Annotated in this window: 53 protein-coding genes (2 of these 53 only partly in view); 18 read left to right on the top strand and 35 right to left on the bottom strand. The window is 68.5% G+C overall.

The window, feature by feature from the left end:
- The 3 genes from H536_RS0107840 to H536_RS0107830 all read right to left on the bottom strand — a co-directional run.
- Window positions 1–390, bottom strand: partial view of a F0F1 ATP synthase subunit A gene (locus H536_RS0107840; protein WP_024349940.1) — the 5' portion only. The gene continues 369 nt to the left of window position 1, outside the view; 390 of the gene's 759 nt are visible here — the first part of the coding sequence; its start codon is at window positions 388–390; its stop codon lies off the left edge, out of view.
- Between the two features lie 139 nt (window positions 391–529).
- Window positions 530–922, bottom strand: coding sequence for an AtpZ/AtpI family protein (locus H536_RS0107835; RefSeq protein ID WP_024349939.1), 393 nt, complete (start codon window positions 920–922; stop codon window positions 530–532).
- Between the two features lie 42 nt (window positions 923–964).
- On the bottom strand, window positions 965–2,014 hold the full coding sequence (locus H536_RS0107830; protein WP_228240104.1) for a TerC/Alx family metal homeostasis membrane protein: 1,050 nt from the start codon (window positions 2,012–2,014) through the stop codon (window positions 965–967).
- A gap of 367 nt (window positions 2,015–2,381) precedes the next feature.
- Here H536_RS0107830 and H536_RS0107825 point away from each other — a divergent pair, with 367 nt between their 5' ends.
- A complete protein-coding gene (locus H536_RS0107825; protein WP_024349937.1) occupies window positions 2,382–4,877 on the top strand; it encodes a heavy metal translocating P-type ATPase in 2,496 nt (831 codons plus the stop codon).
- Window positions 4,878–4,937: 60 nt separating this feature from the next.
- Here the strand turns inward: H536_RS0107825 and mmsB are convergent, their stop codons facing one another.
- From mmsB to H536_RS0107810, 3 genes are read right to left on the bottom strand one after another with little or no spacing between them, the layout of a single operon-like run.
- A complete protein-coding gene (gene mmsB / locus H536_RS0107820) occupies window positions 4,938–5,798 on the bottom strand; it encodes a 3-hydroxyisobutyrate dehydrogenase (RefSeq protein WP_024349936.1) in 861 nt (286 codons plus the stop codon).
- The gene (locus H536_RS0107815) at window positions 5,795–6,877 is read right to left on the bottom strand and encodes an enoyl-CoA hydratase/isomerase family protein (RefSeq protein WP_024349935.1); all 1,083 of its coding nucleotides are present in this window, start codon (window positions 6,875–6,877) and stop codon (window positions 5,795–5,797) included. The genes mmsB and H536_RS0107815 overlap by 4 nt, the downstream gene beginning before the upstream one ends.
- A complete protein-coding gene (locus H536_RS0107810) occupies window positions 6,874–8,016 on the bottom strand; it encodes an acyl-CoA dehydrogenase family protein (RefSeq protein WP_024349934.1) in 1,143 nt (380 codons plus the stop codon). The genes H536_RS0107815 and H536_RS0107810 overlap by 4 nt, the downstream gene beginning before the upstream one ends.
- Before the next feature lie 301 nt (window positions 8,017–8,317).
- Here H536_RS0107810 and H536_RS0107805 point away from each other — a divergent pair, with 301 nt between their 5' ends.
- On the top strand, window positions 8,318–8,533 hold the full coding sequence (locus H536_RS0107805; protein WP_024349933.1) for a hypothetical protein: 216 nt from the start codon (window positions 8,318–8,320) through the stop codon (window positions 8,531–8,533).
- Between the two features lie 151 nt (window positions 8,534–8,684).
- Here H536_RS0107805 and H536_RS0107800 read toward each other — a convergent pair whose 3' ends face one another.
- Complete coding sequence (locus tag H536_RS0107800; RefSeq protein WP_024349932.1) at window positions 8,685–9,695, bottom strand: aldo/keto reductase; 1,011 nt, start codon at window positions 9,693–9,695, stop codon at window positions 8,685–8,687.
- 77 nt (window positions 9,696–9,772) lie between these two features.
- Window positions 9,773–11,029 carry a CaiB/BaiF CoA transferase family protein gene (locus tag H536_RS0107795; RefSeq protein ID WP_244495382.1) on the bottom strand — a complete coding sequence of 419 codons (1,257 nt, stop codon included), beginning with the start codon at window positions 11,027–11,029 and terminating at the stop codon, window positions 9,773–9,775.
- Between the two features lie 276 nt (window positions 11,030–11,305).
- On the opposite strand from H536_RS0107795, the gene H536_RS0107790 reads away from it, so the two are divergent.
- The 3 genes from H536_RS0107790 to H536_RS0107780 are packed head-to-tail and all read left to right on the top strand — an operon-like array spanning window position 11,306 to window position 14,291.
- Window positions 11,306–12,280: a Bug family tripartite tricarboxylate transporter substrate binding protein gene (locus H536_RS0107790; protein ID WP_024349930.1), complete on the top strand. Its 975-nt coding sequence runs from the start codon at window positions 11,306–11,308 to the stop codon at window positions 12,278–12,280.
- Window positions 12,267–12,728 (top strand): tripartite tricarboxylate transporter TctB family protein, encoded by a 462-nt coding sequence (locus H536_RS0107785; protein ID WP_024349929.1) that lies wholly within the window; start codon window positions 12,267–12,269, stop codon window positions 12,726–12,728. Before H536_RS0107790 ends, H536_RS0107785 begins: the two co-directional genes overlap by 14 nt.
- Before the next feature lie 30 nt (window positions 12,729–12,758).
- Window positions 12,759–14,291 carry a tripartite tricarboxylate transporter permease gene (locus tag H536_RS0107780; RefSeq protein WP_024349928.1) on the top strand — a complete coding sequence of 511 codons (1,533 nt, stop codon included), beginning with the start codon at window positions 12,759–12,761 and terminating at the stop codon, window positions 14,289–14,291.
- A 33-nt stretch (window positions 14,292–14,324) separates the two neighbouring features.
- Here H536_RS0107780 and H536_RS0107775 read toward each other — a convergent pair whose 3' ends face one another.
- Both H536_RS0107775 and H536_RS0107770 read right to left on the bottom strand, forming a co-directional pair.
- Window positions 14,325–15,014 carry a GntR family transcriptional regulator gene (locus H536_RS0107775; protein WP_024349927.1) on the bottom strand — a complete coding sequence of 230 codons (690 nt, stop codon included), beginning with the start codon at window positions 15,012–15,014 and terminating at the stop codon, window positions 14,325–14,327.
- Between the two features lie 88 nt (window positions 15,015–15,102).
- Window positions 15,103–18,207, bottom strand: coding sequence for an FAD-binding and (Fe-S)-binding domain-containing protein (locus H536_RS0107770; protein ID WP_024349926.1), 3,105 nt, complete (start codon window positions 18,205–18,207; stop codon window positions 15,103–15,105).
- 158 nt (window positions 18,208–18,365) lie between these two features.
- Here H536_RS0107770 and H536_RS0107765 point away from each other — a divergent pair, with 158 nt between their 5' ends.
- The 7 genes from H536_RS0107765 (at window position 18,366) to H536_RS0107735 (ending at window position 25,058) form a co-directional block, all read left to right on the top strand.
- Complete coding sequence (locus H536_RS0107765; protein WP_024349925.1) at window positions 18,366–19,562, top strand: pyridoxal-phosphate-dependent aminotransferase family protein; 1,197 nt, start codon at window positions 18,366–18,368, stop codon at window positions 19,560–19,562.
- A gap of 65 nt (window positions 19,563–19,627) precedes the next feature.
- Window positions 19,628–20,599 carry a TRAP transporter substrate-binding protein gene (locus H536_RS0107760; RefSeq protein WP_024349924.1) on the top strand — a complete coding sequence of 324 codons (972 nt, stop codon included), beginning with the start codon at window positions 19,628–19,630 and terminating at the stop codon, window positions 20,597–20,599.
- A 110-nt stretch (window positions 20,600–20,709) separates the two neighbouring features.
- Window positions 20,710–21,243 (top strand): TRAP transporter small permease, encoded by a 534-nt coding sequence (locus H536_RS0107755; RefSeq protein ID WP_024349923.1) that lies wholly within the window; start codon window positions 20,710–20,712, stop codon window positions 21,241–21,243.
- Window positions 21,240–22,520, top strand: coding sequence for a TRAP transporter large permease (locus tag H536_RS0107750; RefSeq protein WP_024349922.1), 1,281 nt, complete (start codon window positions 21,240–21,242; stop codon window positions 22,518–22,520). The genes H536_RS0107755 and H536_RS0107750 overlap by 4 nt, the downstream gene beginning before the upstream one ends.
- Window positions 22,521–22,524: 4 nt before the next feature.
- Window positions 22,525–23,307, top strand: a complete 783-nt coding sequence (locus H536_RS0107745; protein WP_024349921.1) for an enoyl-CoA hydratase/isomerase family protein — start codon at window positions 22,525–22,527, stop codon at window positions 23,305–23,307.
- On the top strand, window positions 23,307–24,521 hold the full coding sequence (locus H536_RS0107740) for a CaiB/BaiF CoA transferase family protein (RefSeq protein ID WP_024349920.1): 1,215 nt from the start codon (window positions 23,307–23,309) through the stop codon (window positions 24,519–24,521). Before H536_RS0107745 ends, H536_RS0107740 begins: the two co-directional genes overlap by 1 nt.
- A gap of 168 nt (window positions 24,522–24,689) precedes the next feature.
- Complete coding sequence (locus tag H536_RS0107735) at window positions 24,690–25,058, top strand: YbaN family protein (protein ID WP_024349919.1); 369 nt, start codon at window positions 24,690–24,692, stop codon at window positions 25,056–25,058.
- Window positions 25,059–25,083: 25 nt separating this feature from the next.
- On the opposite strand, the gene H536_RS0107730 is transcribed toward H536_RS0107735, so the two are convergent.
- The 5 genes from H536_RS0107730 to H536_RS0107710 form a co-directional block, all read right to left on the bottom strand.
- A complete protein-coding gene (locus H536_RS0107730) occupies window positions 25,084–26,343 on the bottom strand; it encodes an NAD(P)/FAD-dependent oxidoreductase (protein ID WP_024349918.1) in 1,260 nt (419 codons plus the stop codon).
- A 167-nt stretch (window positions 26,344–26,510) separates the two neighbouring features.
- On the bottom strand, window positions 26,511–27,467 hold the full coding sequence (gene egtD / locus H536_RS0107725) for an L-histidine N(alpha)-methyltransferase (RefSeq protein WP_024349917.1): 957 nt from the start codon (window positions 27,465–27,467) through the stop codon (window positions 26,511–26,513).
- A 2-nt stretch (window positions 27,468–27,469) separates the two neighbouring features.
- Complete coding sequence (gene egtB, locus H536_RS0107720; RefSeq protein ID WP_024349916.1) at window positions 27,470–28,738, bottom strand: ergothioneine biosynthesis protein EgtB; 1,269 nt, start codon at window positions 28,736–28,738, stop codon at window positions 27,470–27,472.
- Between the two features lie 207 nt (window positions 28,739–28,945).
- Window positions 28,946–29,848 carry an alpha/beta fold hydrolase gene (locus H536_RS0107715; RefSeq protein ID WP_024349915.1) on the bottom strand — a complete coding sequence of 301 codons (903 nt, stop codon included), beginning with the start codon at window positions 29,846–29,848 and terminating at the stop codon, window positions 28,946–28,948.
- 73 nt (window positions 29,849–29,921) lie between these two features.
- Window positions 29,922–31,385, bottom strand: a complete 1,464-nt coding sequence (locus tag H536_RS0107710) for a L,D-transpeptidase family protein (RefSeq protein ID WP_244877506.1) — start codon at window positions 31,383–31,385, stop codon at window positions 29,922–29,924.
- A 334-nt stretch (window positions 31,386–31,719) separates the two neighbouring features.
- Between H536_RS0107710 and H536_RS0107705 the strand changes: the two genes are divergently transcribed.
- Complete coding sequence (locus H536_RS0107705; protein WP_024349913.1) at window positions 31,720–31,959, top strand: DUF3297 family protein; 240 nt, start codon at window positions 31,720–31,722, stop codon at window positions 31,957–31,959.
- Between the two features lie 55 nt (window positions 31,960–32,014).
- Here H536_RS0107705 and H536_RS0107700 read toward each other — a convergent pair whose 3' ends face one another.
- The 3 genes from H536_RS0107700 to H536_RS0107690 all read right to left on the bottom strand — a co-directional run bounded on the left by H536_RS0107700 (window position 32,015) and on the right by H536_RS0107690 (window position 33,256).
- Window positions 32,015–32,455 (bottom strand): hypothetical protein, encoded by a 441-nt coding sequence (locus H536_RS0107700; RefSeq protein ID WP_024349912.1) that lies wholly within the window; start codon window positions 32,453–32,455, stop codon window positions 32,015–32,017.
- Window positions 32,456–32,534: 79 nt separating this feature from the next.
- On the bottom strand, window positions 32,535–32,894 hold the full coding sequence (locus H536_RS0107695) for a hypothetical protein (RefSeq protein ID WP_024349911.1): 360 nt from the start codon (window positions 32,892–32,894) through the stop codon (window positions 32,535–32,537).
- Between the two features lie 26 nt (window positions 32,895–32,920).
- Window positions 32,921–33,256, bottom strand: coding sequence for a hypothetical protein (locus tag H536_RS0107690; protein WP_024349910.1), 336 nt, complete (start codon window positions 33,254–33,256; stop codon window positions 32,921–32,923).
- A gap of 278 nt (window positions 33,257–33,534) precedes the next feature.
- On the opposite strand from H536_RS0107690, the gene H536_RS0107685 reads away from it, so the two are divergent.
- Complete coding sequence (locus tag H536_RS0107685) at window positions 33,535–33,906, top strand: PRC-barrel domain-containing protein (RefSeq protein ID WP_024349909.1); 372 nt, start codon at window positions 33,535–33,537, stop codon at window positions 33,904–33,906.
- A gap of 73 nt (window positions 33,907–33,979) precedes the next feature.
- On the opposite strand, the gene clpB is transcribed toward H536_RS0107685, so the two are convergent.
- The 6 genes from clpB to H536_RS0107655 form a co-directional block, all read right to left on the bottom strand.
- A complete protein-coding gene (clpB, locus tag H536_RS0107680) occupies window positions 33,980–36,604 on the bottom strand; it encodes an ATP-dependent chaperone ClpB (protein WP_024349908.1) in 2,625 nt (874 codons plus the stop codon).
- A 273-nt stretch (window positions 36,605–36,877) separates the two neighbouring features.
- Entirely contained in the window at window positions 36,878–37,876 is a 999-nt protein-coding gene (locus H536_RS23160) for a DUF4167 domain-containing protein (RefSeq protein WP_024349907.1), read from the bottom strand.
- A gap of 326 nt (window positions 37,877–38,202) precedes the next feature.
- Window positions 38,203–39,099 (bottom strand): peptide chain release factor N(5)-glutamine methyltransferase, encoded by an 897-nt coding sequence (gene prmC, locus H536_RS0107670; RefSeq protein ID WP_024349906.1) that lies wholly within the window; start codon window positions 39,097–39,099, stop codon window positions 38,203–38,205.
- The gene (gene prfA, locus H536_RS0107665; protein ID WP_024349905.1) at window positions 39,092–40,171 is read right to left on the bottom strand and encodes a peptide chain release factor 1; all 1,080 of its coding nucleotides are present in this window, start codon (window positions 40,169–40,171) and stop codon (window positions 39,092–39,094) included. Before prfA ends, prmC begins: the two co-directional genes overlap by 8 nt.
- An 83-nt stretch (window positions 40,172–40,254) precedes the next feature.
- On the bottom strand, window positions 40,255–42,456 hold the full coding sequence (ptsP, locus tag H536_RS0107660) for a phosphoenolpyruvate--protein phosphotransferase (protein WP_373279273.1): 2,202 nt from the start codon (window positions 42,454–42,456) through the stop codon (window positions 40,255–40,257).
- A gap of 256 nt (window positions 42,457–42,712) precedes the next feature.
- Window positions 42,713–43,966 (bottom strand): aspartate kinase, encoded by a 1,254-nt coding sequence (locus tag H536_RS0107655; protein WP_024349903.1) that lies wholly within the window; start codon window positions 43,964–43,966, stop codon window positions 42,713–42,715.
- Window positions 43,967–44,220: 254 nt separating this feature from the next.
- Between H536_RS0107655 and ubiG the strand changes: the two genes are divergently transcribed.
- Both ubiG and H536_RS23155 read left to right on the top strand, forming a co-directional pair.
- The gene (gene ubiG, locus H536_RS0107650; protein ID WP_024349902.1) at window positions 44,221–44,970 is read left to right on the top strand and encodes a bifunctional 2-polyprenyl-6-hydroxyphenol methylase/3-demethylubiquinol 3-O-methyltransferase UbiG; all 750 of its coding nucleotides are present in this window, start codon (window positions 44,221–44,223) and stop codon (window positions 44,968–44,970) included.
- A 144-nt stretch (window positions 44,971–45,114) separates the two neighbouring features.
- On the top strand, window positions 45,115–45,465 hold the full coding sequence (locus H536_RS23155) for a hypothetical protein (RefSeq protein ID WP_009210701.1): 351 nt from the start codon (window positions 45,115–45,117) through the stop codon (window positions 45,463–45,465).
- A gap of 33 nt (window positions 45,466–45,498) precedes the next feature.
- Here the strand turns inward: H536_RS23155 and H536_RS0107640 are convergent, their stop codons facing one another.
- The 4 genes from H536_RS0107640 to H536_RS0107625 are packed head-to-tail and all read right to left on the bottom strand — an operon-like array spanning window position 45,499 to window position 47,957.
- On the bottom strand, window positions 45,499–45,975 hold the full coding sequence (locus tag H536_RS0107640; RefSeq protein ID WP_024349901.1) for a DUF1178 family protein: 477 nt from the start codon (window positions 45,973–45,975) through the stop codon (window positions 45,499–45,501).
- Complete coding sequence (locus tag H536_RS0107635) at window positions 45,972–46,850, bottom strand: carbon-nitrogen hydrolase family protein (RefSeq protein WP_024349900.1); 879 nt, start codon at window positions 46,848–46,850, stop codon at window positions 45,972–45,974. Before H536_RS0107635 ends, H536_RS0107640 begins: the two co-directional genes overlap by 4 nt.
- A gap of 59 nt (window positions 46,851–46,909) precedes the next feature.
- The gene (gene grxC / locus H536_RS0107630) at window positions 46,910–47,167 is read right to left on the bottom strand and encodes a glutaredoxin 3 (protein ID WP_024349899.1); all 258 of its coding nucleotides are present in this window, start codon (window positions 47,165–47,167) and stop codon (window positions 46,910–46,912) included.
- A 40-nt stretch (window positions 47,168–47,207) separates the two neighbouring features.
- Window positions 47,208–47,957, bottom strand: a complete 750-nt coding sequence (locus tag H536_RS0107625; protein WP_024349898.1) for a ComF family protein — start codon at window positions 47,955–47,957, stop codon at window positions 47,208–47,210.
- Window positions 47,958–48,119: 162 nt separating this feature from the next.
- Between H536_RS0107625 and H536_RS0107620 the strand changes: the two genes are divergently transcribed.
- Entirely contained in the window at window positions 48,120–49,016 is an 897-nt protein-coding gene (locus H536_RS0107620) for a methyltransferase domain-containing protein (protein WP_024349897.1), read from the top strand.
- Between the two features lie 48 nt (window positions 49,017–49,064).
- Here H536_RS0107620 and H536_RS0107615 read toward each other — a convergent pair whose 3' ends face one another.
- A complete protein-coding gene (locus H536_RS0107615) occupies window positions 49,065–50,612 on the bottom strand; it encodes a winged helix-turn-helix domain-containing protein (RefSeq protein WP_024349896.1) in 1,548 nt (515 codons plus the stop codon).
- Between the two features lie 164 nt (window positions 50,613–50,776).
- On the opposite strand from H536_RS0107615, the gene H536_RS0107610 reads away from it, so the two are divergent.
- Window positions 50,777–51,010, top strand: a complete 234-nt coding sequence (locus tag H536_RS0107610) for a tautomerase family protein (RefSeq protein ID WP_024349895.1) — start codon at window positions 50,777–50,779, stop codon at window positions 51,008–51,010.
- 157 nt (window positions 51,011–51,167) lie between these two features.
- Here H536_RS0107610 and H536_RS0107605 read toward each other — a convergent pair whose 3' ends face one another.
- The 6 genes from H536_RS0107605 to argJ all read right to left on the bottom strand — a co-directional run.
- Window positions 51,168–51,923, bottom strand: coding sequence for a pseudouridine synthase (locus tag H536_RS0107605; RefSeq protein WP_024349894.1), 756 nt, complete (start codon window positions 51,921–51,923; stop codon window positions 51,168–51,170).
- Window positions 51,920–52,846 carry a class I SAM-dependent methyltransferase gene (locus tag H536_RS0107600; RefSeq protein ID WP_024349893.1) on the bottom strand — a complete coding sequence of 309 codons (927 nt, stop codon included), beginning with the start codon at window positions 52,844–52,846 and terminating at the stop codon, window positions 51,920–51,922. The genes H536_RS0107605 and H536_RS0107600 overlap by 4 nt, the downstream gene beginning before the upstream one ends.
- A 157-nt stretch (window positions 52,847–53,003) precedes the next feature.
- A complete protein-coding gene (locus H536_RS0107595) occupies window positions 53,004–53,315 on the bottom strand; it encodes a hypothetical protein (RefSeq protein ID WP_024349892.1) in 312 nt (103 codons plus the stop codon).
- Between the two features lie 136 nt (window positions 53,316–53,451).
- Window positions 53,452–53,865, bottom strand: a complete 414-nt coding sequence (locus H536_RS0107590; RefSeq protein ID WP_009210710.1) for a (deoxy)nucleoside triphosphate pyrophosphohydrolase — start codon at window positions 53,863–53,865, stop codon at window positions 53,452–53,454.
- Window positions 53,862–54,650, bottom strand: a complete 789-nt coding sequence (locus H536_RS0107585) for a GNAT family N-acetyltransferase (protein ID WP_024349891.1) — start codon at window positions 54,648–54,650, stop codon at window positions 53,862–53,864. The genes H536_RS0107590 and H536_RS0107585 overlap by 4 nt, the downstream gene beginning before the upstream one ends.
- A protein-coding gene (argJ, locus tag H536_RS0107580; RefSeq protein ID WP_024349890.1) for a bifunctional glutamate N-acetyltransferase/amino-acid acetyltransferase ArgJ crosses the window boundary here: on the bottom strand, window positions 54,631–55,804 show its 3' portion. It continues 74 nt past the right edge of the window; the window shows 1,174 of its 1,248 coding nt (coding positions 75–1,248); its start codon lies off the right edge, out of view; it ends in the stop codon at window positions 54,631–54,633. Before argJ ends, H536_RS0107585 begins: the two co-directional genes overlap by 20 nt.

Genomic DNA, 55,804 nt, shown 5'->3' with positions numbered 1-55,804 from the left:
GACGCCCATCACCAGGAGGGCCAGCGCGAAGGTCACGATCAGGTGGCTGGTCACCGTGAAGAAATACGGGACCATGCCAAGAAGGTTGGCGACCAGGATGAACATGAACAGCGAGAAGACGAACGGGAAGAACCGCATGCCGCCGGAGCCTGCCGCGTCGCGCAGCATGTTGGCGACGAACTCGTAGGAGAGCTCGCTCACCGACTGCATGCGGCTCGGCACGAGGCCGCGCCCGCGGGTCGAATAGTACAGGAAGGCGGTCGCCACAGCGACCGTCACCACCATGAACAGGGCGGAGTTCGTGAACGAGAAGTCCAACCCGCCGATCTCGATCGGAACGATGTTGGAAATCTGGAACTGGTGGATTGGATCTGTCGGGTTCGTCGCCAAACTCACTGGTCCTTCGTCATCTCGTGGCAGGCCCTGGCGCGGGCCGTCCTGCCCATAGCGTCCCGGACTGCGCTTCGCAACACCCCGTTGTCAGATTGACCACTGCAAACGCACGCGGAACGAGCGCGAAGGGGCCGGTTCAGGCCGGGCCGCGGCCATGGGGCGGGGTTGTGCCCGAAACGCCACGGATCACATTGAGCACGCCGGCGGCGAATCCGATCATCAGGAAGACGATCAGGCCGAAGGGCGTCGTGCCGGCCAGCTGGTCGATCAGATAGCCGATGCCGACGCCCACGAGGATGCCGGCGACGAACTCGCTGGCGATCTTGAGCCCCTGGGCGACGCCCTGCATGCCGCTGGTGCGGTCGGCAGGCTCGTCGCGCAGCTGCGGCATGCGCTGGCGCTGCTCGGCAAGACGCCGGGCCAGCGCCGCGCTGCGGGCGTCGAGATCGGCCGCGCCGGGACCGGCTGCGACCGCAGGCCGCGCCGCGTCGGCCGGCTCGGTGGCCTCGCCGTGTTTCGGATCATCCATCGGACGCCGTTCCCCTGTTCGAGCCGCGGCGGACGGGCAAGCTCAATGCTCCTCGCCCGGCCGGTCGGCCGCCCGGTTGGCGACCATGCCCGAGCGTATCAGGCTGGCCACGGTCGTGACCACGAGAATCCCGACGATGACCGCCAGCGAGAAGCTGGTCGAGATATGCGGCAGGCCCTCGATGGGCTGGCCGTCATTGATGAAGCCCAGCGTATTGGCCTCCATCGCATGGACGATGAGCTTGGCGCCGATGAAACCGAGGACGAGCGCCAGGCCGAAGCCGAGATAGACGAGCCGGTCCAGCAGTCCGCCCAGCAGGAAATAGAGTTGCAGCAGCCCCAGCAGCGCGAAGGCATTGGCCGTGAAGACGATGTAGGGCGCGTCGGTCAGGCCGTAGATCGCCGGGATCGAATCGAGGGCGAAGAGCAGGTCGGTCATGCCGAGGGCGACGATGACGACGAACATCGGGGTGAAATAGCGCAGGCCGTCGCGGCGAATCGTCAGCGCGCCGCCGGCGAACTCCGTGGTCGTGCGCACATTACGCTGGAACCACTTCACCACCGCGTTGGGCTCGTATTCCTCGTCGGTGCTGTGGCTGTGGGAGAAGCTCTCCACCGCCAGCTTGTACGCCGTCCACAGGAGGAAGGCGCCGAACAGGTAGAACACCCAGGAGAAGCGCTCGATCGCGGCCGCGCCGACGGCGATGAAGATGCCGCGCATGATCAGCGCCAGCACGATGCCGATCAGCAGCGCCTTCTGCTGGTGCACCCGCGGCACCGCAAAGCTCTTCATGATGATGACGAAGACGAAGAGATTGTCGACCGACAGGCTCTTCTCGGTGATGAAGCCGGCGAAGAACTCGACCCCGTGGGTCTTGTCCCAGAAATACCAGACGCCGAAGCCGAAGAGGATCGCCAGCACGATGTAGAAGACCGACCAGGCCGCCGCTTCCTTGAAGCTCGGCTCGTGCGCCTTGCGGACGTGGGAGAGGAAATCGAAGATGAACAGGCCGGCGATGCCGCCGATCGTCGCCGCCCAGATCCAGAACGGTATTTCCTCGGCCACCATGCCGCCAATCGCAGTCGAATCCACCAGAATGTTCCTATCCGGGCGTCGGGTGTCCCGGTCTCGAATTGTCTTTCGCCAACGTCGTCCGCCGGCGTGGGCAAGCTGCCGGTGGCGTTGCGGCGGGCGGCAGACATGCGTCACCGCTCGCGCGGCGAGCACCGTGCGTCGCCGCTAGGTGGGTAAGCCGCCGCGCCGTTCAAAGACCGTCGCGCAGAAATATCGCGTGCAGGAACAGGCGGCCCCGCACCCATGGGGGTCGGGAGGCGCCGACGCTGGCGACGGAACGCGGCTTCGATCGGTCGCCCGCCGCCCTTGACCTTCCAGTGGCTGGAATCTCCATCTTGCGACCAATCCGCCTGCGGGCGGTCATCCTTTCGCAGCGAGCGCTCCCATGTCCGAGACAAGCACCGCCTGTCATCACCCGCACCACGATCACGGTCACAGCCATCACGACGACGGCGGGGCCGTCACCCGCGATCCGGTCTGCGGCATGCTGGTCGATCCCGAGGCCGGCAAGCCGAAGGCAGAGCATGACGGCCGCACGGTGCATTTCTGCTCGCAGGGGTGCCACGACCGATTCGTCGCCGCGCCGCAGGACTACCTGACGGCGACGGACCCGGTCTGCGGCATGAGCATCGAACGCATCAATGCCCGCTACATGGCCAAGCATGGCGGCGAGCGGTTCTATTTCTGCTCGGCCGGCTGCAAGACGCGTTTCGAGGCCGATCCCGACGCCTTTCTCGGCGACCGCCCGGCCCCCGAACCTATGCCGGAAGGCACGCAGTACACCTGCCCCATGCATCCGGAGATCGTCCAGGACCATCCCGGCGACTGCCCGAAATGCGGCATGGCGCTGGAGCCGATGGGCGTGCCGACCGGCGAGGAAGGCCCCAATCCGGAACTGATCGACTTCACCCGCCGGCTCTGGGTCAGCGCGCTCTGCACCATCCCGCTGTTCATCATCTCGATGGGCCCGATGGTCGGTCTGCCGATCCGCGACTGGATCGGCGAGGAGCTGGCGGTCTGGCTGGAATTCGCGCTGGCGACGCCGGTGGTGCTGTGGGCGGCCCTGCCCTTCTTCAAGCGGGGCTGGGCGTCGATCGTCAATCGCTCGCCCAACATGTGGACGCTGATCGCCATCGGCGTCGGTGCGGCCTATGGCTACAGCGTGGTGGCCACCCTCCTGCCCAGCCTGTTCCCTGCATCCTTCCGCCAGGACGGCGTCGTGCCGGTCTATTTCGAGGCCTCGGCGGTGATCGTCGCGCTGATCTTCGTCGGCCAGGTGCTGGAGCTGAAGGCGCGCGAGCGCACCGGCTCGGCGATCCGCGCGCTGATGGATCTGGCGCCGAAGACCGCCCGCCGCATCAAGGCCGACGGAACCGAGGAAGACGTGCCGCTCGATGCCCTGGCGTCCGGCGACCGCCTGCGGGTGCGGCCGGGCGAGAGCGTGCCGGTGGACGGCACGCTGGTCGAGGGCCGCTCCTCGGTGGACGAATCCATGATCACCGGCGAGCCGGTGCCGGTCGAAAAGAACCCCGGCGACACGGTCACCGGCGGCACGCTCAACCGCAATGGCGGCTTCGTCATGGAGGCCGAGGCGGTCGGCGCCGACACCACCCTGTCGCGGATCGTCGAAATGGTCGCCAAGGCGCAGCGTTCGCGCGCCCCGATCCAGGGGCTGGCCGACCGGGTCGCGGGCTACTTCGTCCCGGCCGTGGTGCTGTCGGCGATCGTCGCCTTCGTCGTCTGGGCGCTGGTCGGGCCGCAGCCGGCCATGGTGCACGGGCTGGTCGCCGCCGTCTCGGTGCTGATCATCGCCTGCCCCTGCGCACTGGGGCTCGCGACGCCCATGTCGATCATGACGGCCACCGGGCGCGGCGCCTCGGCCGGCGTCCTGATCAAGGATGCCGAGGCGCTGGAGCGCTTCGCCAAGGTCGATACGCTGGTGGTCGACAAGACCGGCACGCTGACCGAGGGCCGGCCGCAACTGACCGACGTGGTCGTGCTCGAGGGCGACGAGACGGCATTTCTCTCGGCCGCCGCCAGTCTCGAGCGCGGCTCGGAACATCCGCTGGCCGAGGCGATCGTCGCCGGGGCGCAGGAACGCGGCGCGGAGCTTTCGGAGGCCACCGGCTTCGACGCGGTCACCGGCAAGGGCGTGCGGGGCGAGGTGCGTGGTTCGGCCGTCGTTCTCGGCAACCGGGCGATGCTCGCCGCCGAGGGCATCGATGCGGGCGCCCTCGACGCCGACGCGCGGACCCTGGAGACGGACGGCAAGACGGTGATGTTCGTCGCCATCGACGGCCGGGCGGCGGGGCTCATCGCGGTCTCCGACCCGATCAAGCCGACGACGGAGGCTGCCATCTGCGCCCTGCACGAGAGCGGCATGCGGATCGTCATGGCGACTGGCGACAACGAGCGCACGACCAAGGCCGTCGCATCGGCGCTCGGCATCGACGAGGTGCGGGCCGGCCTGTCGCCGCAGGACAAGCAGGCGCTGGTGGAGGAGCTGCGCAATGGCGGTGCCAAGGTCGCCGTCGCCGGCGACGGCGTCAACGACGCGCCGGCGCTGGCGGCGGCCGATGTCGGCATCGCCATGGGCACCGGCGCGGACGTCGCCGTGGAAAGCGCCGGCATGACGCTGGTGAAGGGCGATCTCAACGGCATCGTGCGGGCGCGGCACCTCGCCCGCGCCACGATCCGCAACATCAAGCAGAACCTGTTCTTCGCCTTCGTCTACAACACCGTCGGCGTGCCGGTCGCGGCCGGCGTCCTCTATCCGGTCTTCGGCCTCCTGCTCTCGCCGATGCTCGCGGCGGCGGCGATGAGCCTCTCGTCGGTCTCGGTGATCGGCAACGCGCTGAGGCTGCGCACGCTCAAGCTGTGACGCCGGCCTGAGGTCAAAGCGCGCGGCAGGCCTGAGCGACGGGCCTGCCGCGCTACGGCGCTACTGCTTCGCCAGCTTGTCGAGGATCGCCGAGAAGTCACGGCCCTTGCCGCCGGACTCCACGAAAGCCGCGTAGATGTCGCGGGCGTGGCGGCCGAGTTCGGTGGTCGCGCCGGCGGTCTCCGCGGCGGTCTGCGAGAGGTTGAGGTCCTTCAGCATCAGATCGGCAGCAAAGCCCGGCTTGTAGTCGTTGTCGGCGGGGCTCTTCGGACCGATGCCCGGTGCCGGGCAATAGGTGTTGATCGACCAGCAGGAGCCCGACGAGGTCGAGGCCACGTCGAACATCGCCTGGCGGTCGAGGCCGAGCTTGTCGGCAAGGTGAAACGCCTCGCAGACGCCGATCATCGAGATGCCGAGGATCATGTTGTTGCAGATCTTCGCCGCCTGGCCGGCACCGGCCTCGCCGCAATGCACCGCCTTCTGGCCCATGATGTCGAAGAGCGGCTTGCCCTTGGCGAAGGCTTCGTCGCTGCCGCCGACCATGAAGGTCAGCGTGCCGGCCGCCGCGCCGCCGGTGCCGCCGGAGACCGGCGCGTCCAGCGACAAGAGCCCCGCCTCGCGGGCCATGTCGTGGGCGGCGCGGGCGCTGTCCACGTCCACCGTCGAGCAGTCGATGAGCAATGCCCCGGCTTCAGCCTGGCGCACGATGTCGCCATGGACGGCGCGCACGATGTCGCCATTCGGCAGCATGGTGATCACCGCCTCCATGCCCGTCACGGCCTCGGCGAGCGTTGCGGCGGGGGCGACACCCTCGGCGGTCACGCCGGCCGCGTCGTAGCCGCTCACCGCATGGCCGGCCTTCGCCAGATTGGCCGCCATCGGCGCGCCCATATTGCCGAGACCGACGAAACCGATCTTCATGGCCGTTCCTCCCCTGCCTGTTGGTCGAATGTCAGTTCGTGTTCGCCCAGCGGCGCCAGCATCGCGGCGACCCGCTCCCGCGGCAGGTCCTCGATCCGCGCCGGCGACCATTTCGGCGTGCGGTCCTTGTCGATCACCGCGGCGCGAATGCCCTCCAGCAATTCGCCCTCGTCGATCGAGCGGTAGGTGAAGCGGTATTCGTTGCGCAACGCCGCCTCGATGGTCGGCTCGGCCCGCGACGCCCGCACCAGCTCCAGCGTCGCGCCGACCGAGATCGGCGAGCCCTTGCGGATCAGCGCGGCCGTGCGCTGCGCCCATTCCCCGCCGTCGAGGGCGAGGCGCTGCAGGATGTCGGCCGCGTCGACGCCCGAAAATGCCGCGTCGATCGCCTCGGTCTGTTCGGCCAGCGTCGAGGGCGGCGGCGCGTCGGCAAAGCGCGCGATCATCTGCGGATCGCCGCTCTCGACCAGCGCCGCGGTCAGCCCGGCGAGATCGTCGGAGCGGACGCAGGTGTCGGCAAAGCCGGCGGCGATCGCCTCGCCCGGCCCCATGCGGAAACCGGTCAGCGCCAGATATTCGCCGAGCCGGCCGGGTGCGTTGGCGAGGATCAGCGTCGCCCCGACATCGGGCACGAGGCCGATGGCGCATTCGGGCATGGCGACCATCGAGCGCTCGGTGACGACGCGGTGGCTGGTATGGCCGCCGAGGCCGACGCCGCCGCCCATGACGATGCCGTCCATCAGCGCGACCACGGGCTTGGGATAGCGGGCGATCTTCGCGTTCAGCCGGTATTCCTCGGCCCAGAAACGGCGGGCCGCCGACAGGTCCCCGGCGCGGCTGTCGTGATAGATCTTCTGGATGTCGCCGCCGGCGCAGAAGGCCCGGTCGCCGGCCGCGTCCATGATCACGAGGTCGATGGCCGGGTCCGTGGCCCAGCTATCCATCGCCGCCTCGATCGCCAGCGACATGGCATGGGACAGGGCGTTCAGGGATTTCGGCCGGTTGAGGGTGATGCGCCCCGCCCGCCCCTCGGCGCGTATCAGGACGTCGTCATTGGCTGCGTTGGTCTCGATGCTCATGAATGCTCCGCCAGGAGTGCGCGTGCGGTGATCATCCGCATGATCTCGTTGGTGCCTTCCAGGATCTGGTGGACCCGGAGATCGCGCACGATCTTTTCGATGCCGTAATCGGCGAGGTAGCCGTAGCCGCCATGCAGTTGCAGGGCCATGTTGGCGACGTTGAAGCTGGTGTCGGTGACGAAGCGCTTGGCCATGGCGCAATGCTTGGTCGCGTCGGGTGCCTTGGTGTCGAGCTTCCACGCCGCCTGGCGCAAGAAGATGCGCGCCGCCTGCAGCTCGGTTTCCATGTCGGCCAGCCGGAACTGCAGCGCCTGGAATTCGGTGAGGCTCTTCCCGAAGGCCTGGCGGTCCTGCATGTAGGCGACCGACTTGTCGAGCGCCGCCTGGGCCGCGCCCAGCGCGCAGGCCGAGATGTTCAACCGGCCGCCATCGAGGCCCATCATGGCATAGGCAAAGCCCTTGCCTTCCTCGCCGAGAAGATTGCCGCCGGGCACGCTGCAGCCGTCGAGGCGCACCTCGGCGGTCGGCTGGGCGACCCAGCCCATCTTCTTCTCCAGCGCGCCGAAGGACAGGCCCTCGGTGCCGTTCTCGACGAGAATGGCGGAAATGCCCTTCGGCCCCGCGTCGCCGGTCCGTGCCATCACGACATAGAGGTCCGAGAAACCGGCGCCGGAAATGAAGCTCTTGGTGCCGTTGAGGACGTAGCCATTGCCGTCCGGCTTCGCGCTGGTGCGCAGTGCGGCGGCGTCGGAGCCCGAGCCCGGCTCGGTCAGGCAGTAGCTCGCGACCTTCTCCATCGACGCGAGCTTGGGCAGCCATTCGGCCCGCTGCTCCTCGCTGCCGAAGCTGTCGATCATCCAGGCGACCATGTTGTGGATCGACAGGAAGGCCGACACCGACGGGTCGCCATAGGACAGGGCCTCGAAGATCAGCGCCGCGTCGAGCCGCGACAGGCCGGAGCCGTAGTCGTCGCGCACATAGATCGCCGCCATGCCGAGCCCGGCCAGTTCGGTCAGTACCTCGCGCGGCAGCGCCTTCTCGTCTTCCCAGCGGGCGGCATGGGGCGCCATCTTCTCGGTGGCGAAATCCCGCGCCATGGTGAAGATCTGGCTCTGCTCGTCGGTGAGCGCAAAATCCAAGACGATTCCTCCCGAAATCCCGGCCCGTGGCCATCGGCCGCCTTGCGGCGGACTCCTCCCCAACCGGTCTAGAAGCCTGCCCGACGCGCATCAAGCGCCGAAATGGCCGGCTGGCGTCGCGGCGCGGCGTGCCGGCTGGCGCATGCGACCGCGCCGGTCAGTCGATGGTTGCGTATAGCAACGATTCTGTCATCTGAAACAAATAACTGCCGCTTATGAACTATAAGAATGGCGCTGATGGAATTGACTCCGGTCGATCTTCGTGGGCCAAATAGAACTATCCCAGTCGGAGGTAACTCGGATGACCGCCCACGAATTTGGTGCGTGGCTGGACCATATGTGGTTCTCCCACGACGATGCCGCGACACGCCTCGGCCTTCCCGCCGAACAGATCGCCGCTTTCGAACGTGAGGGGGCGCCGGGCACCGTCGGCCTTGCCTGTGCGGCGATCGCGACGGGTCTGGCGGCATGGCAGCCACCACGCCGCGGCGGCCGGCAGAGCCAGCAGGCCGCCTGACCCCTCCCTCTCCCCGCATCGATCGCGGCCTCGCCGCGTCCTGTCCCGTCCGCGCTCCCGTTGCCATCAACTGGCCCGCCGGACTGCCGTGCCCGGCGCAGGGTGACAGCGGCGATGCCCGGCAGGGCACCAGCCGCCGACAGCCTCGCCGCTAGAAGCGCAGCACGCGGCCGCGATACGGATAGCGTGGATCGCTGTGGCCGACGACGGGCGTATGGCCCGACGCACAGAGCCCGCTGAGAAACGCCTCGTCCTCCGCGTCGTAGCGGGCGCCCACCACGCCGAGATAACCGTCGAGTTGCGCGAGGCTGCGCGGCCCCATCAGGATGCTGGAGACGGCGGCATTCGCCAGGAGCCAGTTCAGCGCCATGGCGCCCGGATCGCGGCCGGATTGCTCGGCATAGTCGGCCGCCTTGTTGGCCGCCTCGATCGTGCCGGGCAGGAACTCCGCCTCCAGCATGCGCTTGTCGCCGCGCGCGGCGCGGGAATCGTCCGGCACGCCGCCGCGATACTTGCCGGTCAGGATGCCGCGACCGAGCGGCGAATAGGGCACGACCCCGATGCCGAAATGGTGGCAGGCGGGCAGATAGTCGGTCTCCGACGTGCGGTTGAGCATGTGATAGTAGGGCTGCGCCACGACCGGCCGCGCCACGCCCAGCCTGTCGGCAATGCGGACCATGTCGGCGATCTTCCAGCCGCGGAAATTGGAAAAGCCCCAGTGGCGGATGGTGCCCTTGGCGATCAGCTCGCCCAGCGCACCGATCACCTCGTCCAGCGGCGTCGTCTCGTCGTCGAGATGCAGATAGTAGAGGTCGATCGTCTCGGTCTGCAGCCGCTCGCGCGACATCTCCGCGGCCCGGGCGATCCATCCGGGCGACAGGCCGCCCGATCCCTCGACATCGGTGACCGGGTTGCCGACCTTGGTCGCCAGCACGCAATCGGCACGGCGCTCCTTCAGGAGCCGCCCCAGCATCGCCTCGGACTTGCCGCCGGTATAGGAATCGGCGGTGTCGATGAAATTGCCGCCGGCCTCGAAATAGCGGTCGAGCATGCGCGCCGCCTCGGCCTCGTCGGTCCGGTCGGCGAACATCATGGTGCCGAGGCAGAGGCGCGCCACCTCCGGTCCGCCGCTGAACAGGGGAATCGTCGGGATCGTCGTCATGGCATGGTCCTCCAGAGTTGTTCGATCAGGCGAGCGTGCGCCGGCCGGCGACGAACGACCGCCTCGGCAGCCGGCGTTCAGACGACGCCGTCCGCCCGCAATTGCGCGATGTCGGCGGCATCATAGCCGGCTTCCGCCAGCACCGCCTCGGTGTCCTGCCCGAGATCGGGCGCCGGATGGCGCAGCTGCGAGGGCGTCTTGGCGAATTTCATCGGGAAGCCGGTCATCCGCACGGTGCCGTGGCCGGGATGGGGAACGTCCAGAACCATCTCCTGCGCGGCGACCTGCGGGTCCGCGAATACCTCGCCGAGGGTCTGGACCCGGCCGCAGGGCACGCCCGCCGCGTTGAGCCTCTCGATCCAGACATCCTGGGGCTCGTGGCACATGGCGTCGTCGATCAGGGCGTTCAGCGCCGCGCGGTTCGCCACGCGGTCGGCATTGCTGGCGAAGCGCGGCTCGTCGAGAAGGCCGATCAGCCCGATCGCCTCCAGAAAACGGCGCAGGGTCGGGGCGGTCGAGGGCGCCACGGCGACATGGCCGTCGGCGGCGCGGAACAGCCCGTAGGGCGAGGCGATGGGATGGTCGTTGCCGGTCGCCGGCGGCGTCTTGCCGGTCGCCAGTTGCGCCGCCGAGAGATAGGCCAGCATCGACATCATGCCGCCCATCATCGAGGCCTCGACCGCCTGCCCCTCGCCGTCGCGATCGCGTACGCGCAGCGCCGCGACGATGGCGAAGGCCGTGTAGAGCCCGGCGATCAGGTCGGTCAGCGGCGGCGCGGCGCGCATCGGCCCGCTTTCCTGCGAGCCGTTCACCGACATGAAGCCCGACATCGCCTGGGTGATGAAGTCGAAGGCCGGGCGGTCGCGATAGGGGCCGGTGGAGCCGTAGCCATTGACCGAGCCGACGACGAGCCGCGGGTTGATGGCGTCGAGGGTCTCCCGGTCGAAGCCCATCGCGGCCAGGACGCCGGGCCGGTAGTTTTCCACCAGCACGTCGGCGTCGGCGAGAAGCCGGCGCAGCACCGCCTTGCCGGCGTCGCTCTTCAGGTCGAGCGTCAGGGAGCGCTTGTTGCGGTTGAAGCCGGCAAAGTACCAGGACATGCCGTCGACGATCGCCCCGAGGCCGCGGACATGGTCACCCTGCCCCGGCGCCTCGACCTTGATGACGTCGGCGCCGAGGTCGCCGAGCAGCATCGAGCAGAACGGGCCGGACAGGATGCGCGTCAGGTCGACGACGCGGATACCGGCGAGCGGCTGGTCCATACGGGTCAACGCCTCGCCGTGGCGATGGCGATCCGGCGTCCCGCGCGCATTGGCATCGGCAGCACGTCGCATGCGTCGGCCATCGCCCCCCTCCCATTGTTTCGCTGGCATTACGGTTCCCATACGCGACGGGCCCGCCGAAAGTAAATTTCGAAATCCCATGCTGCATCGCAGCACGACTTTCTTCCGCGTTGCAGCACAAGAGAGCATCGCACCAGCCTTGACCGCCGGAATGCTTCGGTGTCATCCACTAGGGAAGGCACACGGGAGAATGCCGCTGTCGGCACGATCTCCCACGGCCGACACAATGGCGGGGACGCAAGAACTGCCGCCTGAGGGAGGGAAGTCATGTTTCTGAAACGTTTGTTGATGGCCGCGGCCGTGGCGGCGATCGCCATGCCCGCTGCCGCATTCGAGCCGTCGAATGTCGAATGCATCGCACCGGCCAATCCGGGTGGCGGCTGGGACTTCACCTGCCGCACCGTCGGCCGCATCCTGCAGGACGAGGGTCTCGTTCCGGGCGCCGTCCAGGTGACCGACATGCCGGGCGCCGTCGGCGCGGTAGCCTTCGCCAATGTCGCGTCCAAGCGCAATGACGACCCCAATCTGATCGTCGCGACCTCGACCGTCGGCATCACCCAGATCGCCCAGGGCAAGTATCCGGCCGGCATCGACCAGATGCGCTGGCTGGGCATGCTTGGTGCCGATGTCGGCACGATGCTGGTCAACAAGGACTCCGAATACGACTCGCTCGACGCCGTTCTCGCCGCGGTCAAGGAAGACCCGGCCGGCGTCGTGGTCGGCGGCTCCTCCTCGATCGGCGGCTGGGACCATCTGCGGTTCCTGATCCTCGCGCAGGAAGCCGGCGTTCCGACCGACCAGCTGAAGGACATCCGCTGGGTCGAGTTCTCCGGCGGCGGTGACGCCGTCACCCAGCTCCTCGGCGGCCATATCGACGTCGTCCTCACCGACATCGGCGAGATCGGCGGCTTCATCCAGTCCGGCGACGCCAAGGCTCTCGCGGTCATGTCCGACGAGCGGCTGCCGGCCTATCCGGACATCGCCACCGCCAAGGAGCAGGGCGTCGACGCGGTCGGCTACAACTGGCGCGGCTTCTACATGGGCGGCGAAGTCCCCGACGACGCCTATGATTTCTGGGTCGAGAAGATGAACGCGCTCTACGATTCGGAAAGCTGGCAGACGGCCGCGACCGAATCCGGCCTGACGCCGATCTGGCGCGGCGGCGAGGAGTTCAACACCTTCGTCCGCGAGTCCGAGAAGAAGGCAGCCGAGATTTCGAAGGCCATCGGTGTCATCAACTAGACCGACCCCGAGCCTGCGTCTCAGTGACCGTATCGCGGGGGCGATTCTGCTCGCCCTCGCGATCTGGTACTGGATCGCCGCCGGCGGCTACAGCGTCGCCTACGGCGATCCGGCCGGCCCGAGCCTGTTTCCGCGCATGGTCGCGGTGCCGCTTGGGCTGTTCGCGGCCTTCCTGATCGTCAAGCCGGATCCCGATCCGGTCTGGTTCCGCTGGCCGCATGTCTGGGGCCAGATCGCCATGCTGGCGGTCCTCATCGTCTATCCGATCATTCTCGAACCGGCGGGCTTTCCGCTGTCGACGAGCGTTGCGGCGCTTCTTTTGGCCCGCATCCTCGGTGCCAGCTGGCTGCAATCCGTCATCACCGGACTGGTGATCGGTTTCGGGCTGTTCTTCCTCTTCGACGGCGTTTTCGGCCTGCCCCTGCCGACAGGACCGCTCTTCGGTTAGTCACCGCCTGGCCGGTGCCAAGGAGATCACGTGGAAATTCTTGGTTTTCTCGCCGACGGTTTCGCCACCGCCCTGACCCCGACCAATATCGGGCTGGCGCTGTTCGGCTGCTTCATCGGCACGATCATCGGCGCGCTGCCCGGCCTCGGCCCGGTCAACGGCGTGGCGATCCTCATCCCGCTGGCCTTCTCGCTGCAGCTGCCCGCGGGCTCGGCGCTGATCCTGCTCGCCTGCGTCTATTACGGCTGCATGTATGGCGGCCGCATCTCGTCGATCATGCTCAACATTCCCGGCGACGAGCCGGCGATGATGACCTGCCTCGACGGCTATCCGATGGCCCAGCAGGGCAAGGCGCCCGAGGCGCTGGCGATCTCAGGCATCGCGTCCTTCGTCGGCGCCGTGACCGCGACCATCGGCCTGGTGCTGTTCGCCCCGCTGCTGGTGCAGTTCGCCATCCGCTTCGGCCCGGCCGAGTATTTCGCGCTCTATGTCATGGCCTTCGCGACGATCGGCGGCATCACCGGCGCCAATCCGGCCAAGACGCTCTTGGCGGCCGGCATCGGCCTCGCCCTGGGCACGGTCGGGATCGATCCGCAAAGCGCCGTGCCGCGCTACACCTTCGGCAGCTTCCATCTCTATGACGGCTTCCACGCCATCGTGGCCATCGTCGGTCTGTTCGCCATCTCCGAAGCGCTGATCCTTCTGGAACACGGGATCGGCGGCCATTCCGGCGCGGTGCCGGTCAACCGCGCCTTCGCCCGCTGGCCCGATATCCGCAAGTCGCTGGGGGCGATGTTCCGCGGCTCCGGCCTCGGCTTCATCTCCGGCATCCTGCCCGGCGCCGGGGCGTCGCTCGGCTCGTTCATCGCCTACACGCTGGAAAAGCGCTATTCGAACAACAACGACACCTTCGGCAAGGGCGATCCCCGCGGCGTCGCGGCGCCTGAGGCCGGCAACAATGCCGCGGCCGGCGGCGCGCTGGTGCCGATGCTGGCGCTCGGCGTGCCGGGCTCGGGCACGACGGCGGTGCTCCTGGCGCTGCTCATCTCGCTGAACATCACGCCCGGGCCGCTGCTGTTCCAGAACCAGCCGGACATCGTCTGGGGGCTGATCGCGGCGCTGTTCATGGCCAACGTCTTCCTCCTGATCCTCAACCTGCCGCTGGTCGGCCTGTTCACCCGGATGCTCTCCATCCCGATGTGGGCGCTGATGCCCTTCGTGGTGATGATCTCCTTCGTCGGCATCTATTCGATCAGCCATTCCACCTTCGACCTGCAGGTCATGGTCGGCTTCGGCGTGCTCGGCTTCGTGCTGCGCAAGCTGGAGATTTCGGTGGTGCCGGTCGTGCTCGGCCTGCTGCTCGGCGGCGAGATGGAAAGCATGCTGCGTCGCGCGCTGGCGATCTCCGGCGGCGATGCCGGCATCCTCGTGTCGAGCTGGATCTCGATCGGGCTCTACACGATCACCGGCTGCTTCCTGCTCATCGCGGTGGTGCTGGCCATGCGCAAGCCGCGCCGGCCGGCCGCGCAGCCCGCAGCCGACGCCGATTACGTGGGCGACTGACCGGCAGGCCTGCCGCGTGGCGGTGACGACGTCCTAGCCGGCGGCCGCCTCGGCCTCGGCATGGGCGAGCAGCGATTGCAGCTTATGGGTCAGATGCGCCTTCATCAGGCTGCCCAGCAGCGGGCCGTCGCGCGCCTCCAGCGCCGCCTGGATGCCCTCGTGCTCGCGGGTCGCGGTCAGCCAGCGCTCCGGCGTCAGATTGGCCTGGTAGCGCGCCCGGTAGACCCGACGCGCCACCATGGCATGGTGCTGGGAGAGCGTCGGATTGGCCGCCGCGGCCAGGATGGCGCTGTGGATCGCCTGGTTGATCTCGAAATAGGCCGGCCGGTCCCGCGCCTCGTAGGCGGCGCCGAGCCGGCGGGTGAGATCGGCGATCGCCGCGATCTCGGCCTCGGAGGCGCGCTCGGCCGCCAGTTCGCCGGCCAGGCCCTCCAGCGCCGCGACCAGCGGAAACAGCTCGGTCAGTTCGTTCATCGTCTCGCCCGAGACGATGGCCCCACGGTTCGGCACCAGTTGCACGAAGCCTTCGTGGGCGAGCACCTTCAGGGCCTCGCGCACCGGCGTGCGGGAGACGCCGAAGCGTTCGGTCAGCGCCTTTTCGGGCACCTTCTCGCCGGCCTGGAGTTCGCCCTCCATGATCATCCGGCGCATCCGGTCGGTCAGTTCCACGGCCAGCGCGGGGCGCGAGAGCGGCGCGTCGAAATCGGTATCGGCAAGGCTCATGCGTCGTGTCCCGTCGTGGAATGACCGGCCCCGCGGATACGGGCCGCATCGAGCGCCGGCGGCCGGGAGCCAACCCGAACCGGCGCCATTACGGCGCAGCTCCATGGAGCGCGCCCGCCAGCACTTCCGCCACATGCACGGCGCGGCGTGCAGCGCCGTCGGCGATCTGGTGCCGGCAGGAGGTGCCGTCGGCGACGATCACCGCATCGGCCGGTGCCGCGCGCACCGCCGGCAGCAGCGACAGCTCGCCCATGGCCAGTGACACGTCGATGGTCTCGGCATCATAGCCGAAGGCGCCCGCCATGCCACAACACGACGATTCGATCACCTTCAGGTCGAGGCCGGGGATCATCCGCAGCGCGCCCTCGACCGCCGACATGGCGCCGAAGGCCTTCTGGTGGCAGTGGCCGTGCAGATAGGCCTCGCGGCCGATGCCGTCGAGAGGCAGGGACAGGTGCCCGGCCTTGTCCTCGCGCATCAGGAACTCCTCGAACAGCATGGCCGACGCCGCCACTGCCTCGGCGGCCTCGCCGGGCACCAGCGCCAGGAACTCGTCGCGCAGGGTCAGGATGCAGGAGGGCTCCAGCCCGACGATCGCCTTGCCGGCCCGCACATGCGGCAGCAGCGCGTCGATGGTGCGCTGCGCTTCCGCCTTGGCGCGATCGGCCATGCCGGCGGCGAGATAGGTCCGCCCGCAGCACAGCGGCCGCTCGTTGCGGCCGAGGCTGGCGGTCTCGACCTGGTAGCCGCCCGCCTTCAGCACCTTCACCGCGGCGCGCAGCACCTGCGGGTCGAACCAGCGGTCGAACGTGTCGGCGAAGAGGACCACGCCGGTCACCCGGCCCGGATGCGGCGCCGGGCCGGTGCGCTCGACGCCGCGCCGATCGGCGCGGTTCACTGTCGCCGTGTCGCCGCCGGCGCCTTCCGGGTTGAGGACGATCCCGTCCCCTGCCCCGCCGATGTTCTCCGCCGGAGCGGCCGTACCCTGACGGGCAGATGATCCCGCCCCGGCCGCCACGCCTGCGACATGACCCTCGGCATCGCGGAACCAGTCCTTCCGGAAGGCCGGCAGCGAGCGCCGGGCGGAAAAGCCGGCCATCTTCTCCGACAGGGCCGCGAAGGCCGGGACGCGGTCGCGCAGGCCCATCAGCCAGCCCATGCGGGCCGCGGCCGGCGCATAGCGCGGCAGGTCGGCGATCAGCCGGTCCTTCAGCGAGAAGCCGTTGGTCTTGCCGCGCTGGTAGAGCACCTCGGCCTTCATCTTGGCCATGTCGACGCCGGTCGGGCATTCGCGGCGGCAGGCCTTGCAGGAGACGCACAGTTTCAGCGTCTCGGCCATCTCGTCGGAGGCGAGCGCGTCCGGGCCGAGCTGGCCCGAGATCGCCAGCCGCAGCGTGTTGGCCCGCCCGCGGGTGACGTCGCGCTCGTTGCGGGTCACCCGGTAGCTCGGGCACATCACCGCCCCGGCCGATTTGCGGCAGGCGCCGTTGTTGTTGCACATCTCCACGGCGCCCTGCAGGCCGCCGGAGGCGCCCGGCCAGGCAGACCAGTCGAAGGCCGTCAGGATCTCGTCCACCGCGTAGCCCGGCGGATAGCGCAGCAGGCTGCGGTCATCCATCTTGGGCGGCGCGACGATCTTGCCGGGATTGAGGCGCGTGTGCGGATCGAAGGCGGTCTTCACCTCTTCGAAGGCGGCGACGATGCGCTCGCCGAACATCTGGGTGTGAAATTCCGAGCGCACCAGCCCGTCGCCGTGTTCGCCCGAATGCGAGCCCTTGTATTCGCGGACCATGGCGAAGGCCTCTTCGGCGATCGCCCGCATGGTCTTCACGTCGTTGTCGAGCTTGACGTTGAGGACCGGGCGCACGTGCAGGCAGCCCTCCGAGGCATGGGCGTACCAGGTGCCACGGGTGCCGTGCTTCTCGAAGATCGCCGTCAGCCGGTCGGTATAATCGGCCAGATGCTCCAGCGGCACGGCGCAATCCTCGACGAAGGAGACCGGTTTGCGCTCCTCCTTCATCGACATCATGATGTTGAGCCCGGCGGCGCGCAGTTCGGCGATCGCCGCCTGCAGCTTCAGATCGGCGACCGGCACGACGCCGCCCTCGTGATCGCCGCCGCGGCCGAAGCCGTAGCCGAGATCGCTCATCACGTCCTTCAGCGCCGCGATGCTGGCGTCGTTTTCCTCCGCCGTATCGGCGAATTCCACCAGCAGCAGCGCCGCCGGGTCGCCCTCGACGAAAGCCTCCAGCGCCGGCAGGAACATGTCGATGCGCCGGGCGAGCCCGATCATCGTCGAATCCACCAGCTCGACCGAGGTCGGCTTCAGCGCGACGATGTGCTGGGCCGCCTCCATCGCCGCGCGGAAGGTCGGGAAGTGGCAGGCGCCGAGGATCTTGGTGGCCTTGGGCAGTGGCGACAGCCGGATCTCGATAGCGGTGGAAATGCCCAGCGTACCTTCCGAGCCGACCAGCAGATGGGCGAGGTTGATCGGGTCGTCGGAGGGCACCAGCGCGTCGAGATTGTAGCCGCCGACCCGGCGCTGCACCCTGGGAAAGCGCGCCGCGATCTCGCCGGCCTCGCGGCGGCCCAGCGCCAGCATGGCGGCGACGAGTTCGCGCGGCGGCTCGTTCGCGGCATTCTGGTCGAGCTGGGCGAAGCGGCCGGCGGTGCCGTCGGCGAGGATCGCGTCGATGGCGATGACGTTGTCGCGCATCGTGCCGTAACGCAGCGAGCGCGAGCCGCAGGAATTGTTGCCGGCCATGCCGCCGATCGTCGCCCGTGACGCCGTGGAGACGTCGACGGGAAACCACAGGCCGTGGGGCTTCAGGAGCCGGTTGAGATCGTCGAGGACGATGCCCGGCTCGACCACCGCGCGCCGGCCGGCGACGTCCAGCTCCAGCAGCTTGTTCAGATGCTTCGACGTGTCGACGATCAGGCCGGAATTGACCGTCTGGCCGCATTGCGACGTGCCGCCGCCGCGCATGGTCAGCGGCAGGCCCTCCTCGCGGCAGGCGTCGAGCGCCGCCGCCACGTCGTCGCCGGTGCGGGCGACGACCACGCCGGCGGGCATGATCTGGTAGATCGAGGCGTCGGTGGCGTAACGCCCGCGGTTGAAGCGGTCGAAATAAACCTCGCCGGCAATTTCCCGCTCAAGCCGGCGGCTCAGGCCCGGCCGGATCATTTCCCCCATCTGTGTCGACCCCTCCCGGCGGCGATCTGCAGAATGCCGCTTGACACGCATAATGAATTCATAATCCAATTGGACCCGAAAACAGGCACGTCGGCAAGAGCGTGCGACGAGGAAACGGACTGGCGGACAAAGCGTCGCGGTCCCCGGGAGACGCCATCGTGACCTACAAAGCCGGCCGGCATTTTCTGCAGATTCCAGGACCGACCAATGTGCCCGACCGGGTGCTGCGGGCCATGGACATGCCGACGATGGATCATCGCGGACCCGAGTTCCAGGAAATGGCCAAGCGCGTCCTGACCGGCATCCGCACGATCTTCCAGACCAAGAACCCGGTGGTCATCTATCCGGGCTCGGGCACCGGCGCCTGGGAAGCGGCGCTGGTCAACACGCTGTCCCCCGGCGACCTCGTCCTGATGTACGAGACCGGCCATTTCGCCTCGCTGTGGAAGAAGCTCGCCGAGCGGCTGGGCCTGCGCACCGAGTTCATTGCCGGCGACTGGCGCCATGGCGCCGACGCGGCGGCCATCGGCGAGCGGCTGAAGGCCGACAGCGGCCACGAGATCAAGGCCGTCTGCGTCGTCCACAACGAGACCTCGACCGGCTGCGTGACGCCGGTCGGCGACGTCCGCAAGGCGATCGACGCCGCCGGCCATCCGGCGCTGCTGCTCGTCGACACCATCTCCTCGCTCGGCTCGGTCGACTACCGGCACGACGAATGGGGCGTCGACGTCACCGTCGGCGGTTCGCAGAAGGGCCTGATGCTGCCGCCGGGCCTCTCCTTCAACGCGCTCTCCGACAAGGCGATCGCGGCGCAGGCCTCGGCGAAGCTGCCGCGCTCCTACTGGGCCTGGGACGAGATGCTGGCGATGAACCCCAACGGGTTCTTCCCCTCCACCCCGGCGACCAATCTCCTCTACGGCCTCGATGCGGCGATCGAGATGCTGCACGAGGAAGGGCTGGACAACGTCTTTGCCCGGCACCAGCGCCATGCCGCAGCGACGCGCGCCGCCGTCGAGGCCTGGGGGCTGGAAGTCCTCTGCGCCGACCCTGCCCAGCATTCGGGCGCGCTCACCGCCGTCCTGATGCCGGAGGGCAAGGGCGCCGACGCATTGCGGAAGGTCATTCTCGAGCGCTTCGACATGTCGTTGGGAGCCGGCCTCTCGAAGCTTGCCGACAAGATCTTCCGCATCGGCCACCTCGGCGACTACAACGACCTGACCCTGATCGGCACGCTGGGAGGCGTCGAGATGGGTCTGCAGGTCGCCGGGGTGGCGCACAAGGCAGGCGGCGTTCAGGCTGCGATGGCCGTGCTGGCACAGTCCGGCGCAGCCGAAGCGAGACAGGCCGCGGAATAGGCGGTACGCAGAACGACCACCGGGCGGTTGAGGAGCTGCCCAAAACGAAAACTGGGAGGAAACCAATGAACATTCGCACCTTGATGCTCGGTGTCGCCGCCGTGGCCCTGATGGGCTCCGCGGCCGGCGCGCAGGAATCCCTCGATCTGGGCCATGTCGGCGACCCCGGCTCGCTCTACGAGGCGACAGCGGAGAAATTCGCCGAATGCGTCGCCGCGTCCGGCAAGGCCACCGTCGAGGTCTACGGCTCCTCGCAGCTCGGCAATGACGAGGAGATGCTGCAGAAGCTGAAGCTCGGCCAGATCGACTTCTCCATCCCCTCGTCGGTGATGAGCTCGGTGTCGCCGACCTTCGGCGTCTTCGAGATGCCGTATCTCATCAAGAGCCGCGACCACATGAAGAAGGTCCGCGACGGAATGCGCGACACCTTCGTCGATGCCGCCGCCGGCCGCGGCTACCAGATCCTGGGATTCTGGGAAAACGGCTTCCGCAACGTGACCAACAACGTCAAGCCGATCAACGTCCCGGCCGATCTGGAAGGCATCAAGCTGCGCGTCCCCAAGGGCGAGTGGCGCGTGAAGATGTTCCAGAGCTACGGCGCCAACCCGACGCCGATGGCCTTCTCGGAAGTGTTCACCGCCCTGCAGACCGGCGTCATCGACGGCCAGGAGAACCCGCTCGCCCAGATCTATTCGGGCCGATTCCAGGAAGTGCAGAAGTACCTGTCGATGACCGGGCACGTCTATTCGCCCGCCTATCTCGCCACCTCCTCGCGCAACTGGGACGGCTGGGACGAGGAGCTGAAGACGGCGATCCAGGATTGCGCCACCCAGGCCAGCGACTTCGCCTATGAGCGTTCGCAGCAGATGGACGACGAGCTGATCAGCAAGATCGAGGAAGCCGGCGTCACCGTGAACGAGGCCGACAAGGACGCGTTCATCGCCGCATCCAAGGCGATCTACGAGGAATTCGGCACGCAGGTCGAAGGCGGCCAGAAGCTGGTCGAAGACATCCAGGCCCTCGCCTCCGGGTCCTGAGCCTTCACCGGCTTGCGATCATCCTGACAGGTGCCGGTCGATCCCTCGGCCGGCACCCTTCTCCCTGAAATCGACGATGAAAGCTGCGTCCGCGCGACGCGGGAGGCCCTATGCGCCAGTTGGCGAGAATCCTCGGCGAGTTCCTGACATGGGTGGTCATCGCGCTGATGGTCGGGCTGACGACCGTCGTGGTCGCGGCGGTGATCTACCGCAAGATGGGCGCCTCGCTCTCCTGGTATGACGAGATCGCCGGCGTCCTGCTGGCCTGGATCACCTATTACGGAGCCGCGCTGGCGGCTCTGAAGCGCAGCCATATCGGTTTCGACGACGTGCTGCTGTCGCTGCCGCCATCGGCGCGCAAGGTCGCCATGCTCTTCGCCGAAGGGCTGGTGCTGCTGTTCTTCGTGCTCCTCGCCTGGTCGGGTCTCGAGGTCCTCAACATTCTCGAGGGTGAATCCCTGGTCAGCCTGACCTGGGTGCCGGTCGCCCTCACCCAGTCGATCATCCCGATCGGCGCCATCCTCTTCATCGTCGCCGAACTGCTCAGCTTCCCCGACTACTGGCGCGACGTCATGGCCGGACGCTCCGTTGAGCATGCGCCACTGGCGCATGGTGAAACTCCTGAGAAGGGCCAGCATCCATGATGATGTTCGTCATTTTCCTCGCGCTGGTCGCGATGGTGTGCATCAACGTGCCGATCGCCGTCGCGCTGGCGCTGGCGGCCGTCCTGGCGATCTTCATCAGCGACGGCGGCGCCGCGCTGGTGACCATCGCCCTCGACATGTACAACGGCGCCCGCTCCTTCTCGCTGATCGCCATTCCGATGTTCGTCCTGGCCGGTGCCATCATGAACGCCACCGGCATCACGCGACGGCTGATCGCCTTCGTCTCGGCCGTCATCGGCTTCGTGCGCGGCGGCCTTGCCATGGTCAATGTCGGCGTCTCGCTGTTCTTCGCCGAGATCTCCGGCTCGGCCGTGGCCGACGTCGCGGCGATGGGCTCCATCATCATTCCGGAGATGAAGAAGCGCGGCTATCCGGCCCCCTTCGCGGCGGCGATCACCTCGTCGTCGGCCTCGCTGGCCATCATCATCCCGCCCTCGATCCCGATGATCCTCTATGCGGTCGCCGCCGGCACCAGCATCGAGCAGATGTTCGTCGCGGGCGTCGTCCCCGGCCTGATCGGGGCCGCCGGCCTGATGGGCGTCGCCTATTATTATGCGGTGAAATACAATCTGCCGATGGAGGAGGCCTTCAACCTGCGCCGGCTGCGCACGACCTTCGTCGAGGCGCTGCCGACCTTCTCCCTGCCGGTCATCATCCTGGGCGGCATCTTCGGCGGCTTCGTCACCGCCACCGAGGGCGCCGGCATCGCCGTCGTGGCGGCCATCCTGGTCGGCATCTGGTACCGCGAGGTCGACTGGGGCCAGCTCAAGCAGGCGATGCTGGAAGGCGGCATCCAGACCGCCGTGGTCATGCTCCTGGTCGCCGCGTCGATCCTGATGGGCAGCTATCTCACCCAGGCGCGCGTGCCCCAGCAGCTGGCCGAGGGCATCCTCGACATCACCTCGAACCAGTACCTGATCCTTTTGATCCTGAACGTCTTCTTCCTGGTCATCGGGTTCTTCCTGCACTCGGCCGCGGCGATCATTCTGGTCGTCCCGGTGATCGTCCCGCTGATCCAGCAGGCCGGCATCGACCCGGTGCATTTCGGCCTCGTGGTGACGCTGAACCTCGCCATCGGCCAGCAGACGCCACCGGTCGCTTCGGTGCTGATCACCGCCTGTTCGATCGCCAAGGCCAACATATGGGAGGTGTCGAAGGCGAACCTGCCCTTTGTCGGGGTGCTGCTGTTCGTCCTGTTCCTGTGCACCTATGTGCCGGCAGTCCCGATGTTCCTCGTCGAATATTTCTACAGGTAGACCCATGAGCACCGACGAACTCCTCTACGAGGTCCGCGACGGGATCGGCTGGATCACGCTGAACCGGCCCCAGGCACGCAACGCCCTGACCTTCGCCATGTACGACCGTCTCGCGGAGATCTGCCGCGAGACGACGCTGGGGGGCGAGGTGAAGTGCCTCGTCGTCACCGGCGCCGGCGACAAGGCTTTCGCCGCCGGCACCGACATGACCCAGTTCCGCGGCTTCGACACGGAGCAGGACGCCCTCGACTACGAGCACCGGATGGACGTCGTCCTCGGCGCGGTGGAGGCCTGCCCGGTTCCCACCATCGCGGCGATCGCGCGGGCCTGCACCGGCGGCGGCGCGGGCATCGCGGCGGCCTGCGACATCCGCATCGCCACCGCCGACCTGAAGTTCGGCTTCCCGATCGCCCGCACGCTGGGCAATTGCCTGTCCATCGCCAATCTGTCGCGGCTGTCGACACTGATGGGCGCCGGCCGGGTCAAGGAGATCATCTTCACCGCCCGCCTCGTCGGCGCGGAAGAGGCGCTGAATGCCGGGCTGATCGCCGAGATCGTGCCGGACCACGCGGCGCTGATCGCCCGCACCGAAGAACTGGCGGCACTGCTCGCCACCCATGCGCCGCTGACGCTTTCGACCACCAAGGAGGCCTTGCGCCGCCTGCGGGTCCAGGGCGCCGAGGCCGACGACCGCGACCTCGTGGTGCAGGCCTATATGAGCGAGGACTTCAAGGAAGGCATGGAAGCCTTCCTCGGCAAGCGCAAACCGGAATGGAAAGGCCAGTAATGGCACAGGCGAAAGGCCCGCTCGACGGCATGAAGGTCATCGAGCTCGCGCATATCATGGCCGGCCCGGTCTGCGGCATGATGCTGGCCGACATGGGCGCCGACGTGATCAAGGTCGAGAAGCCCGACGGCGACGACACGCGGCGCTTCCTGCCGCCGGACATCAACGGCGAATCCGCCGCCTACATGATGATGAACCGCAACAAGCGCGGCATCGTCCTCGACCTGAAGTCCGAAGACGGCAAGGCGGTGCTGCGGCGCATGCTGGAGACGGCGGATGTCGTCATCGAGAATTACCGCATGGGCACGATGGAGAAGCTCGGGCTCGGCTACGAGGATCTGAAGGCGGTCAATCCCGGCCTGATCTATTGCGAGATCTCCGGCTTCGGCCGCACCGGCCCCTATGCCAATCGCGGCGGCTTCGACCTGATCGCCCAGGGCATGAGCGGCCTGATGTCGATCACCGGCGAAGGCCCCGGCCGCCCGCCGGTGAAGTCCGGCGCCCCGGTCTCCGACATCACCGCCGGCATCCTCGGCGCGCTCGGCTGCGCTGCCGCCTATGCCCGCAAGCTGCAGACCGGCGAGGGCCAGAAGGTCGACACCTCGCTGTTCGAGGCCGGCATCACCCACACCTACTGGCAGTCGGCCATCGCCTTCGCCACCGGGGCCTCGCCCGGCCCGCTCGGCTCGGCGCATCCGCTGAACGCGCCCTATCAGGCCTTCCGGACCGCCGATGGCTGGATCAATCTCGGCGCAGCGAACCAGAAGAACTGGGAGCGCATGCTCGCCGTCATCGGCGCCGAGGAGCTGGCGTCGGACCCGCGCTTTGCCAACAATCACGGCCGCATGCAGAATCTGCCGGCGCTGGAGGAGATCCTCAACGGGCATTTCTCGCAGCGCAGCTCGGCCGAATGGCTGGCGCAGCTGGAAGCCGCCGGCGTGCCGGCCGGCCCGGTCCTCGACATCTCGGAGATGCACGAGGACCCGCAGACCCTGTCGCGCGAGATGGTGGTGGAGACCGAGCATCCGACCGCCGGCCGGGTGAAGGCGATCGGCCTGCCGATCAAGTTCTCCGACACGCCCGGCGGCGTCACCCGCCCGGCCCCGCTGCTCGGCGAACACACCGCCGAGGTGCTGCGCGAAGCCGGCTACGACGCGGCCGAGATCGACCGCATGCTCGGCTCCGGCGCGGTCCGCAGTTCAAAGGCGGGCTGACCGCAAGAAGATAAACGACAACAGCGCGCGGCGGCCTTGAGGCTCGCGGCGCGCGCCTTGACGTTGACGGTACTAAGGCTAGCTCGCAACGGATCACCCCCCACGGGACGCACACCGCCCGTAGCGGTCGGCGAACCGGCTCCCCGGTCATCCTGTTCTGGCGCCGTCATGCGACCCTTCGCCAAGCCCTTCTATCTGGTTCTCGGCTACAGCTGCGTCGTGCTGGGCGGGCTCGGCGTCGTGCTGCCGCTGCTGCCGACGACGCCCTTCCTGCTCCTGGCGGTCTGGTGCTTTGCCCGCTCGCATCCCGATCTCGCCCGCCGGCTGGAGGCGCATCCGCGCTTCGGGCCGACGCTGGTCGCCTGGCGCAAACACCGGATCATCCCGCGCCGGGCCAAGATCGCCGCGGTCACCGCGATGCTGGCGTCCTTCGTGCTGGCATGGGTGACCGTCGGCCACCCGCTCGTCCTCGTCAGCCTGGCGCTGATCATGGGCAGCGTCAGCGTCTACATCCTGACGCGGCCCTCAGGCCGGTAGACGCAAAGCGCTCGATCCGTGCCGCTCAGGCCGAGGCGACGCTGCGATCGCGTGATCCCGCCTGCCCCTTGCCCAGCGCCCGCAGGTCGAAGCCGCTGTCGCGCAGCTCGTCGGCACTGATCGGCGCCTCGCGGCCGAGCAGCTTGCGGGCGGCCATGTGCTCGCCGGGGGCGTTGATGGTCTCCACCGAGGCGAGTTGCCCCTCGCGATAGCCGACAATCACCGTGACCAGATCCTCCTGCCGGATCGTCTCGAAGCAATCGGCGCTGCTGGTCAGCCCGGCGATCTGCAGCTTCAGCGCGCCCTGGTCGCTCCAGAACCACGGCACCGCATGATAGGCCGCCGCCGTGCCGTGAACGATCCGCTTCGCCAGATGGCGCGCCTGGTCCATCGCCGCCTGCACCGATTCCAGTCGCAGATGGGTGCCCAGCGGCCCCGGCACCGAGGCGCAGTCGCCGATGGCCGAGATCGCCGGATCGTCGGTGGCGAGCGTCTCGTCGACAACGATGCCGTTCGACACCGCAAGCCCGGCCTCGGCCGCGAGTTCGCCATTCGGCGCAACGCCGGTCGCGACGAGAACCAGGTCGCCCTCGATGCCCGTTCCATCGGCAAGCGTCACGCCGACGACCCGCTCGGTCTCGTCGTCGTCGATGCGCGCCACCCTGGCGCCGAGCCGGATGGCGATGCCCGCGGCGCGGTGGTGCTCCAGGACGAAGTCCGAGATCGCCGGCGAGACGGCGCGGGCCATCAGCCTGTCGGCGGCCTCCAGCACCGTCACCTCTGCCCCGGCAAGCCGCGCCATGGCGGCAAATTCCAGCCCGATGAAGCCACCGCCGACGACGATGGCGTGGCGCGTGTCGGCCAGGCGCCGGCGGATCGTCTCGGCATGGGCGAGCGTGCGCAGTTCCACGACATCTTTGTGCGTGCCGCCGGCGATCGGCGGGCGCACATTGCGGGCCCCGGTGGCCAGAACCAGATGATCGTAGCCATGGCTGGCGCCGTCGTCGGTGGCCACCGTGCGGGCCGCGCGGTCGATCGACGCGACGCGGGTGGCGTCGAGCAAAGTGATGGCGTTGCGCTCGAAGAAGCTCTGCGGCTTGAGGACCAGGCGCTCGGGATCGCCCTCCTTCATGTAGCCCTTGGACAAAGGCGGCCGCTGATAGGGCAGACCCGGCTCGTCGCCGATCAGGGTGATCGGCCCCTCATGGCCTTCCTGCCGCAGGCTGGCCGCGAGCTGGATCGCTGCCTGGCCGCTGCCGACGATGACGATGCGTTCGCCGCTCATGTCCCGCGTCCTGTCATGGTTCGTCCAAGGGGCGCTCCGACGACCGCGCGGCCACGAGCCTGCCCCGGAGGCGGGTCTACGACGAAAGACGCCCGGCGGTCGAGCCGGGCGTCGGTCAGTGAACAGGACGCCGCAGGACGGGCGGCGCAGGTCGGGCGTCGGAGGGTCTAGACCGCCGACAGGCTGACGAGGGCGAACAGGCCGTCCGGATCGGTCCAGACCTTGTCCAGCGACCAGCCGGATTCGTCGGCCATCCCGGCCAGGGCCTCGACATCGTATTTGCGCGAGCTTTCGGTGTGGATCGTCTCGCCCGCCTCGAAGGCGAAGGAACGGCCGGCCACCGTCAGCGTGCAGGCGTCGCGGGCGACGAGGTGCATCTCGACGGCCGAGGCCTCGCCGTTCCAGCGCGCCTCGTGGGCGAAATTGTCGAGCGGCAGGTCGGCGCCCAGCTCCCGCTGCATACGCTCAAGTATGTTGATGTCGAAGGCCGCCGTCACGCCGGCCGCGTCGTCATAGGCGGCCAGCAGCGTGTCGATGTCCTTCTTCAGATCGACGCCGATGACGGCAACGCCGCCTGCTCCGACATGTCGGCGCATCCGGGCGAGAAAGGCCAGCGCCTCCCTGCGGCCGAGATTGCCGAGGGTCGAGCCGGGGAAGAACCCGCCCCGGCGCCCGTCCCGGGGCAGGTCCCCTGGCAGGTCGAATTCGGCGGTGAAGTCGGCGACCACCGGCTCCACGGCAAGGCCCGGAAACCGCTTCCTGATCCGCTCGGCCGACGCTTCCAGGAAATCGCCGGAGATGTCGATGGGCACATAGAGGCGCGGAGCTTCCAGCGCCCCCAGCACGATCTCGGTCTTGATGCCGGCGCCGGCGCCATACTCGATCAGCACCGCCCGGGGACCGAAGACCGCGGCGATCTCCCCGGCCTTCTCCTTCAGGATGCCGGTCTCGGTCCGCGTCGGATAATATTCCGGCAGCGCTGTGATCTCCTCGAAGAGCTCCGAGCCACGGTCGTCGTAGAGCCAGCGGCTCGGCAGGGTCTTGGGCGTGCGCGACAGGCCGTCGAGAACGTCGGCGCGAAAGGCCTCGCGCTGCTGGGCCAGCGTGTCGATGCGGTCCAGCATGCTCACGCGTCCTCGGCGAGGCGCAGGCCGGAGAACTGCCAACGCGCGTCCGGCGGGAAGAAATTGCGGTAGGTCGTGCGGATATGGTTCTCCGGCGTGGCGCAGGAGCCGCCGCGCAGCACGAACTGGCCGCACATGAACTTGCCGTTATACTCGCCGACCGCCCCCTCGACCGGCTTGAAACGCGGATAGGGCGAGAACGGGCTGCGCGTCCATTCCCACACGTCGCCATACATCTGGCGCAGGCCCTCGCCCGGCGCCGCGGGCTTCGGCCGCAGCCGGCCGGACCCGGCGAAATTGCCCTCGACCGGCAGACTCGCCGCGGCATTCTCCCATTCGAACTCGGTCGGCAGGCGCCTGCCGGCCCAGGTCGCGAAGGCGTCGGCCTCGAAATAGCTGAGATGCGTCACCGGCGCGTTCAGATCGAGCGGCTGCGCGCCGCGCAGGGTCATGGTCCACATCTCGCCGTCACGCTCGTGCCAGTAGAAAGGCCTGGTCCAGCCCTCGCCGAGGATCGTCCCCCAGCCGGCCGACAGCCACAGCAGCGGATCGCGGTAGCCGCCATCCTCGACGAAAGCCAGATATTCGCCATTGGTCACCAGCCGGTCGGCCAGGCGGTAGGGTTCGAGCAGCGCGCGGTGGCGCGGCCCCTCGCAGTCGAAGGCGAAGCCGTCGCCGTCATGGCCGATCTCGACGATGCCGCCGTCGAAACCGATGAAGCGCGCCTCGCCCGGATCGGCCGCGACGCCCAGTGGCTGCGGGTCGCGATAGGCCGGCTTCAGCGGGCTCTGGTCGAAGAGATGCAGAATGTCGGTCAGCAGCAATTCCTGATGCTGCTGCTCGTGATGGCAGCCGAGCTCGATCAGCTCGGCGACATCCGGTGCCGGGCCGCGCTCCATCAGCGTCTCGATCGCCGCGTCCACATGGGCGCGATAGGCGAAGATCTCGTCCAGCGCCGGCCGCGTGATCATGCCCCGCCGCGGTCGCGGCTGCCGCTCGCCGATGGTCTCGTAATAGGAGTTGAAGAGGTAGTTGTAGCTGTCGTCGAAGACCTCGTAGCCGGCGAGATTCGGCTTCAGCACCATGGTCTCGAAGAACCAGGTCGTGTGGGCCAGATGCCATTTGGCAGGGCTCGCGTCGGGCATCGACTGGACGGTCGCGTCGGCGTCCGACAGCGGTGCGCCGAGGGCACGGCTGTCCTCGCGCACTGCACGGTAGCGGGCCGCGAGCGCGGAGACGTCGGTCAGCGATTTGCGGGAAACATGGGCCATGTCGAACCTCTTCGAACTGGTTCCGGCCGCCGGTTCGCCCTGAAGGCGGGCCGCCGGACAACCGCGTTCGAGAAGACCTAGCTTTCGTCCATGACCCGACAACGACGATCACGTCTTATCTATCGAGCCGGCCAACGACCCTGCGGCCCCGCCATTGCGGCGCTTCCGGTGGCTCGAGGGCCGGCGGCGGGCACTATGCCGCAGCGGTCAGTTCCGGCCGGGCAATGCCAGGAACTCGGCGAGGACGCGGTTGAAGACGGCCGGATTGTCGAGATTGGCGACATGGCCGGCCTCCAGCACCACGCTCCTGGCATTGGGCGCCTCGGCGACGATATCGGCGGCTTGTTCGCGAATCGTCGTCGCGTCATGCAGCGTGTCGATGACCAGGCACGGGCAGCGGATGCGGCCGAGATCCAGCGGCCGGCTTTCGACGATGGCGCGATAGGTGGCGACGATGGCGTCCGGCGACATCGCCCGAAAGCCGGCGATGAAATGCCGCCGCGCGTCCCGTCCGACCCAGAACGGCCCGACGAGGCGTGCGGCCAGCGCCAGGCCGATCCGTGCCGTGCGGGCCTGGCCGAGGAGGTGGAACGTCGGGTGCAGCAGGCGCTGCAGGTCGAGCCAGTCGACGAGCCGGCGCACCCAGCCAATGCCCGACAGGGAGCGGGGCGTATTGGCGAGAACCAGCGCGGTCACCCGGTCCGGCGCGCGGGCCGCGATCTCCAGCGCCACCATGCCGCCCAGCGAAACGCCGCAGACGGCAAAGCGGTCGATGCCGAGACGGTCGATGAGCGCCAGACTATCGATCGCCATGCGGTCGATGGTCAGACGCTCCTGGCCGAGCGGGGTTGCGCCATGGCCGCGCAGATCCGGCACGATGACGCGATGCCGGTCGGCGAGCGCCTGCACCTGCCCGGCCCAGACCGCCCGCGTCTGCACCGCGCCATGCAGGAGCAGCACCGGCACGCCATCGGCCGCCCCCTGCGCCGGGTGATCGTCATGGACGATGGCGATGTCGCCGATGTCGGCTCTGCCATGCGGCGCGGACAGGCCATCCGCCGCACTGGCTGCGGCGGGTGCTTTGGTGTCGTCGAGGGAGATCGCCGTCATGCCGAAGGCCCGCCGACGGACGGCCGGAGCGGCGATCTGCCCGCCCGCCCCGGCGCCGTCGTCAGGATCGTGCCTATTCGGCGAACTCCACGGTCACGCCCGGCTTCACCATCTTGGCGAGTTCGGTCGCGTCCCAATTGGTCAGGCGGACGCAGCCATGGCTGTTGGTCTTGCCGATCTTGGACGGCTCCGGCGTGCCGTGAATGCCGTAGGTCGGCTTCGACAGCGCGATCCAGATCGTGCCGACCGGACCGTTCGGGCCCGGCGGAATCGTCAGCACCTTGTCGTTGGAGCCCTGCTTGAAATTGACCTTCGGATTGTAGGTGTAGTTCGGATCGAAGGCGATGCGGTTGACCTGCACGACGCCCGACGGGGACGGCGTGTCGGACGAGCCGATGGTCGAGGGATAGGCGGCGATCAGGCTGCCGTCGGCCGCATAGGCGCGCACCTGCTCGCGGCCCTTGTCGGCGATGATCTTGGTGACCTCGCCCTTCACGTTCTCGCCGGTCGCCGCGACCTTGATGCGGGTGCCCTGCCGATCGAAATCGGCGCCCGGATTGATCTTGCGCAGGAACTCCTCGTCCATGTGGAACCGCTCGGCCAGCCGTTCGGAGACGCGCTCGAAGCTCATCTCGGGTAGCTGCGCCTTCTCGCCGTAGTCGGACGGGATCGCCGCCACATACGGACCGGCGACGTCCTCGGCGGTGATCTCGTAGGTGGTGATCGCCGGCCCGCCGGTGGCGTCCAGTTCCTCGGCCAGCGCCTTGGCGTCGCCGGTGGGCAGGCTGCGGCCGAACTTCTCCTCATAGGCGGCGACCGCCTTGTTGACGTTCGAGCCCATGCGGCCGTCGATGACGCCCGGCGACATGCCGGCGCGGTCGAGCAGGATCTGCAGCGCCGCGATCTCCGCCTCGGCGTTCTTGCCCTTCGGCGCCTCGACCGGCGGGGCCGGATCGGTTTCCGTGATGGTGCGGCCTTCGGCCGGCGCCGTGCCGATAGCGCCCGGATCGGTCAGCAGATCGTCGACGCTGGTCTGGGTGTCGGCGGCGCCATCGGCCGGATAGTCCGGGCCCTGGACGGGCGGAAGCTCGGCCTCGCGGCGCGGCTCGCTCCCGGCGTCCGGCAGCGGCGCGGCCTCGATCGGCCCGTCATAGCGGGGCTCGTCGCGATAGACCGGATCGGGGCCGTAATCGCGCTCGCGGTCGTAGCCGTCATCGGCATAGGGATCGGCCGAGCGCGGGCCGAAATCGACGCGGCCCTCCAGCGTCACGCCCGGCGGCGGCGGCGCGTCAATGATGGCGCCGCCCCTTTCGCCGAAGCGCGCCCGGCGCTCGCGAAAGCGCTCGCGGCGCGGCTCCTCGATGGCGATGATGCGGCCGGTGGAATCGATCACCACCCGGCGACCGCTCTCGTCCACATAGACCTCGGCGACGTCGCCATACTGGTCGTATCCCTGGGCCAGACGGATCTCGCCCGACTGGGCCTGCGCCCCGGTCGCCGCGGTCGTCAGCGCAAGCGTCGACAGACAGAGTGCCACGATAGGCTTCATCTTGCTTTCTCCAGCACAGCCTGGTCCCGCCGGCGCACCATGCACCGCCGGGACGCCCCGTCGCATCCACCGCCGGACGACCATCCGGACGCGGATCCTGCTCTCCAGGCCTTTATCCCGCACTATCCGACATGGCGGATGAACCGGACATGAAAATGGCGAAACCTCACGCAAGTGTCAGTCATTCTGAAGAAAACGCGTCCGTCGCCTCAGGATCGACCGCCGCGGAGCGTCGTTTTGCCGGTCCCCACTTGGGCGCGCGGCCGCAAGCGTTTATGTGCGGGCATCACATGCGCGCCAGCGCCAACATCAGGATACGACCATGAGCGACACCCTTCCCGACCGGCTGTCTTCCGACCCGTCCAGCGAGTTCCACGACGCCGACCTGCTGACGCGGGGCGTGGGCGTGCGGTTCAAGGGCGAGGAACGCACCAATGTCGAGGAATACTGCATCAGCGAAGGCTGGATCCGCGTCCAGGCCGGCAAGGCGAAGGACCGCCGTGGCCAGCCGCTGACCATCAAGCTGAAGGGCCCGGTCGAGGTCTATCTCAAGGAAGACTGACCGCATCCGGCCGGTTCCGGACAAGCCGGGCCACAGGGCGCGCGGCGCCGGCCGGTCAGTTGTTGATGGCGATGATCGCCCAATGGGTCCGGCTGCAGGCATTGTCGTCGCAGACGGACGCCATCCAGATCTCGCCGTTTCCGAACATCACCCCTTCCGCATTGACGAAGAGGTCCGCGAAATCCTGGTCCGCGACGATCGCTTGCGTCTCCGCCATGACGAGACGGTCGTAATTGTCGACGAGGTCTTGGGCTTCGATCAGTTCGTATTCCTCGCCATTGGCGCGGACCGTCAGCGGATACTCGGCAAGCTGCGCCACGGTGATCGGATCGCCGTAGCGCATCGCCTCGGTCAGAAGGTCGAAGGCCTCGGCAAATCCCGCGGCATCGCCCTGCAGCGCCTCGATCCGGGCGGAGACCTCTTCGTGGCTCTGGGCGAACGCCGGCGCGGTCATCAACAGCGCGGCAAGGCACAGGGACCAGAACCGTTTCGTCATCCCGCAACTCCCTTTGCGATGAGTCCGGCGGGACCGCACGGGTGATGCGCGGCCCCGCCGAAGCGTTTCGTGGCCTTCGCTATTGCGGCCGCCATTCCTCGGTCCCGAGCGTCTTGGCGCCGATATAGCTCCACACGCCCATCCATTTCCCGCCTTCGCGGTACATCAGCGCGACGCCGCTCTCGCCATCCTGGAGATAGCCGATGGCCATGACGTCATCGTCGCCGATCCCCGTGCCCTGCAGCTTGGTGCCGTCCTGCAGCGTATAGGTCAGGGTAAAGGTGTCCCCGACCTTGGCCACGAGAACGCTGGCATCGTAGGTCGAACCGTCCGGATTGGTGCCGGCGATGGTGTAGTGGCCGGACGGGTCGGCGAGGGCCGGTGCCGCGCCGGCCAGAAGCACGGCGGCCAGTGTCAGACTGCGTATGGACGTCCACATCGTGGTTTCTCCCAAAACCCGACCGATCAGTCGGTGAAATCGAATTCCGAAATCTCGCAGACGTCGACGCCGGCCTTTGTGGCGTCGGTGCCGTCGCTGAAGGTGGCTTTGAAGTCGAACATGCAGGCGCCGGTCCCGTCATCGACGGTCACCAGCACCGCCTCGCCCGGCTCCAGAACGTCGACGCCGAGGATGTCTTCCTCCCAGGCATTCGTCCCGGTGTTGGACGCGTAGAACTCGATCATCGCGACGCTGGTGGCGTTGGTAACGGTGACGTCACGGTTCTCGGCATGGGCGGATACGGCGGCAAGACACACCGCGCCGACGGCCGCAGCGAGGACGGGACGGAAACAGAACTGCATTTTCGGGTATCCTGAACGGACGAGGCGCCTCGCCCGGCGGGCGTGCGCGGGCGATCACGCGCCCGCCATCACCATACGCCCGGCCATGACGCTGAGAAAGATGGCCCCGATCGCCATTCTTGTCTGGCCGTCCCAATCTTCGGGCGTTTCGTCCCCCTCGCCGCAGGGCGGCGCGCGGGGCGCATGACCTCCCGGAACCGCGCCTTGCGCGAAGCCGTTGCGCCGACGAGACGTTTGGATGGAGAACGATCATGTCATCGACCGAAGGCCGCCATATCATGGCCAGCGAGGAGACCGACAACGAGGTCGGCATCAACAATATCGAGGCGAGCCGGGTGGAAGGCACCGCGGTCTACAACACCGACGGCGACCATCTCGGCCATATCCAGGACCTCGTCATCGGCAAGCGCGACGGCCAGGTGAAATACGCCATCCTGTCCTTCGGCGGGTTCCTGGGGATCGGCGAGGACTATCATCCGCTGCCCTGGCACGTCCTGAAATACGACGCGCGGCAGGGCGGCTATGTCGTCGGCATCACCCGCGAGCAGCTTGAAGGCGCACCGCGCTTTGCCCCGGACGCTTCCCCGGGCTGGAACGATCCCGACACCGGCCAGCGCATCGACGATTACTGGCGTCCCGCCTATATCTGACGCGACGCCAGGGCTGAAACGACAAGGGGCGGCCCGACGGACCGCCCCTTTTTCATCTTCGCTCCGGAGCCCGTCAGGCCGCGACCCGGTCTCCCGGTGCGCCGGCCTTGGAGCCGACCACGTGGAAGATCAGATGGTCGCCGCCGCCGGCGATCTTGATCACGCTCTCGTCGCGGACCTCGCCGAGCAGGATCTTCTCGGCCAGCGGATCCTGCACCTCGCGCTGGATCACCCGCTTCAGCGGCCGCGCGCCATAGGCCGGATCGTAGCCCCGCTCGGCCAGCCATTCGCGGCCGGTCTCGTCGAGTTCGACCCGGATCTTGCGATCCGCCAGAAGCTGGTCGAGCCGCTTCATCTGGATGTCGACGATCGCGCCCATCTCGGAGCGATGGAGGCGGTGGAAGAGAATGGTCTCGTCCACACGGTTGAGGAATTCCGGCCGGAAGGCCCGCCGCACCACGTCCATCACCTGGTCGCGCGCCGCCTCGGCATCCTCGTCGTCGCGCAGGGCGGTGAGGAATTCCGCCCCCAGATTGGAGGTCATGATGATGATCGTGTTGCGGAAGTCGACCGTGCGCCCCTGCCCGTCCGTCAGCCGCCCGTCGTCGAGCACCTGCAGAAGCACGTTGAAGACGTCCGGATGGGCCTTCTCGATCTCGTCGAACAGCACCACCTGGTAGGGCCGCCGCCGCACCGCCTCGGTCAGGCTGCCGCCCTCCTCGTAGCCGACATAGCCCGGAGGCGCGCCGATCAGCCGCGAGACCGAGTGCTTCTCCATGAACTCCGACATGTCGAGCCGCACCATGGCGGTCTCGTCGTCGAACAGGAAGGCGGCCAGCGACTTGGTCAGCTCGGTCTTGCCGACGCCGGTGGGCCCGAGGAAGATGAACGAGCCGATCGGCCGGTTCGGGTCCTGCAGCCCGGCCCGCGCGCGGCGCACCGCCTTCGACACCGCCTGCACCGCCTCGCCCTGGCCGACGACGCGCGTCTGCAGCGCGTCTTCCATGCGCAGGAGCTTGTCGCGCTCGCCCTCCAGCATCCGGTCGACCGGAATGCCCGACCAGCGCGAGACGACATGGGCGATGTGGTCGGCGGTGACGGTCTCCTCGACCATCGAGCCGGCGGTGCCGGCCCCGTCCTGGGCCTCGGCTTCCTTGAGCTGCGCCTCGAGCTGCGGGATCTCGCCATAGGCGAGCTCGCCGGCCCGCTGGAACTCGCCCTTGCGCTGGGCGACGGCCAGTTCGTTGCGGACCTCGTCGAGTCGCTTCTTCAGGTCGGCGGCAAGCCCGAGCTTCGACTTCTCGGCCTGCCAGGTCGTGGTGATCCGGTCGGATTCCTCCTCCAGATTGGCCAATTCCCCTTCCAGCCGCTCGAGCCGGTCCTTCGACGCGTCGTCGCTTTCGCGGCGCAGCGCCTCGCGCTCGATCTTAAGCTGCATGATGCGGCGGTCGATCTCGTCCAGCGCCTCGGGCTTGGAATCGACCTGCATGCGCAGCCGCGCCGCGCCCTCGTCGACCAGATCGATCGCCTTGTCGGGCAGGAAGCGGTCTGTGATGTAGCGGTTCGACAGCTGCGCCGCCGCCACCAGGGCGCTGTCGGAGATGCGCACCTGGTGGTGCTGCTCGTATTTCTCCTTCAGGCCGCGCAGGATCGAGATCGTGTCCTCGACGGTCGGCTCGCTCACGAAGACCGGCTGGAAGCGCCGGGCCAGCGCCGGGTCCTTCTCGACATGCTTGCGATACTCGTCGAGCGTCGTCGCGCCGACGCAGTGCAGCTCGCCGCGCGCCAAGGCGGGCTTCAGCAGGTTGGAGGCGTCCATCGCCCCGTCGCCCTTGCCCGCGCCGACCAGCGTGTGCATCTCGTCGATGAACAGGATGATGTTGCCGGCCTCGGCCGTCACCTCGGACAGGACGGCCTTCAGCCGCTCCTCGAACTCGCCGCGATATTTCGCGCCGGCGATGAGCGAGCCCATGTCGAGGGCCATCAGCTGCTTGTCGCGCAGGGATTCCGGCACGTCGCCATTGACGATGCGCAGCGCCAGGCCTTCGGCGATGGCGGTCTTGCCGACGCCGGGCTCGCCGATCAGCACCGGGTTGTTCTTGGTGCGCCGGGACAGGACCTGGATGGTGCGGCGGATCTCGTCGTCACGGCCGATCACCGGGTCGAGCTTGCCCTCGCGCGCAGCCGCCGTCAGGTCGCGGGCGTATTTCTTCAGGGCGTCGTAGCCGCTCTCGGCCGAGGCGCTGTCGGCGGTGCGGCCCTTGCGCAACGACTCGATGGCCGCGTTCAGCCCGTTCGGCGTCACGCCGGCATTGGCGAGGATGGTCGCGGTCTTGGCGGCCTTCTCGATGGTCATGGCCAGGAGCAGGCGCTCGACGCTGACATAGCTGTCGCCGGCCTTCTTGGCGATCTCCTCGGCGGTGGCGAAGATCTTCGCCAGCGGCTGGGCGAGATACATCTGCGAGCCGCCGCCCGACACTTTCGGCATGGCGTCGAGGGCCGCCTCGACGGCGATCCGGACCTCCTGCGGCCGTCCGCCGGCCTTCTCGATGAGGCCGGCCGCCATGCCTTCCTCGTCGTCGATCAGGACCTTCAGCAGGTGCTCGGGCGTGAATTGCTGGTGATCGCGCGAGACCGCCTGGGTCTGTGCGGCCTGGATGAAGCCGCGAACGCGCTCGGTGTATTTCTCGATATTCATGGATCGCTTCTCCTATCGGCGAACCACCCCGCAGGCGTCGTCCGCACGTTCCTGGAGTCCGGCCCCCGTTCCGGCAGGCCGCCCGCTGAATATATGGGTGAGGCGCAACTCACCCGGAAGGGCCAGACGCACGACTGTTGCAAAAATGTTTCGCCCGCCGCCATGCGCCAGATCAAGGCGCCGGTCGGTCACACCCGGGAGCGCCCACGAAAAAGGGCGCCGCGAAGCTCGCAGCGCCCTTTGTCTCGTTCGCGGATCGGTTGCCCGGTCGGCTCAGCCGTTGGAGGCCAAAAGGAAGTCCGGCAGGGCGTCGTTGTCGCCGCCGGCCTTGGTCTCGCCATCGGCGCCGTCTTCCGGCTTCTTCTTACGCGGCCGTCCGGGACGGCGCTTCACCGGTGCGGCATCCGCCTCGGGCGCATCGGACGGCGCTGCCGCCGTCGCGGGGCTCTCGCCGGCATCGGCGGCCTGTGCCGGTGCGGCGGGTGCTGCCGCCTCGTTCGTCACGCCATCCTCGTCGCGCGGGCGACGGGTGCGGGCGCGGCGACGCGGCCGTTCGTTCTGCTCGTCGGAGGATACGGTCTCGCTGCGGCGGCCGTCGGCGTCGCTGCCATTGGCCTCGCCGCGCGCCGGGCGCTCGCGGCGATCGTCGCCCTGCGAGGACCCGCGGTCCGCCTCTTCGGCGACCATCGGCTGCGGGCCGGTGCCGTTCGGCTCGGACCGGTCACGCCGATCGCGATTGCCGCGATTGTCGTCCTGCTGACGATTGTCGCGGTTGCCGCGGCTGTTGTCGTCGCGGTTGCGATTGCGGTTGCCATCGCGGTCGCGGTTGCCGTCGCGATCCCGGTTGTTGTCGCGGTCGCGGCTGCGGTTGCCGTCGCGGTTGTCGCGATTGCCCCGGTTGCGCTCGCCGTCCGCGTCGTTGTCGCGGTCGTCCCGGTCGTCGCGATAGCTGGAGTTGTCCTGCTGATCGTCGTCGTCGTCGTCGCTGGAATCGTCGCGGTTGTCGCGATCGTCGCGCGGCTGGAACTGCGCCTGCGCCGCCGCCACGATGCGATTGTAGTGCTCGGCGTGCTGCAGATAGTTCTCGGCCATGACACGGTCGCCGGCTCCCGAGGCGTCACGCGCCAGGGTCGAGTATTTCTCGGCGATATGCTGGGCGGTGCCCCTGATCTTCACGTCCGGGCCATTCGACTCGTAGCCACGCGAAAGCGGGTTCGGGCCCTTGCGACCGCGTCCGCGCATACGGTTTTTCTGCTGCTGTCCTGGCCTCATGAACTTCCTGTCTTTTTGGATGCACCGGTCGTGCCGGTATGGCTGTTGCCCAAAGACGCGGATCACGCGTCTGCTCAAGGTGCAGCCTGCCGCAGCAATGCCGCCAACTAGAGGTTTTGTCGGTTGTGGCTGGCGATACCCTCGCGCCGGCTTGTACGGACGACCTACCGGTCACCACGAGCATTCCTCGGGTCGCCTGGCGGCGCTGCCTGAGGGATGTCCCCCTCGGATGTTCCGTATTCGTCAGACCCTAGAGGGGAAACCGCACTGCCACAAGTGTTTTTTGTCTGCATACCCTGCGATTGCGGCGCCGGCTGGAAACTTGGTTACACCGGACCCGCGTCGCCGATCGCCAGCCGCAGGGTCAGGACCCGGATCACGCCGCCAAGGTCCCGGGTCGCCGCATCGAGGATGAAACCTTCGGCCGCGAAGATCGCCGCCACGTCGCCCTCCTGGCCGACGCCGATCTCGACGATCACCAGGCCCTGCGACCGCACGATCCGGCGGGCGCCCGTCGCCAGCGCGCGATAGGCATCGAGCCCGTCCGCGCCGCCATCGAGGGCGAGCAGGGGGTCGTGGTCACGCACCTCGCGCGACAGGGCTGCGATATCGTCGTGCGGAATATATGGGGGATTCGACACGACGAGTTCAAGCGGTCCCGCGATCGCGTCGAGATAGTTCGCCCGCACAGTGTGCATCCGGTCGGCGACGCCGGCGGCGATCGCATTGCGCCGCGCGGTCTGAAGCGCCCCGTCCGAAATGTCGAGCGCGACGGCCTCGGCCTCGGCGAACAGCGCCAGCAGCGAGACCGCGATGGCGCCGGTGCCGGTGCCCACATCGGCAAAGACGCAGCGACCGTCCCGCGCGACGATCGCCGCCATCGCCTTGCGGGCCTCCTCCACCAGCACCTCGGTGTCTGGCCGCGGTTCCAGCGTTTCGGGCGACAGCAGGAAGTCATGCTCGTAGAAGGCGCGCCGGCCGATGATGCGGTGCACCGGCTCGCCGGCCGCCCGCCGCGCCAGGACCGCGTCGAAGCGGGCCGCGTCCGCCACCGACACCACGGCGCCCGACGCCGAATGCACCTCGCCGGGGCGCCGGTCGCAGATCTCCGCCAGCAGCAGCCGCGCGTCGAGATCGGGCGTGTCGCAGCCGGCGGCGCGCAGCCGCGCCTGCCCGTCCCGCAGGCAGTCGCCGAGCGTCGGCCCGCCCGGCTCGTCAAGCATCGACGCCGACGGCGGCCAGGAGATGCGCCTGATGGTCGGCGACCAGCGCATCGACCAGTTCGTCCATCTCGCCCTCGATCACCCGGTCGAGCTTGTAGAGCGTCAGGTTGATCCGGTGGTCGGTGACGCGGCCTTGCGGGAAATTATAGGTGCGGATGCGCTCGGAGCGGTCGCCGGAGCCGACCTGGCTCTTGCGGGCGGCTGAGCGCTCGTCGTCGGCGCGCTGGCGTTCCATGTCGAACAGCCGGGCCTTCAGCACCTGCATGGCGCGGGCGCGGTTCTGGTGCTGGGACTTTTCCGACGACGTCACGACGATGCCGGTGGGCAGATGGGTGATGCGCACCGCCGAATCGGTGGTGTTGACGTGCTGGCCGCCGGCGCCCGAGGCGCGCATCGTGTCGATGCGGATGTCCTCGGTCTTGACCTCGACGTCGATGTCCTCGGCTTCCGGCAGCACCGCGACGGTGGCCGCCGAGGTGTGGATGCGGCCGCCCGATTCGGTCTCGGGCACGCGCTGCACCCGGTGGACGCCGGATTCGAACTTCAGCCGCGAGAACACGCCGACGCCGCGGATCGCGGCGATCACTTCGCGGTAGCCGCCGACCTCGCCCTCGCTGGCCGAGATGATCTCGACCTTCCAGCGGTTCATCTCGGCATAGCGCTGATACATGCGGAAGAGATCGCCCGCGAAGAGGCCGGCCTCCGAGCCGCCTGTGCCGGCGCGGATTTCCAGGATCGCGCCCTTCTCGTCGGCGGCGTCCTTGGGCAGCAGCAGGATGCGGATCTCGGCGGTCAGCGTCTCCAGCCGTTCCTTCAGCTCGTCGATCTCGATTTCCGCCAGTTCGCGCATGTCGCGCCCGGCCGCCGGCTCGTCGAGGATCGCGCGGGCCTCGGCCAGTTCCTGCTCGGCCTTCTGATAGGTGCGAATGGCCGCGACCACTTCCTCCAGCCCGGAATATTCGGCGGCCAGCTTGGTATAGACCTCGTGCTCCGGCCCCTTCGACATCTCGTGCTCGAGCAGCGCGAAGCGGTTGAGGATTTCGTCGAGGCTGGATTTCGGCAGGGTCGCCATGTGGTCCTGAACAGGTGCGGGGAAGAGGATGCGCCCTCTTGCGCGAGGTCGCGACGGTGATCCGGGTCGGCGGGCCGGATCAGCTAATACGGAATGCCCTGCGCCTTGGCGAAGTCGACCAGTGCCCGCCGCGGCGCATCCGACGGATGGCTGCCGTCGAGATAGGCGGTCACCAGCTCGGTCACCCGGCCGACATTCATCTCGACGATCGCCGCCTTCACCGGCCCGATCGAGGGCGGTGCCATGGATATGGACCGGAAGCCGAGGCCGATCAACGCCATCGCCGACAGCGGCCGGCCGGCCATCTCGCCACACAGGGTCACCGGCACCGAATGGCGGATGCCGGCATCGACGATCAGCTTCAGCGCCCGCAGGAAGGCCGGCGACAGATCGTCGAAGCGGTCGGCGACGCGGGCATTGCCGCGATCGACGGCGTTGAAGAACTGGAACAGGTCGTTCGACCCGACCGACACGAAGTCGAGCAGCTGCATCACCTCGTCGAGCTGGAACAGGATGCCCGGCACCTCGATCATCGCGCCGATCTTCAGCCGCTCGGGCATGACATGGCCGAAGCGGGTCAGGTGCTTGTATTCGCGGCTGATCAGGTCGCGCGCCAGATGCAGCTCCGACACGTCGGTCACCATCGGGAACATGACCCGCAATTCCCGGCCGGCCGCCGCCTTGAGCAGCGCCCGCAGCTGGGTCCGCATCAGGCCCGGCCGGTCGAGCGCCAGGCGCAGCGCCCGGTAGCCCAGCGCCGGATTGTCCTCAGGGAACTGGTTCAGATAGGGCAGCACCTTGTCGCCGCCGACATCGAGGGTGCGGAAGGTCACGGGCCGGCCGCCGGCCGCGTCCAGCACCGCCGAATACAGCCGTTCCTGGTCGCTGGCCCGGGGCATGGTGGAGGCGACCATGAACTGCAGCTCGGTGCGGAACAGGCCAATGCCCTCGGCGCCGGCCTCGTCGAGCTGCGGCAGGTCGACCAGCAGGCCGGCATTCATCTGCAGGTCGATCTTGACGCCGTCGCGGCTGACCGAGGCCATGTCGCGCAGCGACCGGTAGCGCTCCTGGCGCTTCTCGCGGAACTTGGCCTTGTCGGAGAACAGGGCTTCCAGATCGGGCTGCGGGCGCAGATGCACGCCGCCATCCTCGCCGTCGACGATGACCGAATCGCCGCTCTCCGACATGGAGACCGCACCCTTGACCTGGCCGACCACCGGAATGCCGAGGGCCCGCGCGACGATGACGACGTGGCTGGTCGCCGCGCCCTCCTCCAGCACGAGGCCGCGGATCTGCTCGCGGCGATAGTCGAGCAATTCCGCCGCGCCCATGGAGCGGGCGACGATGATCGCGTCGTCGGGCGTCGCCTGCCCGTCATGGCCGATCAGCTGGCGCAGCAGCCGGTTGGCGAGATCGTCGAAATCGTGCAGCCGCTCGCGGATATAGGGGTCGGTCATGTGCATCATGCGCGCCCGCATGTCGCTCTGGACCTTTTCCACCGCAGCTTCCGCGGTCAGGCCGTTGCGCACCGCCTCTTCCAGCCGCCGCACCCAACCGCGGTCGTGGGCGAACATGCGATAGGCTTCCAGCACCGCCCGGTGCTCGCCCTCGCCGGCCACCTCGCGGCGCGACAGCATGTCCTCGATCGACAGCCGCAGGACGCCCAGCGCCTTGGTCAGGCGCTCGACCTCGATCTCCATGTCCTCGTTGAAGAGGTTGGTCACGACGACGCGCGGCTCGTGCAGGATCACCCGGCCAAGGCCGATGCCGTCGGACAGCGGCACGCCGGTGAACGAGACCGAGCGCGACAGGTCGAGGGCGACGCCGGGCCGCGACAGGCCTTCCAGGCTGCCGGCGGCGATCATCTCGGCGACCACCATGGCGACGGTTTCCAGCGCCTCGGATTCCTCGTCGCGATAGACCCGTGCCGCCTTGTTCTGGACGACCAGCACGCCGAGCGTGCGGCCGGCGCGCAGGATCGGCACGCCGAGGAAGGAGTGGTAGATCTCCTCGCCGGTCTCCGGAAGATAGGTGAAGGCCGGATGCTTCTGAGCTTCCGGCAGGTTCAGCGGCCGCGCCGTCGCGGCGATCGTGCCGACGAGGCCCTCGCCGAGTTTCAGCTGGGCGAGATGGACCGAACCAGGGTTCAGGCCCTCGGTGGCATAGAGTTCCAGAATGCCGTCGGCACGCAGGACGTAGAGCGAGCAGACCTCGGCCACCATGTTCTGGGCGATCAGGCGGGAAATCTGGTCGAGACGCGACTGCGGGTCGAGAGGCTCGACCATGAGCTCCCGGATGCGGCGCATGAGAACGCGCGGCCCTGACATGTCGCTTCTGTTCAACGCGATGTCCCGTTCCAGGTGGCCGACGCCCGCCCGGATGATTCCGGTCGGCCGCGCGATCCCCTTCCCCGTATCAGATCACATAAAGCTGCCCCGACAGAACCCAATCGGAAGGCAGCAATAGGTTTTCCCCTTCGCGGCCCGGTTGCGCGCCCGTCACGCCGGCACGCAAGGCCGGCAGTCCGGCGACCCTTAAGGTCTATGCCTTGTCGAGACCGTAGACCGAATGCAGCGCCCGCACGGCCAGTTCGGTGTAGTCGCCGTCGATCAGGATCGAGATCTTGATCTCCGACGTGGTGATGGCGCGGATGTTGACGCCGCGATCGGCCAGCGCCTTGAAGGCGGTGGCGGCAACGCCGGTGTGGCTGCGCATGCCGACGCCGATGACTGAGACCTTAGTCAGGCCCTGCTCGCTCTGGATGGCGTCGTAGCGCATCTCCGTCTTGGCCTTCTCGAGGACGGCGGTCGCCTTGTCGAGATCGCCGGCCGGGACCGTGAAGGTCATGTCGGTGGAGGTGCCGGCCTCGGAGATGTTCTGGACGATCATGTCGACATTGACGCCGGCTTCGGCGAGCGGCCCGAAGATGGCCGCGGCGACGCCCGGCTGGTCCTCGACCCGGCGCAGCGAGATCTGCGCCTCGTCCTTGGCGTAGGCGATGCCTGTGACGACCTGCTGTTCCACGATTTCATCCTCGTCGCAAATGAGGGTCCCCGGCGGGTTGTCGAAGTCGCCCATGCCGGGCGCGTCCGGGTCCTCGAAAGAAGAACGCACGAAGGTCCGCACCTTGTGGACCATGGCCAGTTCCACCGAGCGCACCTGCAGCACCTTGGCGCCAAGCGAGGCCATCTCCAGCATTTCCTCGAAGGAGATGCGGCTGAGGCGCCGGGCCTTCGGCTCGATGCGCGGGTCGGTGGTGTAGACGCCGTCGACGTCGGTGTAGATGTCGCAGCGATCGGCCTTGATCGCCGCGGCCACCGCGACGGCCGAGGTGTCCGAACCGCCGCGCCCGAGCGTCGCGATGCGGTTGTCGGGCGCGATGCCCTGGAAGCCGGCGAGCACCGCCACCTGCCCCTCGGCGAAGCGCCGCACGATCTCCGACGAATCGATCTCCTGGATGCGGGCGGCGCCATGGGCGCCGTCGGTGCGGATCGGCACCTGCCAGCCCTGCCAGGAGCGCGCATTGACGCCCATCGCCTGCAGCGTGATCGCCAGGATGCCGGCCGTCACCTGCTCGCCGGACGCCACCACGGCGTCATATTCGCGCGCATCGTGGATCGGCGAGGCCTCGCGGCACCAGCCGACGAGCTCGTTGGTCTTGCCCGACATCGCCGAGACGACCACGGCCACGTCGTGGCCCGCGTCGACCTCGCGTTTCACATGACGCGCGACATTGCGGATGCGGTTGACGTCGGCGACGGAAGTGCCGCCGAATTTGAGGACGAGTCGGGCCATGGGATCGGCATTCGGTGGTTCGACAAGATGTCTGGTGAACTGACCCCGAACGGTCCGGCGTCGCGAAACGGCCGGACATGTCCGAAGGACCCAGCACGCGGCGGGCGGGGGTTCCCTAGCCGATGCGACCTCAAACCGCAATGTCGCCGCGGCTTGCGGACACCATCTCGCATCGCCTCCGCCGCGCCGCCACGCTTGACTTTGGCCGGCCGGAGCGAACATGCCGAACCACCACGACAGGCAACGAGGACGAGATGAGCGCACCCGACGGAACGACGATCGACGCGGCCGAGGTCGAGCGATTCTCGCGCCTGGCCCAGGAATGGTGGAACCCGGTCGGCAAGTTCAAGCCGCTGCACAAGTTCAACCCGGTGCGGCTGGAATATATCCGCGAGCAGCTGGCGATGAATTTCGACCTGGACCTGTCCTCCGACAAGCCCTTCGACGGCCTGTCGGTGCTCGACATCGGCTGCGGCGGCGGGCTGATCTGCGAGCCGATGGCCAGGCTCGGGGCCAGGGTCGTCGGCGCCGACGCCTCGGAGACGAATATCGAGGTCGCCAAGCTGCACGCCGCAGAGAGCGGGCTTGCCATCGACTACCGCGCCACCACCGCCGAGGCGATCGCCGAAGGCGGCGAGACCTTCGACGTGGTGCTGGCGCTGGAGATCGTCGAGCACGTCTCAGACGTCGACCTCTTCCTGACCTCCTGCGCGGCGATGGTGAAGCCGGGCGGGCTGCTCTTCGTCGCCACCATCAACCGCACCTTCAAGGCGCTGACCTTCGCCATCATCGGCGCGGAATACGTGCTCGGCTGGCTGCCCAAGGGCACCCATCAATATGAGCGGCTGGTGCGGCCGAAGGAGATCGGCGATCCGGTCGAGGCGGCGGGGCTGTCGATGATCGACGAGGTCGGCGTGGTCTATCACCCGCTCGCCGACGCCTGGAAGCGGTCGCGCGACACCGACGTCAACTACATGGTCCTCGCCCGCCGCCCCTCGGCCTGAGGGGCGCGGAGCCGGCCTCACGGATCCGTGTTCAAGCTGGAGACAAGGCTCGAATGCGATGCTCGTCCTGCGGGCGTCGTGAGCGCACCGAGGCATGCATCATGGAGCTGAGAACCAGCACGTGTAGAGACCCAAGAGGACGTCATGGTATCGCCGAGATCAGACAGCATTCCCAATGAGGCCAACTGTCCTGTCCATCTGGAGATCCTGGCCCTCCTGCTGCGCTCCGACGACGCGACGAAGCAGGCGCTGATCCGCGAGATCCCGGGGCCGACCCGCGCCCGCCTCGCCTTCTTCTGCTACAATCGCGTGCATCTGCGCGGCCTCGCCTTCCAGATCACCGCGCTGTGCGAACTGGCGGATTTGCGGACCATTGCCGGTGCCAAGGGCGACCTTCTCTACAGCCAGGCCACCGAACAGGGCCTGTTCGAGGATGGCGAGGGCGGCCCGCGGCGGCACAAGGGCGTGACCCTGGCGCGGACCGCACGCGGCTGAGGCCGACAGGCGGTCTTCAGTTCCCGGCTTCGGTCAGTTCTTGTCTTCGGGCAGCGGCGGCAGCGGCAGCGCCGCGATCCCTTCCTCACCGAGGCTCTTGACCTCCTGCGGCGACGCCTCGCCGTAGATCTGGCGCTTCTCGCTCTCGCCGTAATGGATGCGGCGCGCTTCCTCGGCGAATTTCGGCCCGACATAATCCGACTTGGCGCGCAGCTCCCGCGCGATCGCCTGCAGCTTGGCATAGACCGCCGCCGCATCGCCGCCGGCATAGCGGGCCTCGGCCGGCGCCGCCGGTCCCTCGGCCACCGCCTGCGCCCGATCGCCTGCCGCGCTTTGCCGCCCGGATTTGGCGACCGCCGGCTTCATCAGCGCCTTGGACACATCCGTCGACCCGCAGACCGGGCAGGACACCAGCCCGCCCGCCGCCTGGCGCTCGAAATCCTCGCCGGAGCGGAACCAGCCGTCGAAGGCATGAGAGGCGGGCTGACAGCGCAGCGCGAAACTGATCACTCGGCCGCCTCGCGGGCACCGGTCACCGCGACCTCGGCATCGCCGACGGTGAAGCTGCGGGCATTCTTCAGGTTCGGAACCTTGCCGCGCGCGGCAGCAACGGCCGCCGTGTCGATATCGGCGAAGGCGACACCCGGCTCGTTGCCCTCGACCTCCGCGACCACCGCGCCCCAGGGATCGACGATCAGCGAATGGCCATAGGTCTCGCGTCCGTCCTCGTGGCGGCCGCCCTGCGCGGCGGCGATGACGAAGGCGCCGTTCTCGATGGCGCGGGCGCGCAGCAGCACATGCCAGTGGGCCTCGCCGGTCTGGCGGGTGAAGGCCGCGGGCGCGGTCAGGATCTCGGCGCCGGCCAGCGCCTCCTCACGGAAGAGATGCGGAAAGCGCATGTCGTAGCAGATGGCGAAGCCGAGCCGCGCTGTCCCGTCGGCAAAGGCGAGATCGGCCAGCACCGCGGCGCCGCCGGGGCGATAGGTGCGCGATTCCCGCCAGCTCTCGCCATTGTCGAGATCGACGTCGAACATGTGGATCTTGTCGTAGCGCGCAACACGCCGGCCGTCCGGCGCAAAGAGCAGCGCCCGGTTGGCGACGCGCCCATCCTCGAGCGCCACGGCGATCGAGCCGAGATGCAGATGGATGCCGTAGCGCCGCGCAAGGCCGCTGGCCGTGGCCACGAGGAGATCGTCGTCTTCCGTCCGCAGCCGGTCCATCAGCGCCGCGCGGTCGCGCTGCAGCATGCCGGTCATCTCCGGCGACTGGACGTAATGCGCACCGCCCGCGACCGCCTCGGCCACCAGCGCGTCCAGCGCCGCGGCGTTGTCGGCCGGCTCGCGGCCGGAGCGCATCTGCAGAACCGCGGCGCGAAACGTCGTCATGGCATGTCCTTCACGAGGCTTGCCTTCCCAAGGCTGGCCATCCCGAGGCTGGCGCCCCGTCAGGCGGCCAGCAACGGGTCCAGCTTGCCGGCGCGCTCCAGGGCGTAGAGCTCGTCGCAGCCGCCGACATGGGTGTCGCCGATGAAGATCTGCGGGAAGGTGGCGGCGCCGTTGCCGCGCTCGCGCATTTCCTGGCGCAGCTGCGGCGAGGACGAGGCGTCCTTCTCCTCGTAGGCTACGTTCTTCTGGTCGAGAAGCTGCTTGGCGCGCGAACAGAAACCGCAGAGCTGTCGGGTGTAGATCGTCACATTCGGCATGGAGTGTCATTCCCAGCTGGTTGAGGACCAGCATATGGCTTCACTCGGTGCCGGTCGCAACCCTTGCGAAGGTGAGCACGTCGACGTCGCGGGCCCCGGCCCGCTTCAGCGCCCGGGTGGCGCTCGCGACGGTGGCGCCGGTCGTATAGACGTCGTCGACCAGCAGCACCCGGCGTCCGTCCAGCTCGTCGCGGCGGGTCTCCACCACCTGGAAGGCGCCGCGGACATTGGCGCGGCGCTGGGCGGGACCGAGCCCGACCTGGCTGCGCGTCGCCTTCACCCGCTTCAGCGACAGCGGCGAGAAGGACAGCTTGGCGCCGCGCGCCACCAGCCGGGCGATCTCCGCCGACTGGTTGAACCGCCGCCGCCACAGGCGGCCGGGATGTAGCGGCACTGGCACGACGACCTCCGCATCGGCGATCAGCTCGGCCCCGGCGCGGCTCATCCAGCCGGCCATCAGCGGCACCAGATCGGTGCGGTCGGCATATTTCAGCGAGCTGACGAGGCGCGCCGCCAGATCCTCGTAGAGCACCGCGGCACGCAGCCGGGCAAAGGGCGGCGGCTCGGCGATGGCCTCGGCCGAGAGGAACCCCTTGCCCAGATCATAGGCGAAGGGTAGCCCGAGAACCTCGCAATAGGGACGTTCGATGAAACGCAGCTTCGGCCAGCAGGCGCAGCACACCGTGCCGGAACCGGTGACCGCCGCCTGGCAGCCGGGACAGACAGGCGGAAAGAGCAGCCGGCCGAGGGAGCCGGTGATCGCCGCCGAACCGCGCCTGAATAAGCTCATCGTTCCGCCCGTCCCTGGTGCGCAGTGCCCGCAGGGCGGATCGGCTTCCTCCTCGATACGCGAAGCCGGTCGCGCCTCCCTGTGCTTGACGATACTCCACCTGCGACAAGCTACAAGCGCCTGTCGCCGCGCCCGACCAGATTGACCGAAGCCGAGAACCCCATGCCCGACGCTCCCGACCACATCGTCTTCGACCGGGCGCTCCTCGACCGCCGCCGCCGGCGCTGGCACGCGGCCGCGACCTCCGACAGCCCGCGCTTCCTTCTGAAGGCCATCGCCGCCGAACTCGCCGACCGGCTGTCGCTGGTCGACCGCAAGTTCGAGACCGCCGTCGATCTCGGCGGCCATACCGGCGAGATGGCGCGCTTTCTGGAACAGGGCGGCCAGGCCGGCCGCGTCCTGCGCATCGAACGCCTGCCCGCCCTTCTCGGCGACAGCCCCATGGCCGTCGTCGGCGACGAGGAGATGCTGCCGCTGGCCGCCGAGAGCGTCGACCTGATCGTCTCGACCCTGTCGCTGCACTTGACCAACGACACGCCCGGCGCCCTCGTGCAGCTGCGGCGCGCGCTGAAGCCCGACGGGCTCTTCCTCTGCGCGCTTCTGGGCGGCGGCACGCTCAACGAATTGCGCGCCTCGCTGTTTGCGGCGGAGGCCGAACTCCTCGGCGGCGTGTCGCCGCGCGTCGCGCCCTTCGCCGACGTGCGCGATGCCGGCGGTCTCCTGCAGCGGGCCGGCTTCGCCCTGCCGGTGACCGACCAGGACCGGCTGACGGTGCGCTACGATTCCCTGTTCGAACTGATGGCCGATCTGCGCGCCATGGGCATGGCCAACATGCTGGTCGAGCGCTCCCGCCGCCCCGCCTCGCGCCGGCTGTTCCTGCGCGCCGCCGAAATCTACGCCGAACGCTTCTCCGATCCGGACGGGCGCATCCGCGCGACCTTCGACATCATCTACCTTTCCGGCTGGCGCCCGCATGAAAGCCAGCAGAAGCCCCTCAAGCCCGGCAGCGCCAGGGCAAGCCTTGCCGACGCCCTGAAGGATCGCTCCGACAAGCTGTAGGCGGCGACGGCGTCGCGGGCGCGGACACTCTTCGAGGATGGCGTCCTTCTAGAAGCCGTGTTGCCGAAGCGCGTGGGCGATGCCGCGCTTCAACGATCCCTCCTTGTAGGGAAAGGCGGCGAAGAAATGCGCACGCGAGAGGCCGCTGCGCCGGTTGCGGACATCCCGCGCCCAGGCGGCCGCTTCCCGGCTGTCGCCGTTCAACTCGCGCGCCACCAGCGCGATCAGGGCAATCAGCACATGGGCCCCGGGCGCCCGCGCCGCCCGATCGCCCCAGACCGCCGCCTCGGCGGTCTGGCTGCGGCTGAGGCAGATCAGCGCCCAGGTCCCGAGCATGGCATAGCGGAACGGGTCCAGCGGGCTCAGCGCCAGCGCGCGATCGACATTGTCGCTGCCGTCGAGATTGCGTTCGGTGATCGTATCGGCCCATGCCCGCGCATAGAAACCCTGCGCGTAATTGGGGCTGAGCTCGGTCGACCGGTCGAGCCAGGGCAGGCTGGCGTCGATGTCGCCCGCCAGCCAGAACGACCGGCCCAGGGCGAAATTCGCGAAGGGATCGACCGGGTCCAGCTCGACGCTGCGCTCGGCACATCGCCGCGCCTCGGCCCGGTCGTGCTTGCGGTCGCCATAACGCAGGAACGCCCCCTGGAAATTGGCGGAGGACAGGCCCGCATATCCCCGTGCAAAGCGCGGCTCCTTCTCGATCGCCAGGGCGAACAGGTTCGTTGCGGCCGCATTGTCCTGTCGATTGAAGCGATAGAGATGCTTCAGCCCGAGATGGTAGGCCGCCCAGGCGTCGAGGTTCTCCGGGCCCGAAAGGGTCGCCAGGCTGGCCTCGTTCAGCGGGATCCGGACCTCCAGGGCGGCGACCACCTCCGCCACCACCCTCGCCCGCACGGCATGCACGTCGTCGATCTTCGCATCGATGTGATCGCCCCACAGGATGCTGCCGCTGCGCGTGTCGACCAGTTCGACGATGATCGTGATCGAAGAGCCGAAGATCTCGACGATCCCCGAGAGGCAATAGCCGACATTCAGGAGGCGGCCGATCTCGTCGACATCGACCTTGGGCGTGCGGAACCGGAAGGACGAGCCGCGGGCGATGACGTCGAGCCAGCGCAGCCTTGAGAGCGAGGCGATCAGATCATGCGCCACCGCCTCGCCGATGGCTCCATAGGCCCCCGGCGTGCCGATCGCGCGGAACGGCAGCACGGCGATCGACGGCCGGCCCGCGGGCAGGCCGCGTGTCGCGCTGTCCACCGGGTCGGCGGCAGCCGGCGGCGCGACGACGATCGCCACCTCGCCGACGAAGCGGATGCCGCGCCCGTGCAGCGTGCGGATCAGGCGCTGCTGGCGTCCGTCGTCGCCCAGCGCCCGCCGGGCCGACTTGATCCGGCTGGACACCGCGGCGTCGGACACGGCCCGTCCGTCCCAGATCTTCTCGACGATCTCCTCCTTGGAGACCATGCGCTCGGAATTCTCGACGAGAAGCAGGAGCAGGGCAAAGACCTGCGGCTCCACCGCGACGGGCTGGCCGTCGCGTCGCAATTCGCCCTTCATGGGCTCGAGTTCGAACGGTTCGAAGACGTATCGCATCGACCTGCCTTGCGGGCAGCGTAACCCGGCGGGAGCCTAGCACATCTCCACGAAATCTCCGGGCGCTCTCCACGCCGCCTTCCAGCATCGGCTCGCGGCGCGCGCTAAGCCGTATGGGTCGGCCCGGTCCGACTGCAGCCGACCTCAAGCAATGGAGAACGGATATGCCGCTTGTCGATATTCAACTCATCAAGGGCGTCTTCACGCCGGAGCAGAAGAAGGAGATGATCGAAACGGTCACCGATGCCATGGTCAGGATCGAGGGCGAAGCGATGCGCGGCGTCACCTGGGTCCGGATCCAGGAGCTGGCCAGCGGCGAATGGGGCATCGGCGGCAAGGCGATCACGACCAACGACATCCTGGCGATGCAGTCCGCGAGCGCGCTCGAACACGCCTGACGCAGGACGACGCCGGACATGACAGGACGGCACCGCTTCCGGCGGTGCTGTCCTCGCATGCCAGGGTCGGAGCGCGGAATGCGATCATACCGGCGCGGGCCTGCCTGCTCCCCTGGGGGTGGGCGCGGCGCCGATCCGCCCTGCCCCCGCGCAGCGATCAGCCGCCGCTCCGGGCTCCGCCGTCGAAGATCGCGGTGAGATCGGCGTCGTCCAGCCGGCGGATCGCGCCGGGCGCGAGGTCGGCCGGCAGGCTCAGGCCGCCGACGGATTCGCGGTGCAGCGCCTCGACATGGTTGCCCGTCGCCGCGAACATCCGGCGCACCTGGTGGTAGCGGCCCTCGTGCACCTTGAGTACCGCCTCCTGCGGTCCCACGACCTCCAGCTCCGCCGGCGCCAGCGGCTTCTCCTCGCCCTCCAGCATCAGCGTGCCCGCGGCGAATAGCGCGGCCTCGTCGCCGGTCATCGGCCGGGCCAGATGCACGCGATAGCGCTTGGCGACATGGCGCTTCGGCGAGATGATGCGATGCAGGAGCTTGCCGTCGTCGGTCATCAGCAGGAGGCCGGAGGTCTCCTTGTCGAGCCGGCCGACCGTCGAGATGGCGGGGTCGCGCCGGCGCCAGCGCTGCGGCAGGAGATCGTAGACCAGTGGTCCCGCCTCCTTGTGCGAGCAGGTCACGCCGAGCGGCTTGTGCAGCATCAGCGCGAAGCCGGGCAAGGGATCGAGCGCCTCGCCATCGACCACCAGCCGCGCCTCCAGATCGGGCGTCAGCGCGATCCGTTTGTCGGCGTCGTGGTAGGCGGCGCCGTCGAGCCGGATGCGACCGTTCTTCGCCAGCATCTGGATCTCGCGCCGCGAGGCGTAGCCCATATTGGCCAGCAGCCGGTCGAGCCGCGATGTCGGCGTCTTGCTCACTTGCGCGCCTCGAAGATCTTGTAGCCGGCCTCGTCGGCCAGCGGCTTCACGCTCCTGAAGCTGGTTCGCAGCACCTCTTCATAGGGCATGTGCCGGTTGGCCACGAGATACAGCGTGCCGGAGCGGCGCAGCATCCGCCCCGCGGCCGTGATGAAGGCCTGGCCGAGCCCGCGATCCTCGATCCCCTCGCTGTGGAAGGGCGGGTTCGAGACGATGAAGTGGAGATCGCCCAGCGCCGTTTCGCGGGCGTCGGCCCAGACGAAGCGTGCCCGCGGATCGGTGACGTTGACCTTCGACGCCTCGACGGCGCGGCGGTCGATCTCGACCAGCGTCAGTTCCTCGACCGCCGGGGACGCCAGGACGGCCTGCGACAGGACGCCCAGACCGGCGCCCAGATCGGCGCCGCGGCCGGCGAGCTTCGGCAGATGGCGCAGCAGCAGCGAGGTTCCCGGATCGACCCGGTTCCACGAGAAGATCCCCGGCTGGGAGCGCAGCCCGATCTCCTCGACCGTGACGGGCGCGCCCGCCGCGATGGCGTCTTCCAGGCCGTGCAGCGTCTCCGGCCGCACCAGCGAACAGACGCGCTGGCGCGACTTGTAATGCTCGGCGATTTCGCATCCGAAGGCTTCCAGCTCGCCGCGCAGTCGCTGGCCGCCCTTGTCCTTGGCCGCCAGCACCGTCATCGCGCCGCCGGGCGCCAACGTGCGCAGGGCATGGGCCAGCACGAAGCGCCGCTCGATCGAGCCGGGGGGCGCGGCGATCACCAGTTCGGCGAAGGCCGCATCGGGCTGGGCCTCCAGCGCCTCGGCGCCGGGCCGCAGCGGCGACAGCTGCACGGCGCCGGCCGGCACGTCCACGAGACTGGAAAGCGGCGCGCCATAGACGGCGCTGCGCGGCGAGGGGGAAGGATCAAGTTTCGTCACCGCCGTGCCATAGCAGCTTTGCCGCCCCGGCAAAAAGCGGTTTGGCGACAGAACCGCGCTGGCGGTACGGGCCTGGATCGGCCGGATCGCATCGAAAGCATGGCGAAGGTGTCCAACCGTCCCTGCGGCGTGCCTCTCGCCTGCGCGCCGAATGCCCTCAGCAGCTGCCGAGGCGGCGGCCGTCGGCGTAGATCACGCAAGGCGCGGCATCGGCCGGCTGCAGGACGCTGCGGCGGAGCGTGTATTCGCTGGACTTGGCGACGGAGCCCGTCGCCATCATGTCGAGATCGGGACGATTGTCGCCGGCCACATAGCTGGCGCTGCGCTCGGCGATCGGCGGCACCAGCAGCGACAGGAACACCGCCAGAGCGCCGAACAGCAGTGTCGCACGGAACAGACCGGTGCCTGCCGCCGGGATGTCCGACGCCGGCTCCTCGATCCGATCTTCGTGCCTGTCGATCGTGCGCATGGTCCCCTCGCAAGGCGGAAGTGAGGGTCCGATCATGCCAGTGGATGGTGAAGGAGCCCTTAAGCCGGCGATGCGCGCCACAGTGCACCCGGTCTTGGGCCGCGCCACCTCCCCGCCGAAGCCCCGGCGGGACGGCTCAGAGCAGTTCGATCAGATGCGGGATCAACGGCTCGTCGGCCGGCGGCATCGGATAGTCGCGCAATTGTGCCGGCCGGACCCATTTCAGCCGCTGGCCCTCACGCGGCATGGCGATGCCCTCGTAGCGCCGGCAGACATAGAGCGGCATCAGGAGGTGGAAGTCGTCATAGGAATGGCTGGCAAAGGTCAGCGGCGCCAGGCACGCCGCCTTCGTCTCGATGCCCAGTTCCTCGCGCAGTTCGCGGATCAGCGTCGCCTCGGGCGTCTCGCCCGGCTCGAGCTTGCCGCCGGGAAACTCCCACAGGCCAGCCAGCGCCTTGCCGGCGGGCCGTTCGGCGATGAGGATGCGGCCGTCGGAATCGACCAGCGCACAGGCGACGACCAGCAGCAGGCGCTGCCCCGGCCCGCTCACGCGCCGCCGCCCGGCGGGGCGCGGTAGACGTAGCGATAGGCCTCGTTGAAGCCGAGCGAACGATAGAGCGACAGCCCGGCCGCATTGTCGGCCTCGACCTGTACCCAGGCGGTCTTGGCGCCCTTGTGGGCGGTATAGCGCAGCGCCGTCTTGACGAGGTCGCGGCCGACGCCGCGCTGGCGCTCCGTGCGGTGCACGGCGACGTCGAGCAGGCCGGCCAGATCGTTGTCGTGGATCGCCAGCGCCACGGCGACCGGCGAGCCGTCCTTGTTCTCGCGGATGAACAGCCCTGTCGGCGGGCGGATCGATTCCAGCACCCCGGTCAGGCCCGAGCGCAGTGCGGCCGCGCGCTCATGTACCGCCAGGCTCGCCTCGACATAGCGGCTCATGTCGCGGATCGGGATGCGATCCACCTGCCCGGCGAGGTCGAGACTGTCGAGATCGGCGGTCATCACCAGGGATTCGTCGAAGCGCGACCAGCCCTTCTCGTCGAGATGGGCGACGAGGTCGGGCGGGGCCAGCGGCGACTGGCGGACCATGATCGAGCGGCCATGCTCGGCAAAGGTCTTGGCCGCCCGCTGCAGGCGCGAAGGAATGTCGGAATTGTCGGACGGGTCGAGCGGATTGACGGAGTTCAGCCGCTTGGCCGGGAACGAGGCGGTGACGCGCACCGCCCAGGTGCCGTCGAACCCGGTCGAGGAGGCGGGCCAGGCGCGAAAGCCCGCCGCCTCCAGGCGTCGCACCACGGCCAGCTGCCGCATCTTCTCAGCTTCGGTAATCGCCATTGATCGCGACATATTCCTTGGTGAGATCGCAGGTATAGACGGTCCAGCGCCCCTGCCCGAGGCCGAGATCGACCCGGATCGGGATTTCGGCGTGGCGCATGACGGCCGCCGCGGCGTCTTCGGAATAGTCCGGGTCGCGCTCGCCGTCGACCGCGACGCGGATGTCGCCGAAATGGATCGCCAGCCGGTCGCGGTCGGCTTCCTCGCCGGCCTTGCCGACGGCCATGACCACGCGGCCCCAATTGGCGTCCTCGCCGGCGACGGCGGTCTTGACCAGCGGCGAATTGGCGATCGACAGGGCGATGCGCTTGGCCGCCGCGTCGCTGGTCGCGCCCTCGACGGTGACCTGGATCTCCTTGCGGGCGCCCTCGCCGTCCCGTGCCACCTGCCGGGCGAGATCGAGAAGCAGCTCGCTCAGCGCCACGCGGAAACCGTCGAGCCGCGGATCGTCGGCGGTCTCGATCGTAGCGCCGCCGCGCGCCGCGGCCGCGCCGGTGGCGAACAGCAGCAGCGTGTCGGAGGTCGAGGTGTCGCTGTCCACCGTCACCGAATTGAAGCTCGGCGCGACGGCTTCCGTGAGCATCGCCTGCAAGGCCGGCGCGGCGATCGCCGCGTCGGTCGCCACGAAGGACAGCATCGTCGCCATGTCGGGGGCGATCATGCCGGCGCCCTTGGCGATGCCGTTGATCGTCACCGTCACCCCGTCGATCGCCACCTGGCGAGTGGCGAGCTTGGGATAGGTGTCGGTGGTCATGATCGCGTCGGCCGCAGAGCGCCAGCCATCGGCGCCCGCCGTTTCCGCAAGACCTGCCAGCAGGCCGGTGAACTTGTGGGCGTCGAGCGGCTCGCCGATCACCCCGGTCGAGGCCAGGAACACCTCGCGCGGCGTCGCACCCACGGCGTCGGCGGCGGCCTCGGCTGTCGCCTCCGTCGCCTGCCGGCCGCGGCGGCCGGTGAAGGCGTTGGCATTGCCGGAATTGACCACGACGGCCCGCGCCGTGCCGCCGGAAAGGCTTGCCCGGCAATGGTCGACCGGGGCCGACGGGCAGCGCGAGGTGGTGAAGACGCCCGCGACCGCGGCCGGCGCGTCGAACACCATCATCAGGACGTCGGTGCGCCCCTTGTACTTGATCCCCGCCGCGGCCGTGGCGATG

Source organism: Aurantimonas coralicida DSM 14790 (assembly GCF_000421645.1).
GTDB classification, from domain to species: Bacteria; Pseudomonadota; Alphaproteobacteria; order Rhizobiales; family Rhizobiaceae; genus Aurantimonas; species Aurantimonas coralicida.
Note: the sequence above shows the minus strand (reverse complement) of the source record. Positions and strands in the feature narration are given on the sequence as shown.

Excerpts from the sequence above, each read along its gene's own strand:
- H536_RS0107835 (WP_024349939.1), bottom strand. The coding sequence starts at position 922 with ATGGATGATCCGAAACACGGCGAGGCCACCGAGCCGGCCGACGCGGCG.
- H536_RS0107825 (WP_024349937.1), top strand. The coding sequence starts at position 2,382 with ATGTCCGAGACAAGCACCGCCTGTCATCACCCGCACCACGATCACGGT.
- mmsB (WP_024349936.1), bottom strand. The coding sequence starts at position 5,798 with ATGAAGATCGGTTTCGTCGGTCTCGGCAATATGGGCGCGCCGATGGCG.
- H536_RS0107815 (WP_024349935.1), bottom strand. The coding sequence starts at position 6,877 with ATGAGCATCGAGACCAACGCAGCCAATGACGACGTCCTGATACGCGCC.
- H536_RS0107805 (WP_024349933.1), top strand. The coding sequence starts at position 8,318 with ATGACCGCCCACGAATTTGGTGCGTGGCTGGACCATATGTGGTTCTCC.
- H536_RS0107800 (WP_024349932.1), bottom strand. The coding sequence starts at position 9,695 with ATGACGACGATCCCGACGATTCCCCTGTTCAGCGGCGGACCGGAGGTG.
- H536_RS0107795 (WP_244495382.1), bottom strand. The coding sequence starts at position 11,029 with ATGCGACGTGCTGCCGATGCCAATGCGCGCGGGACGCCGGATCGCCAT.
- H536_RS0107790 (WP_024349930.1), top strand. The coding sequence starts at position 11,306 with ATGTTTCTGAAACGTTTGTTGATGGCCGCGGCCGTGGCGGCGATCGCC.
- H536_RS0107775 (WP_024349927.1), bottom strand. The coding sequence starts at position 15,014 with ATGAGCCTTGCCGATACCGATTTCGACGCGCCGCTCTCGCGCCCCGCG.
- H536_RS0107770 (WP_024349926.1), bottom strand. The coding sequence starts at position 18,207 with ATGGGGGAAATGATCCGGCCGGGCCTGAGCCGCCGGCTTGAGCGGGAA.
- H536_RS0107760 (WP_024349924.1), top strand. The coding sequence starts at position 19,628 with ATGAACATTCGCACCTTGATGCTCGGTGTCGCCGCCGTGGCCCTGATG.
- H536_RS0107755 (WP_024349923.1), top strand. The coding sequence starts at position 20,710 with ATGCGCCAGTTGGCGAGAATCCTCGGCGAGTTCCTGACATGGGTGGTC.
- H536_RS0107750 (WP_024349922.1), top strand. The coding sequence starts at position 21,240 with ATGATGATGTTCGTCATTTTCCTCGCGCTGGTCGCGATGGTGTGCATC.
- H536_RS0107745 (WP_024349921.1), top strand. The coding sequence starts at position 22,525 with ATGAGCACCGACGAACTCCTCTACGAGGTCCGCGACGGGATCGGCTGG.
- H536_RS0107740 (WP_024349920.1), top strand. The coding sequence starts at position 23,307 with ATGGCACAGGCGAAAGGCCCGCTCGACGGCATGAAGGTCATCGAGCTC.
- H536_RS0107735 (WP_024349919.1), top strand. The coding sequence starts at position 24,690 with ATGCGACCCTTCGCCAAGCCCTTCTATCTGGTTCTCGGCTACAGCTGC.
- H536_RS0107730 (WP_024349918.1), bottom strand. The coding sequence starts at position 26,343 with ATGAGCGGCGAACGCATCGTCATCGTCGGCAGCGGCCAGGCAGCGATC.
- egtD (WP_024349917.1), bottom strand. The coding sequence starts at position 27,467 with ATGCTGGACCGCATCGACACGCTGGCCCAGCAGCGCGAGGCCTTTCGC.
- egtB (WP_024349916.1), bottom strand. The coding sequence starts at position 28,738 with ATGGCCCATGTTTCCCGCAAATCGCTGACCGACGTCTCCGCGCTCGCG.
- H536_RS0107715 (WP_024349915.1), bottom strand. The coding sequence starts at position 29,848 with ATGACGGCGATCTCCCTCGACGACACCAAAGCACCCGCCGCAGCCAGT.
- H536_RS0107705 (WP_024349913.1), top strand. The coding sequence starts at position 31,720 with ATGAGCGACACCCTTCCCGACCGGCTGTCTTCCGACCCGTCCAGCGAG.
- H536_RS0107700 (WP_024349912.1), bottom strand. The coding sequence starts at position 32,455 with ATGACGAAACGGTTCTGGTCCCTGTGCCTTGCCGCGCTGTTGATGACC.
- H536_RS0107695 (WP_024349911.1), bottom strand. The coding sequence starts at position 32,894 with ATGTGGACGTCCATACGCAGTCTGACACTGGCCGCCGTGCTTCTGGCC.
- H536_RS0107690 (WP_024349910.1), bottom strand. The coding sequence starts at position 33,256 with ATGCAGTTCTGTTTCCGTCCCGTCCTCGCTGCGGCCGTCGGCGCGGTG.
- H536_RS0107685 (WP_024349909.1), top strand. The coding sequence starts at position 33,535 with ATGGCCAGCGAGGAGACCGACAACGAGGTCGGCATCAACAATATCGAG.
- clpB (WP_024349908.1), bottom strand. The coding sequence starts at position 36,604 with ATGAATATCGAGAAATACACCGAGCGCGTTCGCGGCTTCATCCAGGCC.
- H536_RS23160 (WP_024349907.1), bottom strand. The coding sequence starts at position 37,876 with ATGAGGCCAGGACAGCAGCAGAAAAACCGTATGCGCGGACGCGGTCGC.
- prmC (WP_024349906.1), bottom strand. The coding sequence starts at position 39,099 with ATGCTTGACGAGCCGGGCGGGCCGACGCTCGGCGACTGCCTGCGGGAC.
- prfA (WP_024349905.1), bottom strand. The coding sequence starts at position 40,171 with ATGGCGACCCTGCCGAAATCCAGCCTCGACGAAATCCTCAACCGCTTC.
- ptsP (WP_373279273.1), bottom strand. The coding sequence starts at position 42,456 with ATGGTCGAGCCTCTCGACCCGCAGTCGCGTCTCGACCAGATTTCCCGC.
- H536_RS0107655 (WP_024349903.1), bottom strand. The coding sequence starts at position 43,966 with ATGGCCCGACTCGTCCTCAAATTCGGCGGCACTTCCGTCGCCGACGTC.
- ubiG (WP_024349902.1), top strand. The coding sequence starts at position 44,221 with ATGAGCGCACCCGACGGAACGACGATCGACGCGGCCGAGGTCGAGCGA.
- H536_RS23155 (WP_009210701.1), top strand. The coding sequence starts at position 45,115 with ATGGTATCGCCGAGATCAGACAGCATTCCCAATGAGGCCAACTGTCCT.
- H536_RS0107635 (WP_024349900.1), bottom strand. The coding sequence starts at position 46,850 with ATGACGACGTTTCGCGCCGCGGTTCTGCAGATGCGCTCCGGCCGCGAG.
- grxC (WP_024349899.1), bottom strand. The coding sequence starts at position 47,167 with ATGCCGAATGTGACGATCTACACCCGACAGCTCTGCGGTTTCTGTTCG.
- H536_RS0107625 (WP_024349898.1), bottom strand. The coding sequence starts at position 47,957 with ATGAGCTTATTCAGGCGCGGTTCGGCGGCGATCACCGGCTCCCTCGGC.
- H536_RS0107620 (WP_024349897.1), top strand. The coding sequence starts at position 48,120 with ATGCCCGACGCTCCCGACCACATCGTCTTCGACCGGGCGCTCCTCGAC.
- H536_RS0107615 (WP_024349896.1), bottom strand. The coding sequence starts at position 50,612 with ATGCGATACGTCTTCGAACCGTTCGAACTCGAGCCCATGAAGGGCGAA.
- H536_RS0107610 (WP_024349895.1), top strand. The coding sequence starts at position 50,777 with ATGCCGCTTGTCGATATTCAACTCATCAAGGGCGTCTTCACGCCGGAG.
- H536_RS0107595 (WP_024349892.1), bottom strand. The coding sequence starts at position 53,315 with ATGCGCACGATCGACAGGCACGAAGATCGGATCGAGGAGCCGGCGTCG.
- H536_RS0107585 (WP_024349891.1), bottom strand. The coding sequence starts at position 54,650 with ATGGCGATTACCGAAGCTGAGAAGATGCGGCAGCTGGCCGTGGTGCGA.